The organism is Wohlfahrtiimonas chitiniclastica DSM 18708 (assembly GCF_000375345.1).
Taxonomy (GTDB): Bacteria; Pseudomonadota; Gammaproteobacteria; order Cardiobacteriales; family Wohlfahrtiimonadaceae; genus Wohlfahrtiimonas; species Wohlfahrtiimonas chitiniclastica.
Genome location: NZ_AQXD01000001.1, coordinates 864,400 through 920,622, shown reverse-complemented (window position 1 = coordinate 920,622; position 56,223 = coordinate 864,400). Strand labels below are relative to the sequence as shown.

Genomic DNA, 56,223 nt, shown 5'->3' with positions numbered 1-56,223 from the left:
AGGGTTGTTGCGGATGTGGTGTGGTTGCCAAGGCCAGTTGTGGCGCTGATGCGCTGAGTTTGCAGCGATAAATTGGGAATCACGGCATTGGTTAAAGAGGATTTACCGACGCCCGATTGCCCCACAAAAATGGACGTTTTACCCATGAGCACTTGTTGCAATCTGGCAATGGACTCAGGATCATTTTGCGAGGTAAAGAGAATCTCAATGTCAAAAGCTTGCTGATACTCTTCGATGAAAGAGAAATCGCTCTGTTCATCAATCATATCAGATTTATTGATGATGATGCCCATCGGAATGTCAAAGGCTTTGATGGCAATCAAATAGCGATCAATCAGGGAAGGACTCGGCTCAGGTTTTGGCGCAATCACAATGAAAATTTGATCTAAATTTGCGGCAATGAGCTTTTTACGCTGCCCATAAGAGACGCGGGCCAATTCATTGGTGCGCTCAATGAGCTGCAAAACCACAGGAATCTCATTTTCAAAGGTGCAATACACATAATCGCCACACACGATGGTGGGTAGATTTTGGCGGATGTTCGCTTGATAGAGCGTATGCGCCTCATCTTCCACCATCAAATGTGGTCCATGTTGAGCGATGACTCTCCCTTTAAAGAGAGCGTCAGGGTCAAGATTTATTAACGCGTCGATTTGCTCGACTTTCTTGTTAGAAATCCGTTCGTGTTGCTTTTTAGTTAATCGACGCGCCATGGATTAACGCTCTAATAATTCGAGTTTATTAGGCTTGCCATCCCAATCTTTGGCATCATCGGCGTGATCTTTCATTTGCGTGATCACCGGCCACACTTGGGCAAGTTCCGCATTGATCTCGATGAATTGCTCTTGATCCGCCGGCAGGTCATCTTCAGAGAAGATGGCATTTGCTGGGCATTCAGGCTCACATAAAGTGCAATCAATGCACTCTTCAGGGTCGATGACTAAGAAGTTTGGGCCTTCATGGAAACAATCCACAGGGCACACTTCAACACAGTCAGTATATTTGCATTTAATGCAGTTTTCGGTAACAACGAAAGTCATGATAACCTCTTACAACTAGTTCACGGTAATTTTAGCAAAGCGGCGTTTACCCACTTGGAAAATCGCCGTTGTGCCTTTGGCAATTTTAAGACCACGATCAGAGATTTTCTCTTGATCGATGCGCACAGCACCGCCATCAATGGAGCGGTTGCCTTCAGAGACAGAGGAAACTAAGCCGGCTTCTTTTAATAACGCCGCAATTTGAATCTCGCCGTCAGGTGCGCTGATGGTCATCTCTTCGATGTTTTCAGGCAAATTACCTTTTTGGAAACGTTCGATGAAATCACGGTGCGCCATTTCGTAAGCTTCTTGTGAATGGAAGCGTGAAATGATCTCTTGACACAGTAAGAATTTAACATCGCGTGGGTTCATGCCTTCAGCCACAGCTTTTTTATAACCTTCAATGGTTGCTGACGATTCAAAGCTTAAAAGGTCAAAGTAGCGCCACATCAACGTGTCAGACACAGACATGAGCTTACCAAATTGCTCAATGGGGGATTCATCCACACCAATGTAGTTGCCAAGGGATTTAGACATTTTATTGACGCCATCTAAACCTTCTAAAAGCGGCATGGTGATCACAGATTGCTGCGCTTTGCCATAGGCTTTTTGAAGATCACGACCCACCAATAAGTTGAATTTTTGGTCTGTACCGCCTAATTCAACATCGATGTCTAAATGCACAGAGTCATAACCTTGTAATAAAGGATAGATGAACTCATGGACAGCAATCGGTTGATGGTTTTTATAGCGTTTTTCAAAGTCATCACGCTCAAGCATGCGCGCCACAGTATAATGAGACGCCAACTGAATCATGCCTGCAGTGCCTAATTCTCCCAGCCAAGAGGAGTTGAACACCACTTTTGTGAGGGCAGGATCTAAAATTTTGAAGATCTGTTCTTGATAGGTTTTCGCATTTTCAACGACCTGTTCACGCGTCAATGGCTTACGCGTTGTATCCTTACCAGAGGGATCGCCAATCATGCCTGTGAAGTCACCAATTAAGAAATGAATTTGATGTCCCAACATTTGGAAATGCTTCATTTTATTGATGACAACAGTGTGGCCTAAGTGAAGATCAGGTGCAGTCGGGTCAAAACCCACTTTGATTCGAAGCGGACGGTTTTCTTTTAACTTTGCAGTTAAACCTTCAATTGAAATGATTTCGTCAGTTCCGCGCTCAAGCAGCGCTAAACTTTCTTCGATAGATGCCATCAAATTCTCCTGATATTTATTTAAATTTATCCCAGTCAATATTAATTGCACTGCCACTGTCTTTGTGTGGCTGAGGATTGTGAGTGTTAGGGTCAATTCTTTGACCAATGTGTGTCGGTAGGCCAGACATCTTCTCGATCGCAAGATCAATCATGCGCGGGTCCACCATTTGAATATTTGGGTTATTTTGATGCTCTGCTAATAAGCGATAAGCAATCTCTTTTAAACCTTGTGTGTCTAAGTTGTCTTCTTCTAAAGGTGGGTGAACTTCAATTAAGAGCTCATCCCCTTTAAAGCCCACTTTCACCGGTTCATTGATGAAGGTCACTTCGGTATTATTCGGCACAATGCTGTAGAGCTCTTCGATGTTTTGTGGGAAAAAGCGCATACAGCCGTGGGTCACACGCATGCCAATACCGGTGACATCATTTGTACCATGTAAAAGATAGCTCGGTAAATTCAAGCGAAGGACGTGGTTACCAAGCGGATTGTCAGGGCCAGCAGGCACAACTGCAGGTAAAATGCCTTTACCCATCTCTTGATGCTCGCGGCGAATGCTTTCCGGTGGATACCATGCCGGTGCTTCTTGCTTACGGGTGATTTTCCATGAGCCTAAAGGCGTTTTCCAGTCCATGCGGCCAACGCCGACAGGATAGACATACACCGTTTCGCCATCTTTAGGGAAAAAGTAGGTGCGCATCTCCGGAATGTTTGAAACAATCCCTGAGCGTTTGCCTTTTGGCAAAATGTACTCAAAGGGTAGAATCACGGGCATCTGTGGAGATGGCGTCCAATAGTTCGCGTTAGGGTTCGCCCATTTAAGCTCATCATAGCCCGCTTCATAGCGCACGCTCAAATCAACGAAAGATTCGCCAGGTTCAGGGTAGACAATTTCGGTATAACCCACAACATCGGAGCCTTTTTCAGGCATCGGATATTGACGAGCAAAGGTTTGACTGCTGAATAATCCAAGTGTGACAACAAGAGTAACTAAATGAGCTTTTTTCATATAGCGATTATTTTCCTGCTTGAAGTTGTTCGTATTTTGCCATCAACTCATCTTTCGTTTCGGCATGTGCGGGATCTTTCTCAATACATTCAACCGGGCAAACTTCCATACATTGTGGTGTGTCAAAGTGACCCACACATTCTGTGCAAAGGTTTGGGTTGATGATGTAAATCTCTTCACCCATTGAAATGGCTTCATTTGGGCATTCAGGTTCACACACATCGCAGTTGATGCATTCATCATTAATTTCTAGTGCCATAATAAACTCTCCTTATCGCCAATGTTACGCATTAGATGTAGGTTTTACCATTCATATAGGGAACCAATACTTCAGGGATGCGTATTCTACCATCTTCTTCTTGATAGTTTTCCATTACTGCAACCAATGTGCGGCCAACGGCTAAACCAGAACCGTTTAAGGTGTGCAGTAATTCAGGTTTATTGGTGTCGCTGTTACGGAAACGAGCTTGCATGCGGCGCGCTTGGAAATCAAGGCAGTTAGAGCAAGAAGAGATTTCACGGTATTTTTCTTGACCCGGTAACCACACTTCGATGTCGTAAGTTTTCGTGGCGCCAAAGCCCATGTCACCTGTGCATAAGACGATGGTGCGATAAGGCAAGCCCAATTTTTCTAATACAGTTTCTGCGTGGCGCGTCATCAATTCTAATTGTTCAAAGGATTTGTCAGGGTGCGCTAAATGCACCATTTCCACTTTTTCAAACTGATGCATACGGATCAAACCGCGCGTGTCACGGCCATAGCTGCCAGCTTCTGATCTAAAGCAGCCACTGTGTGCCACAAATTGTAAGGGTAGATCACTTTCTGGCACGATTTCGCCGCGCACTAAGTTTGTCACAGGCACTTCAGCTGTTGGGATGAGGTAATATTCATCATCGCCCGTCAGTTTAAATAAGTCTTCACCAAATTTTGGCAATTGACCGGTGCCACGTAAGCTGTCGCCATTGACGATCATTGGGACATTAAGCTCAGTATAACCATGTTCTTCAGTGTGTAAATCAAGCATAAATTGCGCTAAAGCACGATGTAAACGCGCAACACCTGCGCGAAGGACTGCAAAGCGAGAGCCAGTGATTTTAACGCCGGCTTCTGAGTCAATGCCGCCATTGTTGCTGCCAAGTTCTACATGATCTTTCGGTTGAAAGCTAAATTCACGTGGCGTGCCCCATTTGCGCACTTCAACGTTGTCATTTTCATCTTTACCGACGGGCACGGAGGCATCCGGTAAGTTTGGCACTGCCATTAAAATTTGATTGATGTCATCTAAAACGACATTTAATTCTTTTTGTAAGGCTTCTAATTTCGCGGAATTGTTCGACACTTCCTTTAAAATTTCGTCAATATTTTCGCCTTTTGCCTTCGCTTGACCGATGCGTTTTGCATTGACGTTGCGGGCATTTTGTAACTCTTGAACTTCTACTTGCAGTTTCTTACGTTGTTCATCTAATTCGATAAATTGTGCTTTATCTAACGTAAAACCACGCGTGCTCAGACGCTCTGCCACTTCATCAATATTGTGACGCAGCATTTGAATGTCTATCATTGACGATCCCTTAAAAATATTGATTAAAATACCGTTCATTATAGCTAAAAAAAAGTGTAATCACAAAACCGAAAATCAGGGGGATTATCGAAAGGTTGGCAAATCGGGTAGACTCTTTTGGCATTTGTGACACACAACGAAGTAGGGAGCGTAATATGCGAAAAAGTTTCAATCCATTATGGGCAGCGGTGACTGTCTCTTTATCCATTTTTGCGGGCAGTGCAATGGCGGACGTTAAACGCGATGGCATCATTAAACCTGTAGAACCGGCAGTTGTCGAAAATCCTGCAAAAGTGGCATTAGGGGCGCAGCTTTGGTTTGATCCGCGTTTATCAAAATCAGGTTTCATCTCGTGTAACTCATGCCACAACTTATCAATGGGCGGCAGTGACAACTTAAAAACATCGATTGGCCACAATTGGCAAGAAGGTCCCATCAACTCACCCACAGTTTTAAACTCACGTTTTAACATTGCGCAGTTTTGGGATGGTCGTGCGAAAGATTTAAAAGAACAAGCCGGCGGACCGATTGCCAATCCGAAAGAGATGGCATTTACGCATGACTTAGCTGTGGAAGTGATCAATGCCATTCCAGGATATGTGACAGAGTTTAAAGCTGTGTATGGCGATGATCAAAGCATTGACATTGATCACATTACAGATGCGATTGCCGCCTTTGAAGAAACTTTAGTGACGCCCAATGCGCGCTTTGACTTATGGCTCAAAGGGGATGACAATGCATTGACCGAACAGGAATTAGCAGGTTATCAACTTTTTAAAACCTCAGGTTGTGTGGCGTGCCACAATGGCGTGAATGTTGGCGGATCCTCTTTCCAAAAAATGGGTTTATTAGAAGAATATGTGACAGACAATCCTGCCCAAGGTCGTATTGAAGTCACGGGTAAAGATGCCGATCGTTTCTTATTTAAAGTGCCAACGTTACGGAACGTCGAATTGACCTATCCGTACTTCCACGATGGGGAAGCAGCAACCTTAGAAGAAGCGGTTGAGATCATGGGACGTTTGCAATTAAGACGCAACTATACGCCTGAAGAGGTGAGCAATATTGTGGCGTTCTTAAAAACATTAACCGGTGAGCAACCACAAATCATGATGCCCATTTTGCCACCTTCTGTGAATGATACCCCAAAACCACAACCATTTGAAAAATAAGTATAATATTTGAATGGATGAGAAAAGCGCACTGAGGTGCGCTTTTTTGTTACCATTGTTAAAATTATCCCACAGGAGGCATTATGAACGCAAAATACCCCATTGATTATTTTCACACCACCTATGGCTTAACGATGCCGCACACAGACATTGTCAAAGCCGCTGAACTCATTACGCCTTGCTCGGCGTTTGATCTTGGCTGCGGGCAAGGGCGCAATAGCCTATTTTTAAGTTCTTTAGGCTTTGAGATGACATCGCGGGATGTGAATCCACGCAGCATCGATTTTTTAAAGGATGTGATGGCAAAAGAGCACATCACCAACATCGATGCCGCTGAGTATGACATCAATACCGCCAATATTACTGGCATGTATGATTTTATTTTTTCAACGGTTGTCTTCATGTTTCTGCAAGCCGATCGCGTGCCTGCCATCATTGAAAACATGCAAACGCACACGCGTGCAGGTGGTTACAATTTAATTGTCTCTGCGATGGATACGGAAAAATATCCGTGTGATCAAGGCTTCTCCTTCACTTTTAAAGAAGGTGAGTTGCAAGACTATTATAAAGATTGGGAAATTTTGCAATACAATGAAGAAGTCGGCGAATTGCATCGCTTAGATAAAGATGGCAATCGCGTTAAATTACAATTTGCCACGATGCTTGCTCAGCGCACTGCATAAATGACTGTATAAAAAAGCCGCATTGCTGCGGCTTTTTTGATGGATGTTGATTAATTCACTTGCAGTAAATTCGGCAATGTCATCGAGATTGCAGGAATGTACGTAATGAGTAACAAGAAGAAGAGTAAAATCAACAGCCAAGGCATTGCAGCGCGAATGGTGCGTGTGATGGGCATGCCGGTCACGGCGGAGGTCACAAAGAGATTTAAACCCACCGGTGGCGTGATCAAGCCAATTTCCATATTCACCACCATGATGATGCCTAAATGAATCGGGTCAATACCAAGCTCTGTGGCGATCGGGAAGAAGATGGGCGCTAAAATCAAAATAACCGCAGAAGGTTCCATGAAGCTGCCGGCAATCAATAACACAATGTTCACGATCACTAAAAACATCCAGGGTGATAAACCTTGCGCCGTCACCCATTCTGCGATGATTTGTGGAATTTGCTCGGTGGTGAGCACATGGGCAAAGAGCATGGCGTTCGCGATGATGAACATCAACATCACCGTCATTTTGCCAGATTCAAGCATCACTTTAGGAAAATCACGAATGCCCATATCTTTATAGATAAAGAGCGCGACACACGCAGAGTAAACAGCCGCAACCGCAGCAGCTTCTGTGGGTGTGTACATGCCGGAATAGATGCCGCCCAAAATAATCACCATGAGGAGCAAACCCCACATTGCGCGTCTAAAGGAGACAATCCACTCTTTAAAACTGACGCGCGGTTGGGCAGGGAGTTTTTTAATGCGTGCCACAATGTAGATCGCCACCATGAGTGCCACGCCTAACAATGCACCGGGTACAATCCCTGCAATGAACATTTTACCGACGGATTGCTCCGTTGCCGCCGCATACACAACCATCACGATGGAAGGTGGAATGAGGATGCCAAGTGTACCAGCATTACAGATGATGCCTGCGCCAAATTCTTTCGGGTAACCAGAGCGCACCATGCCAGCAATCGCAATTGAACCCACGGCGGCAACCGTTGCAGGGCTTGAGCCTGAGAGCGCCGCAAAGAGCATACATGCCAAGACTGAACCAATGGCTAAGCCGCCGCGAATGTGCCCAACGCAGGTGTTGGCAAAGTCAATCAAACGACGTGCCACGCCGCCTGTGGTCATAAATGCCCCAGCAATTAAAAAGAAGGGAATGGCTAGAAGCGTGGTGTGTTCTGAGGTTTCAAACATTTTGATCACCAAGCTTCTTGGCGAATCAGGACTAAAGAACATGATGGTCAATGCACTCGATAAACCTAAAGAGATGGCAACCGGCACACCAATCAACATTAAAACAAAGAGCAGCATAAATAAGAATAAAATGGTCATGTTAAGCTCCTTGCTCTTGATTTTTCTTAAATTCATCAATGGCATCGGCCGCTTCATCTGCAAGCCCTAATGTGTTTTGCTTGTGGGTCACAATTAAATAACCGATCTCTAAATAACGCCACATCAAGAGGAAAAAGCCTAAAGGCACAATCACGGAGATCTGCCAACGCTTAATGCCAAAGCGATCTAAACCTTCGGCCAACGTGCCAAGATTATAAAAGTTCAACACCCATTCCATGCTCGCATAAAGCATGATGCCGCCATAGAGTAAACAGGCAGAGAGCCCAACATAGGCTAAAAAGCGTTGCACTTTATTGTGAAAAACTTTGACGAGTGCATCGACCCCGATGTGCCCGCCAATGCGCACGCCATAAGACATACAAAAGAAAATGAGCCAGGCAAAACAAGCCTTTGTGAATTCATTTGACCAACTGAATGCACTGGCAGATTCCATCATAAAGTCGCCGGCATCTAAGAAAAAATCTTCAAGTTTTGAAGCTTCATCCCCTGCGAGCCAATCTGCCACTTTATAAAAAGGCATGTAGAGATTGTTCAGCATGGTGTAGATAAATGTGACCAAAGTCATGGCAGTGAGGATGAAAACCATCATAAACACCTCAATTTTTTGCCACGCTTTGTCCATGAATCGATAAATGTCGATCAGCATAGTGTCCTCTTTTTGTTATTTATGCTTTAGCTTAAACAAGATAAGCCCCTTAAAATAAGGGGCTTGAGATTAAACCGTCACAAGCATCATTATGGGTTGTTTGATTGTTCTGCCGCTTGAATCAAATCAGCGCCCACTTGACCTTCAAATTTTTTCCACACAGGGCGCACAGCATCACGCCATTGCGCGCGCTCTTCTGGCGTCAATGTGATGATTTCAGTTGTGCCAGCATCAATAATGCTCTGTTTAGCGCCATCATTTAAAGCATTCGCTTGTGCATTGACTTCAACCGTCACTTCGTTGAGGATGTTTTTAAGCTCAGCGCGCACATCTTCCGGTAAACCATCCCAGAATTTGGTATTGGTGATCACCATGTAATCTAATGTGCCGTGGTTAGACTCTGTGATGTTCTTTTGCACTTCGTGGATTTTTTGTGAATAGATGTTTGAATAGGGGTTTTCTGCACCATTCACAACGCCCGTTTGTAAACCTTGATACATCTCAGCAAATGCCATTTTACGAGGATTGGCGCGTAGGGCTTTAAATTGCTCTTCTAACACCGCAGAAGCTTGTACGCGAAACTTAAGGCCACGCGCATCTTTTGGCGTGCGAAGGGGTTTATTGGCAGACAATTGTTTTAAACCATTGTGCCAATAAGCCAAACCCGTGATGCCTTTATCCGTCATGCTCGTCAATAAGCTTTGACCAGCTTCACTGTTTTGGAAGCGATCAAGGGCCGCCATGTCATCAAATAAAAACGGTAAATCAAACAGTTGAATTTTCTTTTGATAGTGTTCGAATTTTGCTAAAGAGGGCGCAAGAATGTGCACGTCGCCAAGTAATAAGGCATCCATCTCTTGGCCATCGCCATATAAAGAGGAATTCGGGTACACTTCCACTTTCACTTTGCCGGGTAAACGCTCTTCTGCCAATTGTTTAAAGAGCTGCGCGCCTTGTCCTTTCGGTGTGGAATCGGCCACAACGTGGGAAAACTTGATCACAATTGGCTCATCGCTTTGGGCAGCGGCAAAACTCATTAAGCTGCCATACGCAAATACAGCAGGGGCAATCACTCGGCTCATTAAAGAGCGCATTAATTGATTCATATCTATACTCCATCGTCCTAAAATATCATCGTCAATTTGGTGTGTTTAACTACATATGGCTAACTTTTCAGTCATTAATTTTTTTTATGAGCCACATCAATGGACGATATCATAGCTTTATAAAAATGAGAATAGGTGCATGAAAAAATTTAGTAGTGAATTTGTAAGTACAAAAGGCTGTGTGCAAAATTTCATGGATAAAATTTGCTAAAATCTAACATTTGGCCACATCCTGTGGAAATTAAATTTAATTTTGCATCAATTACAGTTATAATCCCCCCTTCATTTTTCAACAGAAGTAAGGGGTTAATTATGACAGAACTGAATAAGAACTTGATTTATAAGAATGTCCAGATGGTGAGTTACAAGTGTATGGACAAGGAAGGGGAAGAGTTCAGTTTAGTGAAAGAGGGTGATGATCAATTTGTCATCGCGCACATTACCACGATTGAAAATGAACGTTATGGCTCCCACATGGAGATGACTCGCGCAGACTTAGAAGAGTTTGTGAAAAACATTCAAGAGCAATTGCTCGGTGATCAATGGCAAAAAGAGGAATAATGCTCTTTGCATCGTTGTGATGACAAGGCCAGCGCAATGCTGGCTTTTTTGTGCCTGCCATTTTGCCATTGCTTCTCGGCATTAAATCAGCAATACTAGGGACATACCAACCATAAATGAATTGACAATGAAAATCCTCCACACCGCCGATTGGCATTTAGGGCGCGCCCTGTATGGGCATAAGCGTCATCAAGAATTTTCCGAATTTTTAGCATGGATGATCAAAACGCTCACAGAAGAAAAGATCGATGTATTATTAATTGCTGGGGATGTGTTTGACACCAATTTGCCAAGTAACCGTGCCCAGGCAATGTATTATGAGTTTTTGCATCAAGTGTCCAGAACGGATTGTCAGCATGTGGTGATCACGGCAGGCAATCATGATTCGCCTACATTTTTAAATGCACCGCAAGCCCTGCTTAAAGCCCTAAATGTGCATGTCATTGGGCAGGTGAGTGCTGATTTATCCGATGAAGTGATCACATTGACGCGCAATGGCGTGCCTGAGCTCATCGTGTGTGCGGTGCCCTATTTGCGTGACAAAGACATGCGCATCATGACGGCAGGGGAAAGTCTTGAGGATAAAAATCGCGCGTTGATCATGGGCATTGAGCACCACTATCAAGCGGTGACGGATTTAGCGATTGCTGAGCAAAGTAGATGCGCTGCTGCCGGTCACCAAGAGATTCCAATTGTGGCAATGGGACACCTATTTGCCGCAGGGGGTGAAACCCTAGAAGGCGATGGTGTGCGGGATCTGTATGTGGGCAATCTTGCTTATGTGAATGTTGCAGCATTTCCCACTGAGTTAGATTATGTGGCATTAGGGCATTTACATGTGCCGCAAATTGTGGGGGGATGTGAACACATTCGTTACTCAGGCTCGCCGATTGCCATGGGCTTTGGGGAGGCAAAACAGAATAAATCAGTGGTGATCATTGAGTTTGTGGGACGAAACGCAACAATTTCCCTGTTGCCCATTCCGCGCTTTCAGGCATTAGAACGCATCAGCGGTGATTTAGACACCATAGAAGCGCGACTCGATGCTTTAAGGGAGATGCAACAACCCGTGTGGCTGGAAATTGAATACACCGGCAATGCCATCGTTGGGGATTTACGCAGTCGCTTAGAAACGCGTGTGGCAGGTTCATCATTGATGATTTTACGCATTAAAAATCAGCAAGTGCTCAATCAGGTGATGCAAGTGGCACAAGATGCCGTCGCGCTTGAAGAGTTGAGTGTTGAGGATGTGTTTGAGGCATGTTTAAAGGCGGCAGATGTTTTGCCAGAATCGAGTGCATTGTTGCGTGCCTTGCATCAAGACGTGGTGCAATCCCTCAATGAAGATGATCAAAACGCGGAGTGATGCATGAAAATTTTAGAATTGCGCTTTAAAAATTTAAATTCCTTACAAGGCGAATGGCACATTGATTTCACGGATGACGCTTATCAAACTCATGGCATTTTTGCTTTAACAGGCCCAACGGGCGCTGGTAAATCCACCATTTTAGATGCCATTTGTTTAGCGCTCTATGGGCAAACGCCGCGCCTTGGCAGCATCACTAAAACCGACAATGAAATCATGAGTCGTCACACCTTTGAATGCTATGCAGAGGTGCGCTTTTTATCCCAAGCAGGAGAGTTTTTATGCCGTTTTGATCAGCGCCGCGCCCGTAAATCCATCACAGGGGCATTGCAAGATCCGCGTCATGAAATCAGTGATGAAACAGGCAATATTTTAGAGAGTAAACGCAGTAAAGTGCCTGCCGTCGTTGAAGAGAAAACAGGTATGGATTTTAAGCGTTTTACGCGCTCTATTTTATTGGCACAAGGGCAGTTTGATGGTTTTTTAAAGGCCAATAGCGATGAGAAGTCCAAAATTTTAGAGCAATTGACAGGCACAGAGATCTATGCAGAGATTTCTAAATCAGTGTTCAACCGCATGCGGAAAGAGGAGCGTGCTTTTGACGATTTAACGGCGTCTGTGGAAGCTGTGCAGTTGCTCACGCTTGAAGAGGAAGCGATGCTTCAAGCCTCGATGGATGATTGTGCACAAAAGCTCACCGAATTAAAGGCAGAGATTGCTCAAACACAAGCAGCGATGGCATGGCAAAAAGATCGTCAGGCGCTCATGCAGCACATCAGCGAATTGCAGCATGAGGCATTGCATGTCTCTGAGCAGTGGTCGGCATTTGAGCCTCAACAAACGCGCCTTAATCAAGCACTGCAAGCGGCAACATTAGAAGGGCGACTTGAGCATCTTCATCAGTTGAGAAAAGATCATGCGCGCGATGAAGAGCAGCTCAAGCAGCAGGCAGAAGCCTTGCCCATTCAAAAAGAGCGTTGTCAGCAGCATCAACAGAAGGTCGATGCGGCGACTCATGCACTTGAATCTGTATTGGCTGAACGCGCCGACAAAGAGCGCTTATGGGAACGCGTATCTGCCCTTGATCAAGCGATGGATGCCATGCGTGAGCGCATTGAGCAGGGCACAATAAAACAAAGTCACGATGCCGCGCATTTAGTGGACTTAACAACGCAGATTGAAGCAATTGAGGCGCGCATTGCTCAGATTCATCAGCAATGCGAAATGCAGCGAGCATATTTACAAGCGCACCGGAAAGATGCCGCGCTCATTGAGGTATTGCCGCGCATTTGTGCCATAGATGATCGCTTAAAGCAGCACGATACAAAAATCCTAGCGCTGAAAAATAATTATGTTGAACAAATGATGGCGCTTGAGCATTTGCAAACGCAAATGACTGCCCAGATCACAGTCAAGACGGAAATCCTGGCCGAAAATTCCGCGGCAGAATCAGAAGTGACAACCAAGAAAGCGGCGCTTGAAACGTTGAACAATGGGCAAACCCTGAAAGATTATCAGCGAGAAAAAGATCATTGGCTGCGTGAGCAGTCCTTTCATGCAACCCTACACAATTATGAAGCGGCACGGGCGCGCTTGAAGACGGATGAGCCCTGTCCATTGTGTGGCTCAACAGCGCATCCTTATGTAACAGCGCCATTGCCAACGAGTGAAGCAGAGGCAGAGATTGCTCGCATCACTCGCATTATGGATGCCATTGAAATGGCGCTTGTGGCGTTAGAGCAAGCAGAAAAACGCGCTCAGGACAGTATGACGGCGCTTAAACATGCACAAGCTGAGTGTGAGATGATGGCACTTAAAGTCTCACATGCGCAAAGCGTTGTTAATGAGAGTGCTGCACAGATTAAAACTTTAGAAGAGTCAGTGAAGGCTGATTTAAATGCATGGCATGCAGAGGTGAGGCATTTTGATCTGACCGACCTTGACCGCGCGGCTGCGCTTACGCAGCTGACTGAGCGCAAAGCAGCATGGGCAGCGGCAGAAGCCACAATCAAGGCGGAAAACGAACAATTGCAACCCTTACAGGCAGAGCTTGCCGCCTTGACGGGGCAAAAAATGGCGTGTGCTGCGCAATTGACAGCATTTGAGCAAGAACTTAAAGCGTGGCAAGGGCAGTATGATGAGAAGCTCAAGGCACGTCGGACACTTTTAGGTGATACGGCTGTCACAGCGGTGAAAGCTGCGTGGCAGGCAGATGTAACGGCGCGTCAAACCACCCTTGAAACGGTCAAAACAGCCCATCAACAAGCGGCAGAATCTATGATGCGCTTAGAAGAGCGCATGATTGGCTTAACGGCAAGCCTTCAGGCGCGCGCTGCAACGTTAGCGATCGTGAATGCTGAATGGACAACGGCATGCCATGAGGCAGGTTTTGCTTCAGAAGCAGCAGTCCTTGCTGCCATGTTGCCAAAAGCTGAGCGCATTGCACTGCAGACACAAAGGGATGCACTTGATGTACAGGTGAAGAAAAATCGCATGCGTTTATCGGATGCAGAGGCACGATTGATTGAGATGAGCGCACTGAGCCTCACCACAGACTCGATGGAAGCCTTGACCTTGAAGTTTGATGAGCAGCAGAGCCATCTTGATGAGGTCAATCAAAAACTTGGCAGTTTACAGGCAACATGGCAACAAAACAGTGCAGCAAAATCAACCATGGCACAAACGCATGCCGCGATAGAACAGCAGCGCCTGACGCGTGATCAATGGCGTGCACTCAATCATTTGATTGGCTCGGCAGATGGGAAAAAATATCGCACCTTTGCTCAAGGGCTTACGTTTGAATTGATGGTGCGTCAAGCGAATCAAGAGCTCATGAAAATGTCGGATCGTTATTTATTGGTGCGCGATGAAAAAGAGGCGCTTCAACTCAATGTGATCGATAACTATCAAGCGGGTGAAGTGCGTTCCACGAAAAATTTATCCGGTGGGGAGAGTTTTATTGTCAGCTTAGCGCTGGCGCTCGGTTTATCAAAAATGGCCAGTCAAACGGTGCGGGTGGATTCACTCTTTTTAGATGAAGGCTTTGGCACACTCGATGAAGATGCATTAGATACAGCATTGTCATTGTTAGCGGGGTTGCATGGGGAAGGCAAACTCATTGGCATCATCTCCCATGTGTCAGCATTAAAAGAGCGAATCACGACACAGATCCAAATTCAGCCAAAAAATGGTGGAAAAAGTATCATTATTGGCCCGGGATGTACTAAACTTGATTCCTCGTTAATGAGTTAATTGAAAAGGACAACCTATGTTTAAAGAGTTTAAAAAGTTTTTATTGCGTGGCAACATCTTAGATTTATCCGTGGGTGTTGTGATCGGTACGGCATTTACTGCGATTGTGAACAAAATTGTTGAAGGTTTATTAACACCGATCATCAGCTTAATTTTTGTGTTAACCACAGGCAAAACCTCAGCCGATGATGCACTTGGCAACTTAGTGTTCCAAGTACAAGGTGTGACATTTAACGTCGGTGCTGTATTGAGTGCACTTATTACCTTCTTCATCACGGCGATTGTGTTGTTCATCATCATGAAAACTGCGAACAAAATCATGGCAGCGGCAGCTCATGAAGAGCAAAAACAAGCAGAAGAAGCGCCTAAAGCACCGCCTGCACCAACATCTGAAGATTACTTAAAAGAGATTCGCGATTTATTAGCCAAGCAATCTGAACAAAAATAAGTGATCAGCGAAGCGGCTGCGCTCGGGCTATTGGCCACCTCAGCGTTCACCTCGGCAACGATTTTGCCAGGGAGCTCTGAAGTGGCTTTATTGGCATTTTTAGCCAAATTCCCAGAAGCAGCCGTCCTAGCTTTATGTGTGGCATCCCTTGCAAACACACTTGGGAGCATTACATCATTGATGATCGGGCGCTGGTTGCCACTTAAGCAACTGCCCTCAGAAAAAGTGCAAAATTATTTAACCCGTTATGGCAGCCCTGTGTTGTTATTGTCATGGGTGCCATTGATTGGCGATGCGTTGCCTTTAGCCGCAGGCTGGCTTCGGTTGCCGATGTTTGCGTGTTCGGTCTATTTATTGATCGGAAAAATGGCACGTTATGGGATGATAATTTTGCTTTTTTTCTGGAAATAATGTTTAATATATTAAACATAATGCAAATTCAGTTGCACAAATGTTTGAACACTCAACAAAGCATGAGGATGAGAAAAAACAGGAGGTTTATCAGAAGAGTTGATGATGCTTATTCAATATAATGCCCATAATATCAATTATTTTGATAAATTTTTTTAAAATGCGATAATACCGCAACCAAGTGAAGTGGCAATGACAATATGAAAGAATTTGAGTTGAAGCAACAAGGCAAAATAGCACGTTTAACCAATCAAACATTTAAGTTTGATGAACGAGTGAAAGATGGCTGGTTCTCTGCCGTCTATTTTCTAAAAACCGCAGAACTGGCCCAAAAATATTGTCAAAATCGCATTGTGACGATGCAATTTTTTCAGCGCAAAGAACAGGTTGTGGTGTGTGGGATCGATGAATCCATTGCTTTGATTCATACTTTTGCAAAAAATCCTGAATCCTTAGAGATTCATGCCCTGCATGATGGGGATCTGATCGAACCCTTTGAAGCAGTGCTTACGATCACAGGACATTATGAAAATTTCGGCTTTTTAGAAGGCTTGATTGACGGCATTTTAGCCAGAAGAAGCTCAGTGGCGACAAATGTTCATCATGTGGTGAAAGCTGCGGGCGATAAAATGGTGCTCTTTATGGGGGATCGCAATGATCATTTCAGTCAGCAAGCGGGCGATGGTTATGCAGCTTTCATTGGCGGCAGTTCTGCCCAAGCGACCCATGCCATGAATGAATGGTGGGGCAAAGAGGGCATTGGCACAATGCCGCATGCCCTCATTCAGCTCTTTAATGGTGACATTGTGGCAGCCTCAAAAGCGTATCAAGAGACATTTCCTGAGGATCAATTGGTCGTGCTTGTGGATTATCACAATGATGTGATCACCGACTCATTAAAAGTGGCACGCACACTTGGAGATCAATTGGCAGCGGTGCGCATTGACACCTCTGGCAATATGGTGGATCAATACTTTATGCGCAATCCTGAATTGCTCGGTAAATTTGATCCGCGCGGTTGCAATAAAGAGTTGGTGTTTGCCCTGCGTGAAGCATTAGATGCCGAAGGTTATCAGCATGTGAACATCATTGTCAGCGGCGGTTTAACGCCTGAGAAGATTGCTAATTTTGAAAAACACAATGTGCCGATCAATGTTTATGGTGTGGGTTCAAGTTTATTGGAGATCAATATTGGTTTTACGGGTGACAATGTTTTGCTCGATGGTCAGCCCCAAGCGAAAGCCGGACGCGAATACTGGCCAAACCCAAGATTAGAGAAGGTGGCGTATGAAGGATAATTGGACACGTTATGTGGATCATTTGATCCAATGGCTGCATGATGAGCGTGATGCGCGTGCGATGACCGGTTATGTCTTTGGTTTAAGTGGCGGCATTGATTCTGCGGTGGTGAGTTTTTTATTGGCTAAGGCTGATCTAAACAACTCATTGGCGGTGATGTTGCCATGTCACAGTCATCCGAATGATTTAAAAGATGCCCACATCGTGGCAGACGCCTCAAACATGCCGAACATTACAGTGGATTTATCTGACACCCATCGCATGCTGTATGATGCCATTGGCGCATCACGCTTGCAGGGTCAAACCAAGACAGAAACGTTGGTGATTGATGGTAACATGCGCGCGCGTTTACGCATGACGACGTTGTATGCGATTGCCCAAGCAAATCAAGCTTTGGTGGTGGGGACAGACAATCAAGTGGAGTGGCAAATGGGTTACTTCACCAAATATGGTGATGGCGGCGTGGACATCGTCCCATTGATCCATTTGATGAAAGATGAAGTCTTTGATTTAGCGCGCCATTTAGGTGTGCCAAGCGCGATTATTCATAAAGCGCCTTCTGGTGGTTTATGGGAAGATCAAACCGATGAAGGGGAAATTGGCATCAGTTATGATGAGATGAACCGAGCCTTGCGCGGTGAGTTTGTCTCTGATCATGTTCAAAAAGTGGTCAAGCATTGGCAAAGCCGCTCTGTGCATAAGCGCGAGTTGCCCCATGCGCCTAAGCCCTTATCCGAGTTTCAATAAATTGTAGGTTGTATGATTCCATTAAGTTTGTACATACACTTTCCATGGTGTATTCAGAAGTGCCCGTATTGTGATTTTAACTCCCATCAGCTCAAAACTGAGGGCTATGACGATGATTACGTCAATGCTTTGCTTGAAGATGTCGTCACCATTGTGCCATACATTTGGGGACGAAAAATTCGTTCCATTTTCATTGGTGGCGGTACGCCAAGCTTAATGAAACCTGAAGATATGGCGCGTTTGATGAGTGGATTGAGAAGCTATCTTTCCATTGATCCAAATGCAGAAATCACCATCGAAGCGAACCCTGGCACTGTAGATGCTGCGTATTTTCAGGCGTATCATGATCTTGGTATTAACCGAATTTCCATTGGCATTCAAAGTCTTAACGACAAGCATTTGAAAAAGCTTGGGCGCATTCATCAAGCTGATGAAGCAAAACGTGCGGTGAGTGTTGCCCGCGCCGCCGGTTTTACGAACATCAATTGTGATTTGATGTTTGCCTTGCCTGATCAAACCCTTGAAGAGGCATTGTCCGATTTAGAGGGTGTGATGGCATTAGCGCCGGATCACATCTCCCATTATCAATTGACGTTAGAGCCGAACACCTTTTTCCATAAGTATCCGCCCCCTTTGCCTGAAAGTGAATTGGTTGAGCGCATGCAGCTTGAGAGTTATGCACGCTTAGCACAGCACGGTTATGAGCATTATGAGGTGTCTGCCTTTGGGAAAGCAGGGCATCAATCGGTGCACAATCGCAATTATTGGGAATTTGGGGATTACATTGGCATTGGCGCAGGTGCGCATGGCAAGATCACCATGCAAGGTGAGCAGAAGATTTTGCGCACATTGCTTGAAAAGCATCCCGCACAATATTTGAAAAAATCAGCCGCTGAGCGTTTGACGATCACAGAGGTGGACAAAGAGGATTTGCCCTTTGAGTTCATGCTCAATGTGTTGCGCTTAAAAACGGGAGTGCCGATGGAATATTTTACAGCGCGCACCTATTTAGATTTCAGTGGCATTGATGCAAAAATTGCAGCGTTACAAGCCGAAGGCTTATTGCAACAAGGACAAAGGCTTGCCACCACAGAGAAAGGCTTTTTATTTTTAAATCGTGTGCTTTCAGAATTCATTGATTAATTTTTTTAAAAGAGTGTTGACGCCACGAATGGAATGTGCTTTTATAAATACTGTAAAACCTATCTGGAACAGAAAATGAACCTATTATTTGTAATTGAAATGATGATGCTTTGGAGAGTTGCTTGCAAAAGTGACTCTCGAATCCGTATGAGTCACTCTCTAAAGCATCATCGTTTTAACATGCAAAACATAGCCGGAGTGACAAAGATCACTCCGGCTTTTTTATTTTAAAAACCATCACAACGAGGAGAAACAACCATGACACAAAAATTACACTTAGAAACGTTAGCGGTCCACCAAGGTTTTAGAGGCGATGAAACCAATTCCATCGTGCGCCCGATCCATACATCCACCGCATTTGCTTTTAATGATGCAGACCATGGTGCGGATTTATTTAACTTATCTGCCGTTGGCAACATCTATTCACGTTTAACAAACCCCACCAATGATGCCCTTGGCAATGTGGTGGCAGAGCTAGAAGGTGGCGTCGGTGGTTTGTCTGTGGCATCAGGTGCAGCAGCATTGCTGACCACAGTATTGAGCATTTGTGAATCAGGCGATCACATTGTCTCTTCTAAATCCATCTATGGTGGCAGTTACTCTCTATTTTCTAACACATTGAAAAATTTTGGCATTGAGGTGACCTATGTGGATCAAAATGCCAGCCGCGAAGAGATTCAACAAGCCTTTCAAGACAATACCAAAATTTTGTTTGCCGAAGTGATTGGCAATCCGAAAGTTGAAGTGTTGAATGTGGAAAAATTTGCCGCCCTTGCCAAAGCCAATGATGTGCCATTTGTGGTGGACAGCACCTTCACACCGCCTGCGATTTTTAAAGCCTTTGATCATGGCGTCAACATTGTGGTGCATTCTGCCACGAAATATTTAGGTGGTCATGGCAATGCGCTCGCGGGTGTGATTGTAGACTCAGGCACATTTGATTGGAACAATGGTAAATTCCCAAGCTTAACCACGCCACAAGATGCTTATCATGGTTTGGTGTATACAGAGGCTTTTGGCAACTTAGCCTTCTTAATCAAAGCCCGTGCCCATGTGTTGCGTGATATTGGTGCTTCTTTGAGCCCATTTAATGCATTTTTAATCCTTCAAGGCATTCAAACTTTGCACTTACGTTTAGATTACGTTTCGAAAAGTGCATTGGCATTGGCTCAGTGGTTAGAAAACCATCCTCAAGTGGAGTGGGTGAGCTATCCTTTATTGGAAAGCAATCCTGATTATGACCGTGCTAAAGCATATTTCCCGAAAGGTGCAGGCGGTATTTTAGCCTTTGGCATTAAAGGTGGCCGTGAGAAGAGCCGTGCCTTCATCAATGGTTTAGAGCTTGGCATTCATGCGGTGAATGTGGGTGATGTGCGCACAATCGTGACGCATCCTGCGAGCACCACGCATCGTCAAACACCCGCAGATGAGTTGGCAGCCCTTGGCATCTCTGAAGGTTTCATCCGCATTTCTGTGGGGCTTGAGAATGTCGAAGACATTAAAGCTGATCTTGATCAAGCCTTACAACGCGGCTAAGACAAAATCCCCCAGAAATTGGGGGATTTTTTTATGTGAAGTGGTACTATAATGGCATCATACTCATAAAAAACAGAAAGGAGAGTTGTGTGAAAACAATCGCATTTGTTGTTGGTAGTATTCGTCAAGGCTCATTGAATCAACAGTTAGCGGTGGCGGTCAGTCATCTTTTGCCCGCAGATTATGAGGCGGTGTTTGCCGATCTCAGTCAGTTGCCCATGTACAATCAAGACAATGAAGCCCCAACGCCTGAGGCAGTGTTAGACTTTAAAAAGGTGATTGCGGCATCGGATGCGGTGATTTTCGTGACCCCTGAGTACAATCGTTCCATTCCTGCATTATTAAAAAATGCCATTGATCACGGTTCGCGTCCTTATGGCAGCAGTGTTTGGCAAGGTAAACCTGCCGGTATTTTGGGCACAAGCCCAGGCGCTTTAGGCACTGCACTGGCTCAGCAGCACCTTCGTAATATTTTATCGTGCCTTAATATGCCTGTGATGAGTCAGCCAGATGTGTATTTGCAATATCACGACAATACCTTTGATACCGATGGGCACATCACCAGTGACAGCACCAAAGCCTATTTAGAAGGTTGGGTTAATCAGTTTGTGGAGTGGGTTAAGCACAACGGTTAAGCATGTGAGATTGGCAGGATCAAGACAAAGCTGGCTTGGCCAGCTTTTTTTATGCATCGCTTTCAGGCTCACTCAGATCATAGCATGTGCGCTCGGTGAAGGTTTCATCAAAGCGGCTCATTTGTGTCAATAGATTGACCGCCGATTGAATGAGGGGATAGGCGCACACAGCGCCACTGCCTTCGCCGACATAAAAGTTTAAGTGGAGCAGGGGCTCAACGCCTAGATATTCAAGCAATTGACGATGACCTTTATCTTCACTGCGTTGACAGAAAATGGCGTAATGCTCGATGTCTGGATTGATTTTATATGCCATCAAAAATGCTGTGCTCATTAAAAAACCATCAATGAGAATCACCATATTGAGTTCAGCGGCTCTGAGCATGGCTCCCGTTGCCATGATGAGTTCAAGAGAACCGAATTCACTCATCACATTCATGGGCGTCACGGGTAGTACAAAGCGTTTTAATGCATCCGTCAGGACATGCAATTTATGATCACTGTATTTGCCGCCAAAGGCATAACCTGAACATTGTGGCAACGGGATGCCCGTTAATAACGACATCCACATCGAGGCTGCCGCTGTACTGCCCACACCGAGCTCACCCATTGAGACCACATTGCAGCCATGATGATCAATGAGGTTGACCACCTCTTCACCATATTGCAAAGCAAGGTTGACTTCATCGGGCAATAAGGCCGCTTCATGGAGAAAATTACGGGTGCCACGACGAATTTTGCGATCAATGATGCCCATATCGGTGGGGAAATCATGATCAGTGCCAGCATCGATCACCACTAAATCAAAATGATGTTGTCGCACAAAGACATTGATGCCCGCACCGCCTTGCATGATGTTCATCGCTTGTTGCCAGGTGATCTCTTTTGGGCTTGGGCTGATCTGTTCGTCACTGATGCCATTGTCTCCCACAAAAATAAGATGATGCGGGTGCGTCAATGTTGGGGTCAATGTTTTTTGGATCGTGGCAATTTTGCGGGCAACACCCTCAAGCTTACCGAGGGAACCAATCGGTTTTGAGAGGCCATCAAGTGTGGCTTGGACCTGTTTTTTAATGATTAAGTCAGGCTCTTGAATGTGATACGTTCTCATAATGATCCTTGAATCTGCAAGTCGCTCAGATTCACTTAGCCTACCATTATCTAGATGTTTTGCAATGATTATGGCGGGCTTTTTATTAATTTTTATGATTAAAGCGCGCTAAACAATCCCGCATAGACCAAAAATCCACCAAACAATAAAAAGCAAATGCCGGCTAAACCATCGATATAGGGCGCGTATTGCTGATATTTTTGTTTCACCTTTGGCAATGAGAAAAGGCGGGCAATGAATAAAAACCATACCAAAGTTTCTAAGGTGATGATGCCTAAAATCATGGCTTTGGTGGAAAGATCAACAGAGCCTGTGACAATTGCTGAAAAGACACTCACAAAATAGATGAGGGCTTTGGTGTTAGATAGATTGGTCAAAAGCCCTTTTAAGAAAAAGCGCTGTTTGACAGCGGTGGCATTGCGCGCGCTCGTTTGTGTAGGCTTGAGGGCTGCGCGCATCAATAAATAAGCTAAATAGAGTAAATAACTGCCCCCAAGGGTCATGATGCCGCGATGGAGCCAAGGCAACTGTTTTAACACAATGTTTAAGCCAAGGAGGGCAAGCAACGCCCACACAAAAACGCCCAGTGTGACTCCAAAAATGGCTTTGAGTGCATCTTCACGCGGGCGGCTTGCTGCCACTTGCGAGATGAAGAAAAAATCAGGCCCAGGAGACGCTAAGGCGACCAACTGTGTCATGGCGATGGAGGCAAGTAGGATCATAAATGTCGATTACGCTTTTGGTTTTTTTGCTTCTGTGGTTTGAAGGATTTCATGATAGATGAGTAAAATGCCCATGCGAACGAATTCTAAGATCTCTTCAAAGTCTTGTTCAGTGGCTTCATCATCAATTTCATCTTCAGGTTCAAAGTCTGCATGGGTAAATTCAATCAAATCATTCATGAACTCATAGGCATCGCCTTCTAACTTAAGGTGATTCATGCCAATGCCGTACACTAAACCTTCACCACATTGTTGTAAGGCTGCAATTTTTTGATAAATGTCCGCATCTTCTGGCAATAATGGTGTGAAGGTGAAATTTAAATCGTTTAAAGATTGCACCGTCTCTTTATAGAGTTGAACGAGTAAATCACCCTCTTTGATGCCATCATTTGTTAAGCGAGAGAGCTCTTTGATCCAGAGCAACACCGCTTCATTTGGATGCGCACAGATGTAAGCAATCAGGATGCCTTGCGCCTCTGATGGGTTTAAACCGGCGAGAACCTCTTGATATTCTTTGTATAACACGTCTTGATTTGCGCTCATGTAGCATCCTTTAACTGAAACTTTTCGAAAGAATTGTCAATTATCCCAATTATCATCGCTTTAATCCATCATGAATTAAATTTTTTTGATACTATGTTTTGTTGTAAAATAGAAAATCTGTATCATTTGCACAACAGACTTGGGCCATCATTTATGAAAATTTCATTGAAAACATTGGGAATGCTAGGGATTCTGAATATGGGCGTCTCCTATTCTTTAGCGATGACTGAAGAGGCGCAAGGTTCAGCCCTAGACACCATCATTGAATTGTCAGAAAGCCCGGCGCAGCGTTTACAAAATACGTTATTGATTGGTGATTGGTTTTTAGAGCAAAACAATGAAGAGTTGGCAAAAACCTATTATCAGCGCGGCTTAGATGAATACGAAGGGGATCAGCGCAATGCCATATATGTGGAGGCATTGTTAAAGGTTGCAGGGTTAGAGAAAGATAAATTGGTCGCGCGCGCCTTACTGCTCGATGCGAAAACATTGATCGAAAATGATGTGGCCAATGAGCTATTGTATGCGAATGTCTTAGAAGCGTTGGTTTGGACGTATGACATTGAAAATAAAGACATTCAAACCGTCACCAATTTATTAGAAACGGCGATCTCCATTCGGAAAAAATATCCTTACAATACCGATTATGGCGCAACCCTTCGCATGTTGGCATGGACGTATGAAACCCGTAATTTATTGAGTCAGGCTGAGTATTATTACAATTATGCCCTTAATAATGATATGAAATATTTGGGCTTTGGGGACATTCGCACGGTGCTCGCGATGGAAAACTTGGCGCAATTTTATTTAGATTTTGGGCAGTTTGATAAAGCGAAACGCATTTTAGATCAAAAATATGAGTTGCACATGAGTGCAAAAGCGCGCGATCATTACAATTTAGCGCGTACAGAATCGATGCTCGGCTGGATTTTGGTGCAAACAGGGCACCCGAAAGCGGCTGAAACAATGTATTTAGATGCCCTTAAAAATGTGAATCAAAGCTTGACGAAATCAGCCGATCAATTGCATTATTTCTCCTTATCAGCCTTGTTTGACTTGATCTATTTTTATGTGTCACAAGATGATTTTGAGCGCGCCTTAGATTATTATGAGCAAGCCCAAACGGTGGTGGCGCAAACCGATGGTTTGACGCTGCGTGAATATGTCGGTGCGCTTGGTCAAAGTGGGATGGAGGAGCTGGCCTCAAGTTATGCATGGTCCATTCATGCCCAATACAATAGCATTCAGCGCCTGCATGAGTATTTAAACAGTAGGAATAAAAATTAAATGGCCATTTATGCAATGGGTGATCTGCACGGTTGTTATCGTGAATTTAAGAAACTATTGGAAAAAATTGAATTTGATCACGCCAAAGATCGTCTCTATTTGGTGGGCGATCTGATTAATCGCGGTCCTAAGTCAGAGAAAACCTTAAATTACCTGATGAAGCACACCGACTCAATTTTTCCGGTGTTGGGCAATCATGATTTGGCATTTTTGGTGTATGCACAAGGGTTGATCCGCCTAAAGCGTCACGATACGTATGATCAATTGATGCAAAGCCCTGATGTGGATGCGTACATTCATTTCCTTCGTCAGCAGCCTTTAATGCATTACATTGAAGATTTAGATGTGGCAATTTGCCATGCAGGCATTCATCCTTCATGGTCGATTGATCAAGCCCTTGAGCTTGCAAAAGAGGCTGAAACGGTATTAAAAAATGATGTATTGTGTGGCGAGTTTGTGCCACAAATGTTCGGCAATCAGCCAAATTATTGGGATGAATCATTAACAGGCATTGATCGCATTCGCGCCATTGTCAATGTGTTTACACGCATGCGTTATCTCTTTGCCGATGGGCATTTAGACTTTGATGCCAAAGTGCCATTGTCAGAGGCGACAGAGACACTCATTCCATGGTTTAAAATGCCAAATGCTTTTGGTCAGACTGAGGTGATTTTTGGCCATTGGGCATCGCTTGGATTGCACAGTGAAAACAACATCACGTGCATTGATACCGGTTGCGCTTGGGGTGAAAAATTGACGGCGATTCGTTTAGATCAATCGCCGCATCCATTGTTTCATAAAAAGCGTAAAGATTAACGGCGCAGTGTAGAACTCATCGGCGCGCTGTCTTTAATGGTGGCAGCGACCGGGCAGTGAGCATCCACAAAGGCCATCAATTGTTTGAGTTTTTCTTCTGAGGCATCAGAATCAATCACGTAAGTTGTGCGAATGTCGCTAAAACCAATGGCGACATCCGGATTGCCTTGATAGCCGCGTGCGTCAAAATCACCTTCCACCAAGACTTCCATTGAACGATATTCAATGCCCATTTGCTTAGCGGTGACTTTTGCCACGATGGATTTACATGCGCCAATGGCACCAAGTAAACCTTCCACGGGCGTCATGCCCGTATCTTCGCCAAAGGGTTTGGGCTCATCAAAATAAAGGGTGTGATCACGCGCTTCAATTTTGACTTGAAAGCCATCGGTGATGGTGGTGCGGGCTTGATAAACTTTTGCAGCATTGTCGCTCATTGTTCTCTCCTAATCGTTGTCATTTTATGGGTGTTTACGCTTTATCTTAGCGGATTTATCCCCATAAGGCTAAACTAAAGGGCGCGATACAAAATTTGTTGGCTGGGCTTTGGTTGCATCAGTGTTTTAACCGCACAGCTACCAGAGCCACAATCCCCGCAGCCTGATGTTAATGTTCTGCATGCAACGGTGATTTTCTCGATTTTACCTTTTGTGACCCAGCGTTCTGCCATGTCAAATGCCACACTTTCAGGAATGTTAAAGTGCGCTGCCAATCGCGGCAGCGTCACCTCTTTTTGTGCCTCAATGTAGGCTTTGATCTCAAGGAGTAACATTATCCACAGCACTTCTTGTTGTCATCGCAGCAGCGCTTGACGTGACTTTGCGCCACAATGGCATGGGATTGCGTGAAAATCTCTTTGTGACCCATCCAGCGAAGCAGCATAAAGAGGGCAAAGAGCGCAACCACAGTGCCCATGATCCAGAACATTGCCGTGCTTGAACCTGCTGATAATAATGAAGCTTGATAATACGCCACCGCCAATAACCAGCCGATGATGAATGTCCACGATGCCACTAAAATCGTCCATTTTGCGCCCGCTTCACGGTAGACAGAGCCCAATGCGGCAACACACGGCGTATAGAGCAAAATGAAAATGAGATAAGCAATCACAGCAGCTTCAGAGGTGAAATATTGCTGAATTTGCGTGACGGTGGAATCATCCACTTCATTGTCATTTTTGATGGTTTCTAAGTCGCCATCTGCCACTTTTTCAGAGATGCCAAGAGGATCGAGCAATAATCCTGGAATGCCAGCTAAATTCTCAGGAATGGTGGCAAATGCGGATTGTACCGTCGTCCAGAATTCAAAGTCTTCATGCTCTGTGTTGTGAGAATAAAGGGCATTGAGCGTGCCAATGACCGATTCTTTGGCAAAAATGCCGGTAAAAATCCCAACAGTGGCCGGCCAGTTTTCTTCAGTGATGCCCATTGGTTCAAACGCTGGCGTGATGGTGCGGCCAATGCTCGATAACACTGATTTATCAGAATCCGCATTGCCAAAGGAGCCATCGGTGCCCCAGCTGTTTAAAATGCCTAAAATGGCCACCACTAAAATGATGGCTTTACCGGCTTTATAGATGAAGCTTTTGAGGCGCTCCCACGTGGTGAGTATGATGCCTTTAAAGGTGGGTAAATGGTAAGCGGGTAATTCCATAATAAACGGCGTATTTGGCCCTTTTAAGATGGAGAATTTGAGGGCAAACCCTGTAAAAATCGCCACCACAATGCCAAGCAGATAGAGCAAATAGACCACCATGCCCACATTCGTTGGGAAGAAAATGGCGGCAAACAGTGCATACACAGGTAAGCGTGCACCACAGGACATAAAGGGAATCATCATGATGGACATCAATCGGTCACGGTGGCTCTCTAAGGTGCGTGTGCCCATAATGGCAGGAATGTTGCACCCAAAGCCCACCAACATTGGCACAAAGGCTTTACCCGGTAAACCAATGGCGCGCATGCCGCGATCCACCACCATGGCAGCGCGTGCCATGTAGCCTGAATCCTCTAATAAGGATAAGCATAAAAACATCATGGTGAGCACAGGAATGAAGGAAGCCACCGTTTTGATCCCTTCACCAATGCCGTTGGCTAAAAAGGTGACGAGCCAATCCGGCGCGCCCCAGCCATTGAGGACGCTCGCTAAACCATCGACAAAGATTGCGGAAAAGAGAATCTCAAAGAAATCAATGAAAGCAGAACCCACATTGATGGCGATGGCGAACATTAAAAACATCACCAATAAAAAGATGGGCAAACCCGTAAAGCGCCCAAGTGCCCATTTGTCGATTTTGTAGGTGAGCTTTGTACTGGCAATGCCGACAGTTTTGATCACATCTTTTGCGAGCTCATCAATCGATTCATAACGGGCGCTGGCAATGGCGATGTCATATTCGCCTTCGGCTAAATTTTCAATCTCTTTGCGTGTTTCTAAAAGGGCTGCTGTGTCTGCTGCTGTGAAGGCAGGGTCTTTGTGATCCCCTTTGATGGATTCAAGCACCAGCCAAGGGCTCATTTGATTGAGAATGCTTTGCTCAGATAAGGAATCAAGCTGCGTTTGAATGATGTTGGTGATCGTCGGATTGAGGGTTTTGTAAGGTAAATGATCCACATATAAATCAGGATCATACGCGGCGATCACTTTTTTAAGCTCATCAATCCCTTCATTTTTACTGGCGCTGATGGTGACAACGGGGCAATGGAGCTTTTCTTGCAATAAGGCATGGAAAATCTCATAGCCTTCTAAACGTGCCACATCCATCATGTTGAGCACGATGATCATTGGGCGACGCAAATCAAGGAGCTGAAACGTTAAATAGAGGCTGCGCTGAAGGTTTGAGGCATCAATGATGTTGACGATGATGCTCTCTTGATTGTTTGGGTCAAGCAAATAGTGGCGCACCACCAATTCATCTTGTGATGTGTTCGTTAAATCCCCTTCAAAAGAGTAAGTGCCTGGCAGATCCACCACATCAATGATGGTGTGATCAATATTAAATTGCCCTGTTTTTTTATCCACCGTCACGCCCGGCCAGTTGGCAACTTTCTGATTGCTGCCGGTTAATGCGTTAAAGAGCGTCGTTTTGCCGCAATTAGGGTTACCGAGTAGGGCAATGGTTTTATTTGACATGGATTAATCCTCGATTTCAACTTGTATGGTGGCAGCTTCTGATTTTCTCAGGCACAGTTGAAAGCCGCGAATGGTGATTTGCATCGGATCGCCAAGGGGCGCCGTTCTCACAATGCTCACCTTACAACCTGGGGTGATGCCCATGGCTAAGAGTTTATTGCGATAACAAGTATTGAGAGTGTCGAGCTTTTTAATCATAGCGACTTGATCGATGGACAATTGATCTAAGGTCGTTATTGTCATAATGATTTCTCCATCTGATTGATGGACGACAATATATAGCGATTGAAAATGATTATCAATGATATTAATAAAATAAATGAGAATCATTCAAGCCGCCCTTTGGTTGCTCAATAATATAAGACACGTTATAGTAAAGGGATTTAATGGTTTTTTTGACACGGCGTCAATAAGGGAGAGGAAGTGATTACAGGTTTTATCCTTCAAAATGGGCGTTTACAGCAGATCAAAATTGAAAATAAAGAAGATATTATCAAAGAAATGATCTGGATTGATTTAATAGATCCGACGGAAGAAGAACGCTTATTGGTGGAAAATCACTATAAGTTTGAACTTCCTGAAAAAGCAGAGATTAAAGACATTGAGGCATCCGCACGTTTTTATGAGGATGAAGATGGCATTCACATTCACAGCTTCTTTCTCAATGATTTTGAAGACAGTGCCACAAATGTGACGGTGGCATTTTCCATTTTTGCAGGGTGTTTGTTCACCATTCGCGATGAGGATTTAAGTTCCTTTAGATTGTACCGTTTGCGTGCGCGCCATCCGGTGGCAAACGACATGGACAATGTGGTCAATGCGATGGATATTTTGGTGGGCTTACATGAAACCGCCGTTGAGCATGTCGCCGATGTGTTAGAAGGCATTTATTCGCGCCTAGAACATGTGAGCCGCGATGTGCTTGATTACACAAAGCATGATGAAAATCATGAGAAAAAGCCGAAAAAAGTCATCGAAGGCAAAGACATGCTCGCAGAAGATGCAGAAGAATCTAAAGCGAAAATGGATGAAATTTTAGTGTGCATTGCCCGTGAAGAGGATGTCAATGGTAAAGCCCGTTTATCTTTGATGGATACGCGCCGCTCGCTCTCATTTTTGGTGCGCGGTCGTTTACTCAATGGTGAACAAAATGAAGATGTGCGTGAGATTTTGCGTGACTTAGAGTCTCTCACCGGGCACACCTCATTCCTCTTTGATAAGATCAACTTCTTATTAGAAGCGGCGATGGGGCAAATCTCTTTAGAGCAGAGCCGCATCATTAAAATCTTCTCCATTGCATCTGTGGTCTTTTTACCCCCGACATTGATTGCCAGTATTTATGGGATGAACTTCTCCCACATGCCAGAGCTGAATTTTACCTTCTCCTATCCTTTATCGATTGGGGCGATGTTCCTCTCTGGCATTGCGCCATACTTGCTCTTTAAACGCAAAGGCTGGTTATAATCAGCCTTGCGCTGGGAAAAGTACCACCAAAGCATTGCGCATTTCACCGGCGATGACGCTGTATGTGCGGCAAGCAGAATCGGTGCGCATGGTTTCAATGCCGATGCCTTGGGTATAAAAGTAAGCCATGTGTTCAGGGGATAAAAAGTGATGTTTGTCCCCTGTACCGATTAGGATCATCTCAGGCTTGAGTGAGCACCAGCTGCGAAAATGTTTGTCCGTTAGCTGTGTAAAATCGGTGGGGGCAAGCGTGTCATACACATCATTTTTATACAATACGATGCTGCCCACATAATGGGCATCATCCGTTAGGGTAAAACCTGCGTCATCATAACGTTTGATGGCTAAATATCCCGGATCTTCTTTGCGTAGGTTCGATGTGCCCACATTTTGTGAATCATCGTGTTCGATCATGCTCTCTCCTTAACCTTGCGTGCGCAGTGTGCGATCAATCAAATCTAAAAATGCCTCAGCAGAATGAATGTTGAGGGTCTCTTCAGCCGACAGCGTAATGCCATGTTGAGCGGCGATGGCATCATAACGCACTAAGCGGTGTTTGACCAAATGAGGGAAAACCCATACGGCAAAATGGTTCGGATCAATCTCTTGCCAGCCGTTTAATGATTGCTCAGTGCAATACTCTTTGATGGCGGTGTGCAAAAAGTCCGCTTGATAATATAAAGGCTTAGGATATTTTTGGGCGCGGTCAATTAAAGTACTCATCATATTATCGGTGGCTTTGATGTAAATGAGTAAGCAATCTTTGGCCACAGCATCGATCACATCAGGCGCATCAAGCTCACACACACTGCCACTGAAATCACAAATGAAATGTGGATAACCATAAATATGGGTGGCGCGATCAATGAAGGCTTTGGTGTCCATCATGGCGTTGATTTCAGCCGTTCTGTGGGCATCTAAGCGCGCTAAAAACTCATCTAATGGCAAGCCGCCTTTGTCTAATGCACCCACCATGCTGATGAACATGGAAATGGCGTTGAGGTTGTCAAGGGTAATGTTTGGGGCAATGAAGGCAGAATCGCTGCGCAATAATTTAGCGAGCGCTGGGCTTTTCATGGCTTCAATTTTTAAGAGGTCGCTGATCTCTTCATGCAAATAACGTGTACCGATTCGGTAGTCAATGGAGTAATGGAACCATTCGGTTTTTGGCAATAAGTTTGAGAGTGTGGTTTTGCCAACGCCACTCATGCCCATCAGGGCGATGCGTTGATGGGATTTGTCGGAAAAATGTTGTGCTTGCATGATCAATTTTCGGTCTGTCAAAAGGTGGAAGGAAGATTATAGTCCATTGTGGCACGAAAAATTTCAAGGAAAAAGATTTAGAGTGATATAATTAAAAAATTTGTGGTATTTTGACGATAGACACTTCGGGCGAGCAATGATTGAATTAAAGAATATCGAATATGGTTATGGTAACCATATTGTATTAAAGAACGTAAATCTCATGACCAAGCAGGGCAGTGTTTTGGTGCTTTTAGGACCTAGCGGTGCGGGTAAAAGTTCTTTACTGCGCATTATGAATTTGCTGGAAATTCCTAAAGTTGGGCAATTATCTGTGGCGGGGTTTGAGTTTGATTTCACCCATAAGATTCCGGATACCGACATTCGCGCCCTTCGTCAAAAAGTGGGCATGGTGTTTCAGCAATATCATTTGTGGCCCCATAAATCGGTGATGGATAACTTAATCTATGCACCCACGCAACTTGGCAAAATGAGCAAAGCCGATGCAACGGTTCAAGCCGATAAAATGCTCGATCGCTTAAAATTATCAGGCTTAGGGGATCGCTATCCTTTGAAACTCTCTGGCGGACAACAGCAGCGCGTTGCGATTGCGCGAGCATTGATGATGTCGCCAGAAGTGCTATTATTTGATGAACCCACGGCGGCGCTTGATCCTGAGATCACCTCCCAAGTGGCAGAGATCATCAATGAACTCTCAACCACCGGCATTACGCAAGTGGTGGTGACCCATGATGTTGACTTCGCTAAAAAAATTGCCACAGACATTGTCTATCTTGAAAATGGACAAATTGTGGAAATGGGCGGCTGTGAGCATTTTGATCACCCAGAAACGGTGCAATTTAAAGAGTATTTGTCCCATTAATCACAACAATCATCTCAAAGGAAAGAAAGGAAATCATATGAAAAAATTAAAAGTTTTCTTAGCATTGGCCACATTGTGTGTGGGCGGTGTTGCGATGGCAAAGGATGCCACGTTGCGTTTTGGTACCAACCCTGAGTACCCACCATTTGAATATAAAACAGAAACTGGTGATGTGGCAGGCTTTGACATTGATATTGCCAATGCCATCTGTACAGAATTAGAAAAAAAATGCGTATTCGTCTCTCAAAGCTTTGACTCTTTGATTCCTAACTTACGTTTAAAACGTTTTGATGCCATCATTTCCTCGATGGACATCACAGAAGAACGCCAAAAGCACGTGGCATTCTCTGACCCTTACTATTTAAACCCATCCGTATTTGTGACCATGAAAGGCTCAAATGTAACGGTGGATGATTTAACGGGTAAAGAGATTGGTGTCTTAAATGGTTCAACCCATCAGCAATACATCAAGAGCAAATTTAAAGATTCAAACATCAAAAACTACCCACAATATCCAAATGCCATGAGCGACTTAGAAATTGGCCGTGTGAACGTTGTGTTCGGTGATGAAGTGGTAGTGGCTGAATACATCAAGCGTAACAATCAATTAGAAGTGATTGGTGAGCAAGTGAATGATCCTGAGTTCTTTGGCAATGGTTTAGCGATTGCCGTGTTGCCAAAAAATACTGAGTTGCTCAATGAAATTAATGGCGCATTGGCTAAAATCAAAGAAGATGGCCGTTATCAAGCAATTTACGATAAATGGTTCAAGTAGTTCTCTTTCATTAACAGTTAGGCGTTTTCATGCTCGATTCACTTTTTTCAAATTTTGATGGTTTTTTCTTAAGCTTACTCAAAGGGGCCGTGGTGACCCTTGAACTCTCTCTTCTCTCCTTAGGCATAGGGCTTGTCATTGCCATTGTCTTTGCATTGTTAGAGTTGAGTCGATGGAAAATCATCCGTTATCCTGTCGCCCTCATTGTGAATGTGATTCGAGCGTTGCCTGAATTATTGGTGATTGTGTTTATGGCCTTTGGTGTGCCTTATGCACTCATCATCTATATGGACGATGCACCGGACATCTCAACGTTTTCGTTGGGTGTTGCGGCATTGTCCTTAATTTTTGCCTCTTATGCGTCTCAAACGTTGCGCGGTGCACTGCAAGCGGTGCCGCAATCGCAGTGGGAGTCATGTGAGGTGCTGGGCATTTCTAAAACCAAAGCGTTCATCTCCATCATCATGCCACAAATGTGGCGCCATGCTTTACCCGGGCTTGGCAATCAGTGGTTGGTGTTGCTCAAAGACACCGCGCTGATTTCATGGGTCGGGGTGACCGATTTGATGAAAGCAGGACAAGAGGCAGCCACAGCAACCAATGAATTTTTCTCATGGTTACTTGTCGCGGCCTTTATTTATTTGGGCATCAGTTTAGTGAGCCAACAGATTCAAAAGGGTTTTCAGCTCTTTTTAACACGTCACGAAAGAGCATAGGAAGAGATCATGAAAGAAGATATTTTATTCATCATGGGTGGAATCCCGGTGAGCCTTGGGGTGACGTTTTCAGCGCTGATCATTGGCTTTGTGCTTGCCCTTTTTATGGTGGTGGGATTAATTTATAAAGAGAAGAAAAATCCCCTCGCGTATTTGATCAAAGCTTTGGTGGTGTTTTTAACGGGCACGCCACTCTTTATCCAGATTTTCTTGGTGTATTACGCGCCAAAGCAATTTGCCTTCTTGCGCGGTACTTACTTTGATGATGCATGGTTTTGTGCCGTGTTTGCGTTATCATTGAACTCGGCTGCGTATACTGTGCAACTCTTTCATGGCGCGATTGTCAATATTGCCCCAGGTTTATGGCAAGCAACCGCTGCCTTGGGTTTAAAGCGCTTTCAAGTGCTGAAAATGATGTTGTCTTTAGCCCTTCGCCGCGCATTGCCAAGTTATTCAAATGAAGTGGTGTTGTTGTCAAAAGGTTCAGCCTTAGTGTCCACCATCACCATTATGGACATCATGGGGCGCACGATGGAAGTGACAGGGCGCACGTATGATTACTTAACCTTTTACGCGGTTGCCGGTGCCATTTATTTGGTGATCAATGGTTTACTCATCATTGGCGCAAAATTTGTGGAGCGTAAATTGATGGCATTTGAGGCAGTATGAGCATTCTCAGTGCTTTTGAGGAGGCGCTCTATTATCAAGAAGGTTTGCAACCTTTGACGTTGCAATCCTACTTATCGGATTTAGATAAGTTGCAGTTTTATCTGTTTGATCAAGATTTAACCTTAGAAACCGCCGATGAAGCCACTTTACAAGCCTACATTCAAACGCAGCTTGATAAAAAATTAAGTCCACGCAGCATTGCACGCTTTGTCTCTGCGTTTAAACATTTTTATGATTTTTTGATTGTCTCGAAAGTGCGTGATGACAATCCTGCTCGTCAATTGGTGATTCCAAAATTTACAGCCTCTTTACCAGAATCTTTAAGTGAAGCAGATGTGGAAAAGCTGCTCAACACGCATGATGTGTCCACACCCCTTGGGCTTCGGGATCGGGCGATGATGGAATTATTATACTCATGCGGCCTTCGCGTGACTGAACTCATTGCATTGACCCTTACGCAGGTGAATCTACAAGTGGGCGTCGTGCGTTTGGTGGGTAAGGGCAATAAAGAGCGCTTAGTGCCCATTGGTGAAGAGGGCATTGAGTGGATCAATCAATATTTAAATCATGCTCGCGGCGAGTTGTCGCGCGGGCAATCCACCGATTGGCTATTTTTATCTAATCGGGGCGATAAAATGACGCGCCAAGCCTTTTGGTATGTCATTAAGAAAACTGCGAAAACTGCGGGCATTTCATCGACCATATCTCCGCATACCTTAAGACACGCATTTGCCACCCATTTGGTGAATCATGGGGCAGATTTGCGTGTGGTGCAGTTATTATTGGGGCATTCAAGTTTATCGACCACGCAGATTTATACACACATTGCGAAAGAACGCTTGAAGTCCATTCATCAAGAACATCACCCTCGGGGATGAGAAGGAGTTTTGAATATGAGAAAAATTGCTGTTGCCATGGGTTTATTAGCAGCCACCACCGCGGTGTCATTCGCTAAACCAGATTTATCCCACATCCAAGAAGTGTTAGGCGGCATGAAGGTGGAAAAAGCTGTGCCAAGTGATGTGAAAGGTGTGTATGAGTTGTACATTGAAGATGTGAATTTGCCGTTGTATCTCTCTGCTGATGGTCGTTATTTGATTGAAGGTCAGATCACAGATTTGGTCAATCGTGTCAATTTAACAGAAAATCGCCAAAACACCATTCGTACCAATGCATTAGATAAAATTGATGTCAAAGACATGATTGTGTATCCAGCTAAAGGTGAGAAAAAGAACACCATCACCGTATTTACGGATGTCAATTGCCCGTATTGCAAAAAATTGCACGAAGAGATTCCTAAATACAATGATGCAGGCATTGAAGTGCGTTATTTAGCCTTCCCAGCGATTGCCACAAAAACACGCATGGAAAGTGTGTGGTGCTCAAAAGATCCTAAAGCCACAGTCGATGCAGCGATGCATAAACGCGCCTTTGACACGAATGTTAAATGTACTGGTCAAAGCCCTGTGGAAGCGCAATATCAATTGGGCATGTCTTTTGGCATTACAGGGACGCCCAACATCATTTTAGACAATGGTCAAATGATCGGTGGCTATGTGCCAGCAGCTGAGCTCATTCATTTGATCAACAGCACAGAAAAATAAACACCCATTCAAAAAAGAGGCCAGTTGGCCTCTTTTTTTGTCTGATGAATGTTGAGCATTGATGCCATCATCATTGATTGATGAGATACGCCTTGAGTTGGTTGAGTTCAGGATTTAATGGATCAGCCTTTAAACCTAAATCAGCGTAATCAAGGGCAGAGAAGTAATCTTCACGCGCCCATGCTTTTTTCGCAAGATTAAGATAATGGGTGGCTAAGCGATCAATGCCAGCAAGGGCATCCCCATTGCTCGGTTCTAACTCAAGCGCACGACGATATAAGGATAGGGCAGAATCCGGATAGGGTTCGCTCAAATGACCGCGGCTCATCGCGCCTGCTGCCTGTTTTAAGAGATGGCTGACTTGAGGGTCGGACGTTTCGGTCGTGGTGGGTGCAGTTTCTGCATGGGCCTCAAGCTGTAAACCCGGTAAATTGATGGCTTCAGGGGCATCGTCCTCTTCTGAGGCAGACACTAAGCTCAATGTGGGTAAATCCGGTTGCTGAGCCTGAGCCGCTTCACTGATGAGTTCGATCTCTTCAAGGACAGGTTTTTCCTCATTTTTCGGGCGACGCACCGGCGGATGATACACAAAAGATTCACGCACCTCTTCTGGCAATGCGGGGTTAAAAATAGCTTTGCCCAAGGTGTTTGTTTGATCGACGGCATATTTAGGCGGCCCTTCGTGATGGGTTTCGCTGCCCATCATAAAGTAGGCAAAACCTAAGCAGATCAATAAAAAACAGCCCGTTACAAATAGATTAAAGCCTTGAAACCAACCCCAACCTAATGAAGAACCATGCTTGTGTGCGCTGCGTTTTGTTTGCTTTGCTGCGGCTTTTGCCTGTTCTTCGGTGGATTGTGTCTCGACGCTGACGGATTCAGGATTGCCTTGATCCGGATTTTTGATGTATTTGAATGAAGGTTCCATGCCTAAATTATCCAATGTTGTAACCGATGTTGTCTAATGCTTCAGACAGCTCAAAAAGTGGTAAGCCCATGATGCCAGAGTAGCTGCCCTCTATTTTTTGAATGTAGCGCGCCATGATGCCTTGCACGGCATAACCGCCAGCTTTATCACAAGGTTCGCCGGTTTGCCAATACGCTTCAATGAAATGTTCAGGCAATCGTGCAAACGTCACATGGCTGATGGAGATTTTTTCGATCAATTGATCTTGCCAGCGCAATGCAATGGCAGAAAGCACTTGATGCGTATTGCCAGAGAGCGCTGTCATCATCCGTTCAAAGTCTGCATAATCTTTTGGCTTACCCAAGATCATATCCTCAAAGGTGACGGTGGTATCAGCCGTTAAGATGGGGCATTGTGTGGCATCATGCTGCATTTGAGCAGCCTGTGCTTTATCTCTCGCAATGCGCTGAACATACGCTAAAGGCGCCTCATGGAGGCGCGGCGTTTCGTCAATGGCGGCACTGATCACTTGATAATCAATGCCAATTTGACGGAGAAGCTCTTGTCTTCTCGGAGATTGTGAGGCGAGTAATAACATTAGCTTTTGATGATGGCGTCAATGGCTTGTAGTTTTTCTAACAAGGCAGGGAGTTCAGACAATGGAATGGCATTGGGGCCATCAGATAATGCTTCGGCAGGATTCGGATGGGTTTCCATGAATAAACCGCCAACACCGACTGCCACCGCAGCTTTAGACAATACAGGCACAAATTGACGCTGACCGCCTGAGCTTGCGCCTTGTCCACCGGGTAATTGCACAGAGTGCGTGGCATCAAACACCACAGGGCAACCGGTTTCTTTCATCACTTCTAAAGAGCGCATGTCAGAGACTAAATTGTTATAACCAAACGAAACGCCACGTTCACACACCATGATGTTTTCATTGCCTGTGGCACGCGCTTTTTCCACTACGTGCTTCATGTCCCAAGGTGCTAAAAATTGCCCTTTTTTGATGTTCACAGGTTTCATGGTTTTGGCAACATTTTGGATGAAGTTGGTTTGGCGGCATAAAAATGCAGGTGTTTGCAGTACATCCACAACCGATGCCACTTCTTCAAGTGGCGTGTCTTCATGCACATCTGTCAGTACGGGCACATTTAAGGTGCTGCGTACTTTTTCTAAAATGGCCAAGCCCTTTTCGATGCCAGGGCCGCGGTAGCTGTTCACAGAAGAGCGATTCGCTTTGTCAAAAGAAGATTTATAGATGAATGGAATGTTGAGTTTTTCACACATCTCTTTTAAACGACCTGCCACTTCAAAAGTCATCTCTTCAGATTCGATGACGCAAGTGCCCGCGATTAAAAAGAATGGCGTTTCATTGCTGACGGGTGATTGAAATAGAGGGATGGTAACCATAGTAATTAACCTTCTTGTGCTTGCTTGTGAATGAGTGCTGTCATCAGGAGATCAGCGGTGCCTTGATTACAGGCTAAAGGAATATTATACAGTGTGGACAAGCGAATGAGTGCTTTGACATCCACATCGTGGGGCATCGGGGTTAATGGATCGGTAAAGAAGATCAAAAGACTTAATTCACCGGTGCAAATGAGGGAACCTAATTGCTGATCGCCGCCTAAGGGGCCACTTTTTAAGCGGGTGAGGTTTAAGTCAGGATAAGCATCTAAAATGACTTTGCCCGTTGTGCCTGTGGCATAGAGAGGAAATTGCCTAAAAAAGGGTTCGTATTGCTTAATCCATTCCACCAATTCGAGTTTTTTTTGATCATGGGCCACAAGGCCAATGCCTTTATGCAGCATGTGATTCTCCTTAAATGTCGTCATGATAAGCGCTCAACTGACATCACTTTATCATTGCGGTCAAAGGTGATTTTGACATTTTGTTGTGTCACTTCTTCTCCTGTGGATAAGGAGTGCAAGAAAGTATAGTGCCAAACATTAGGATGATACGGATCGCGCACAAGTGGGGTGCCAAGGATGCGCTGCACTTCTAAGGCAGGCATGCCAGGTTTAATCTGTGCTAGGCGTGTTTCTTCTACTTCGTTGCCTTGGCGAATGTCCGTTTGATGAAGCCCCGGTAAATTTGAACATGCAGAAACTAAGCCTGCCATCAATAATAGACTGCTGATTTGCATCATTCTCTTTTTCATCATCATTTCCATGCAAAATAGTATTGGTAAATATGCGTAATTCTATACTAGAACTGATGTTTATAAAAATAATCTTTAAGATTGGGGAATTTCCTCTATAATTTCGCCATGTTTTTTAAAAATAACTAGGCGACATGACTAGAGAATACTCTTTCATCGACAGCGATGAAGCACTCAAACAGTGGATTGATGACCACGCAGACTTAACAGCAATTGCCGTAGATACAGAGTTTATGCGCTTTCGTACCTATTTCTCTAAATTGTGTCTGATCCAAATGGCAACCCTTGATGAAGCGATCTGCATAGATCCTTTAGCCATCACAGATTTTAAGCCGCTGCTTGATCTTTTTGTGAATCCGAACATCGTTAAAGTGTTCCATTCAGCCGGGCAAGATTTAGAAGCGATTTACAACACATTTGCGCTCATTCCCACGCCAATTTTTGACACGCAAATTGCCGAAACAGTGCTTGGGGCAGATCATTTATTAAGCTATCAAGACACGATTGAGATGCGTTTAAATGTCTTACTAGAAAAAGCCGAAACCCGCACCGATTGGGAAAAGCGCCCACTATCCAAGAGCCAAATTGAATATGCTTATGATGATGTGACATACTTATACGATGTCTATTTATTATTGCGTGATCAGATCGAAACGGCAGAAGAAAAGCGCATGTTTAAAGAGAAAACCGATGCGCTCTATATGGTGGATAAATATGCGCCGAATCCTGAAATGGCATGGATGAAGGTCAAAGGGCGCAAAATGCTCAGAGGCAAGCGTTTACAGCTTTTGAAATTACTGGCGAAAAAACGTGAAGAGATCGCCATTGAGCGTGACATGCCAAAGCGTTGGGTGGTGGGCGATGGCGCATTGATCGACATTGCCAAAGAGTTCAGTCAGCCTTCGATGAAGTCGCTGGTGATTTTCTTTGAAAAAAGCTACATGGCACCCGAGTTTCAACCCGTGATTGACGAATTTATCTCACAACAATAACAAGAGAGGACTTATGCGTTTATTATTAGCTTTATTATTGCCTTGGTTGCAGTTTTTTACGATTGGCCGTCCGTTTTCCGGCATCATCTGTTTGATTCTACAATTGACCCTTGTCGGTTGGATTCCTGCGGCGATTTGGTCTGTGTATGCATTGTCACAATATAAAACGGATCAAAAAATTCAAAATGCCTTAGGACAAAAACGTTACTAATGGTTACAAGTTTGGTATCATGAACCGACTGATAAGTTACTTTTAGTAATTGATCAGATGTCTGATTCAACTATTTGTTTTCATTCACACTGTGAGGAGAAATCATGAAAAAGAATATCGGTTCTGTGGACTCAATCTTACGCATCATTGTGGGCTTATTTGTCTTAAGCCTCATCTTTTGGGGGCCAAAAAGCCTTTGGGGCTTGGTGGGTTTAGTACCATTATTTACGGGCATCTTCCGTTATTGCCCATTGTATCCGGTGCTTGGCATCAATACATGCTGCAAAAAAGATCATTAATGGCTGCATAAAAAATCCCCTCACAATGAGGGGATTTTGCTGTGAGGCTTTAAAAAATTACAAACCAGATTTTAAGCTCGCTTCGATGAAGCCATCAAGGTCACCATCGAGCACGGCTTGCGTGTTGCCCATTTCATAGCCGGTGCGAAGATCTTTAATGCGTGATTGATCTAAAACATATGAGCGGATTTGGCTGCCCCAACCCACATCAGATTTAGAATCCTCAAGTGCATCTGATTTCTCGCGGCGCTTTTGCATCTCAAATTCATACAATTTAGAGCGCAATTGGTTCATGGCCACTTCTTTATTGCGGTGCTGAGAGCGGTCATTTTGGCACTGTACGACAATATTTGTCGGTAAGTGTGTAATGCGCACGGCGGATTCCGTTTTGTTCACGTGCTGCCCACCTGCGCCCGATGCACGGTATACGTCAATGCGTAAGTCGGCAGGATTGATCTCGATCTCTACATTGTCATCAATTTCAGGGGAGATGAACACTGCACAAAACGATGTGTGGCGCTTGTTGTTTGAGTCAAACGGTGATTTACGCACTAGGCGGTGAATGCCTGTTTCTGTGCGCAGCCAACCATAAGCGTGATCGCCTTCAAATTTGATGGTGGCAGATTTTAAGCCCGCCACATCGCCGGGGGATTCTTCTAAAATCTCTGTTTTAAAGCCTTTATCTTCGCCCCAACGTAAATACATGCGCATCACCATTGATGCCCAATCTTGGGCTTCGGTGCCGCCTGCGCCGGCTTGAATGTCTAAGAAGGCATTTGCGCCATCTAATTCACCGGAGAACATGCGGCGAAACTCAAGGGCTTCCACCTCTTTTTCAAATTGTGCCAAATCATCAAGGACGGAGACTAAAGAGTCTTCATCATTTTCCATTTCGCACAGCTCAAGCAAATCTTTTGCATCGGTCAAATGGCTTGTTAAATCGCGGATACCATAGACAATGCCTTCAAGTTGTGAACGCTCTTTACCGAGCTTTTGAGCGTATTCAGGATCATTCCAAATTTCTGGACTTTCAAGTTCCATGAGAACTTCTGTTAAGCGCTCTGACTTTGCATCAAAGTCAAAGATACCCCCTAAGATCATTCAATCTCGTTAAGAGGTCGTCAATTTTTTCGTAGTGTAAATTGAGTTCCATTGTTTTTCCTTTTTGACGGGTGAAAATTTTAAGAGGCACATTATAGCCTTAAAAGGCAGGGGGTTTCTAAAAAATCACAAAGACTTTGCCACTTCGAGTGCTTTGTCATAGTCAGGTTCATTCGTCACTTCTTGCACATACTCAACATGGCGGATGATGTTATTTTGATCAAGCACCACAATGCCGCGTGACAATAAGGCTAAGCCTTCAATCTCAAAGCCGTATTCAATGCCAAAATCATGGGTTTGATAGTCAGACAATAAGTTTTGATGCGTGATGCAGTTTTCATCGGCAAAGCGTTTTTGGGCAAACGGTAAATCCACAGAAATCGTTAACACTGCCACATTGTCCAATGTTTTTGCTTCTTCCTCAAAACGCTTAGTTTGAATGGAGCACACGCCTGTATCAATCGATGGCACCACAGAAATGATCTTAATTTTGCCAGCAAAATCATCTAACGTAACAGGCTGTAAGCCCATATCCACCACGCGAAAATTTTCGCCAGGTTTGCCGACAATCGCTTCTGTACCAAGCAATGTGATGGGGTTGCCTTTCATGGTGATTTGATCTCTTTGTGACATATGACTCTCCTTAAGAAGGGTTTAAAAATGAAACGCTTAAGTCATCATAAAGGAAAAGTGGTGGAAGATGAATGGCATAAATTGCGCACATGAAAAAAGGCAGGGAAACCCTGCCTTTTGCTCGAAAAAGATCGATTAGATGTTTTTTTCGATGAATGCGTCTAATTGAGCTTTTGGTAAAGCGCCAATTTGTTGTGCAACGATTTGACCATTTTTGAAGATCATGAGTGCAGGGATTGAACGGATTTGGAATTTCATTGCCGTGGCTTGGTTTTCCTGTACGTCCAATTTTACCACTTTTAATTTGCCTGCAAATTCAGCGGCCGCAGCTTCAACGTGAGGACCGATCATTTTACAAGGACCACACCAATCTGCCCAAAAATCCACTAAAACAGGCACATCTGACTCTAAAACTTCTGCGTCAAAAGTGGCATCTGTTGCATTTACATAATTACTCATGATAAAACTCCTTAAAATAATTTATAATAGACAATTTCAGTCTGTTATTTACAATTCCGTTGTATTAAAGCGGAAAAAAGGGCAAATAACAAGTAAAGTTTCTATTTAAAGTTTAAACGCTTTTAGTAAAAATTGTTTATACACATTATCTCAAAGGTTAATACACACTATGGCAAAACCAGAATTAAGTAACATGGTATTTAAGGATTTACCGCTCGATGAATCTTTGCAAGAAGCATTAGAAGACAACAATTACGTGCAATGTACACCGATCCAAGCGTTGTCCTTACCATTGTTATTAAACGGTCAAGATGTGGTAGGACAAGCACAAACAGGGACGGGCAAAAGTGCCGCCTTTTTGTTGGCAACCTTAAATAGATTGATGACGGTACCGGTGGCGAAAAATAAACGTGGTCCCTTTGCCATCATCATGGCGCCAACGCGTGAGTTGGCCTTACAAATTTATGAAGATGCTCAGATGTTAGGGCGTTACACTGGTTTACGTTTCAGCTGCATTTATGGTGGCACAGGCTATGAAAAGCAGCGCCATGATCTTGCCACAGATGTTGATGTGGTGATCGGTACGGTGGGTCGCATTTTAGACTTTTACAAGCAAGGCGAACTCAATTTAAAAGAGATTGAAGTGGTGGTGCTTGATGAAGCCGATCGCATGTTTGACTTAGGCTTCATTGCAGACATTCGTTACCTTTTTAGAAAAATGCCGCCTGTGGGTCAGCGTCAAAATATGTTCTTTTCGGCAACTTTCTCTCAGCGCATTTTAGAGTTGGCGTATGAGCACATGAACATGCCAGAGAAAGTGCAAATTGAAGCAGAGCACATCACGGCTGATAAAATCAAACAATATTTAGTGCACATTGGTTCATCGGATAAATTGTCCTTATTGTTTGGCATTTTGCGTAAAGAGCAACCAAAACGCACCATCATCTTTGTGAACACAAAACGCGTGGCAGAAGAGATCTCTAATTATTTAGTGGCCAATGATTATCAAGCGGCTGTGTTGTCCGGTGACATCCCACAAAATAAACGTGAGCGCTTATTAGAATCCTTTAAAGAGGGCAAAGTGTCCATCATGGTGGCCACAGATGTGGCTGCGCGTGGCTTACACATTTCGGATGTGACGCATGTGATCAACTATGATTTACCACAAGATGTGGAAGATTATGTTCACCGCATTGGCCGTACCGCGCGCGCCGGTGAAGAAGGCACCGCGATCAGCTTTGCCTGTGAAGAATATGTGTACTCTTTACCAGACATTGAAGAATACATTGAAATGAAAATTCCGGTGATTCCATTGGAAGATGATTTATTGGTGGTGCCTAAGCGCCCAAGCCGCAATCAAAACCGTTCAAACAGCAACAATAAACCGCGCAGAGAACAAAAACCAAAAACAGAGCGCACTGAAAGAACGGAAAAAGCAGCCAAAACTGTTGAAGAGAAAACAGAAGTGGTGGATGCACCTGTTGAGGTTGCAGCATCTGAAGTGGAAGTCAAAGAAGCCACGGTGACGGTTTCGATGACACAAGATGATTTAAACACAGCCACGCCAACCTTCATCATTGAAGATGCGCCAGTTGTAGATGAAGCATTAGAAGAGATCGCAGAATCTGCCGAAGAGAAAGCGGATCGTAAATTTGATCGCCGTCGCCGCCCACGCAACATGCACACACGCGGTCGTAGCAAATCTTATCAACGTAACAATAAAGCCCCAAGAAATGAGGAGAACCATGAAGCTTAAGTTATTGACCGCCGCATTGGTGGGTCTATGTCTCGCCGCCTGTGCGAATGCCCCGATTCCGGATGATCAAAAAACGCCATACAACGGCACAGGTGAAATCTCCTCTGTGATGGTGCGTGATGATCAGCAACAAGAAGTGAGCGTGTTGATCGAAGGGCAAGGCTACATTGTGGTGATGCTCAAAGAGCCTGCGGATCTCTTCCCAGGTCAAAAAGTGCGCGTCAAACGTCACAGCGGTGGTTATGGTGAGGTTTCGGTGCAATGAAGGTTGAGTTAGATCTGCCGGAACTCTCCCACGATGAGCGCGCACACAGTGCGCGTTTAGCGATTTTGTTGGCAAATAAAATCAAAGCAAAAGGTTCGATGCCATTCAGTGAATATTTTGCTGAATGTTTGTATCATCCTGAACTTGGCTATTACACCGGGCATTTGGAAAAATTTGGACAAAGCGGCGATTTTGTGACCGCACCGATTGTTTCCCCATTTTTTTCTTATGCATTTGCCAATCAAATCGCTGAAATTCTGGCATTGTGTACAGCGCCTATGATTGTGGAAGTTGGGGCAGGTACAGGCGTGATGGCGCGGGATATTTTAACGCGTTTAAAAGCCTTAAATGCACTGCCTGAGCGTTATGGCATCATTGAGATTTCTGACACATTGCGCGCGCGTCAAAAAGCCACCATTGAAGCGATGCATCCTGACTTGATGGATCGTATTGAATGGCTATCTGAACCGCCACAAGTGCCTTGGGAAGGTTGCCTGATTGGCAATGAGATCGTCGATGCATTGCCTGTGGAGCGCTTTGTGATCAAAGGCGGCAAAGCGTACTATGCAGATGTTGGGTATGATGAGCTGAATCAGCAATTCATCACGGTGTCAGAGCGCACGGATGATGTGCTCGATGCATGGATGGCGAAGCTTACAGCCGAAGGCATTGAGTTACCAGAAGGGTATCTCAGTGAGTTTTGCCCAATGCTTTATGATTGGTTTGCGGATTTAACCTGCCATTTAACGAAAGGCGCGGTGCTTTTGGCGGATTATGGTTATGGTCGCCGTCAATATTACGCGCCAGAGCGCGTTGAAGGCACGCTCATTGCCCATGTGAAGCATCGTGTGCACAATGATTGGTCTATATTTCAAGGCGTGCAGGATTTGACGGCCAATGTGGATTTTACGCACTTAGCGGAAGCGGGATTGGCCGCAGGTTTTGAGTTTTTAGGTTACACCACGCAAGCGTATTTTCTTTATGGCAATCAATTAGAAGCGATGCTCATTGAGCAAAAGAATCATTTAGATGATCTGCAATGGTATCAAACTGCCCAAGCGGTTCAGATGCTGGTGATGCCTGAAGAGATGGGCGAGCGTTTTAAGTTTTTAGCCTTAGGTAAAGGGATCGAATTAGAGCCACAAGGCTTTGCATTGCATGATCTCAGTCATCAACTGTAAGGAGAAGTATGGAAATCGAAGTCACCTACATTGCGACATTAGAGGAGTACTACGCAGCCGATGAAGGCTTTCGTGCCGCTTTGAAAAAGGGTTCGGTGGATCTTTATGTGCAAATGGCATTGATCATCATTGCCGTAGCATTTGCCGTCATTGGGCAATATTTTTTAGGCGGTGTCATTGCCATTGTGGCGTTTTTGATTCATCAAGGTTATGTCAAGCGCTGGATTGTGCGCCGTAATTTTAATCACATTGCCAATGCCGGGATTGCAGAAACTTTGGTTTTCTCAGACAATCACATTGTCTACAAATGTGGTCAAGTGGATGAAGTGATTCCGTGGGATGATTATGCAGCGTATTTAGAAACGGAGCAGTTGTTGATGCTGTTTTATGATTCATCGGATCACTATGCCATTGTGCCAAAGCGCACGTTAGATGAAGCATCATTGGGGAACTTACGCGGATTATTATCGCGTAAATTGGCAAATTATGGAGAGTATAATGTTTAACTTTGAAGGTGATTTACGTTTAACCACGCAAGGCGTGCATTTTGGCAATCCTCAGCAGATTCGCCTCTTAAAGGAGATTCATCGCACCGGTTCCATCACACATGCGGCAAAACAAGTGCCGATGAGCTATAAAGCGGCGTGGGATGCGGTCAATACCATGAATAATTTATCGCCAGAGCCTTTGGTGATTCGTGTGACGGGCGGCAAAGGGGGCGGTGGTACGCAATTGACGGCGCGCGGTTTACAGTTGGTGCAACATTTTGACCTCATTCAAGAGGCGCATTCTGCCTTTTTAAAAAGCATGAGTGAATATTCTAAAGATTTACAAGCAGACATCGGTTTATTGCAGCAATTGCGCTTTCAAACGAGCGCGCGTAATCAATTGGTGGGCAAAGTGGTCAAAGTGCACACATTTGGCGTGCATGATGAGATCGAATTTAACATTGGCGCGGATGAATCCCCGCAATTACTCAAAGCTTTCATCACCGATGAAAGCACAAAGTTGTTGGATGTCAAAGTGGGCGGCGAATTCATTTTGCTCATCAAAGCGCCCAATGTAGAATTGGTGTTAGAGGGCAGTGTGCCCGATGCATTGAGCGGCGTTGTGGTGGACAATAAAGTGGAAGCCGATGGCTGCGAGATCACATTGACAGTGGGCAATCAAACCCTCGTGTCTACGATGATGGCAGAGTCGGTGAAAGATTTGACCGAAGGGGATCGCGTTGGTGTGGTGATTGATCCTAAAAACATCATTTTGGTTAAAATTTAATGTAACAGTAACAACACATAAGGTGGCCGTATATGCAACGATGGATACGACTATTCATGATCAGTATGATGGTTTTGATCGTACAGGCTTGTGACAACAACGTGATTCGTTATGAGCCTTTAGGGCAGGATGCTAAAGTATTGGCCTTTGGCGATAGCATCACGTTAGGCTACGGCGTTGGGGCGCAAGAGTCCTACCCTTATGTTTTGTCTGAATTATCCGGCTGGCAAGTGATCAATGCAGGCATCGGTGGGGAGACGGCAGAAACGGCAAATAACCGCATTGACGCTGCGATGGTGCAACATCAGCCGAAATTGGTGTTGATTGAATTAGGCGGCAATGATTTTCTCAATAATGTTGAGGATAGCGCCGTTAAAGAGAATTTGCGCCGCATCATTCGCCGTGTCAAGCGCCACAATGCCATTCCGGTGTTGATCGCCATTCCTGCATTGTCTTCTTCCATGACGGTGATCACAAATATTGAGGATTCACCCATTTATGCTGATCTTGCCCGCGAAGAGGAGATCAACGTGGTGCCGAATGTGTTCAGCATGCTGTTGCGCACGCCGCGTTATAAAAAAGATTTGGTGCACCCAAATGGTGAAGGTTACCGCGTGTTAGGTGAAGCCATTTATCTACAGCTCCACGGTATGGGATTGGTGCATTAAAGGACTCCCAATCACGTGAATTGTCTCGGTGGGAGTTAGAGAGTGATCAACGTGTGATTGGGATGAGTGCAGTATAAGCCATCTGTGTGTATCTGTTAGATGCAGTTTTTGCATTAAAAGCGATACAGATCGAGATAATCTATTGATTTTTAATCAGCTTACCCAAGCGTGCAATCGCATCTTCTACATCGGGCTGCCAGCGCATGCCATAATTTAAACGCATGCAATGCTTAAATTGATGGGAGGCTGAAAAAATCGAGCCCGGCGCGAATGTAATGTTGTGGGCTAAGGCGGTATGATAAAGCATTAATGCATCGATATGATGTGGCAATTCTACCCATAAAAAATAGCCACCTTGCGGCTCGCTGACCGCTGTTTGTTGCGGGAAATGCTCAGCAATCGCAGCACGCATTTTTTGTGCAGATAATGCCAAAGTATAACGTAAGCGTTGTAAATGGCGATCATAATGCTGATGCTGTAAATAATGGGCGAGCGCCAATTGTGACGGCATCGCAGGGGAAAGGGAGGTCATGAGTTTTAAGCGCTCAATTGCGCCATGAAAGCGACCTGCTGCCACCCAACCAATGCGATAACCGGGTGCTAAACACTTAGAAAATGAACTGCAATGAAGCACCAAGCCTGATTGATCAAGGGCTTTGAGGCAATGAGGCGGCGCTTGCCCAAAGTATAATTCAAGATATACATCATCGACGATGATGGGCAATTGATGCTGTTCACTCAGCGCCATTAAGGCACGTTGCGCATGGATCGGTAGATTCGCCCCCAATGGATTCTGGCAATGAGTCATCAGAACCACGGCTTTGATGTCAAATTGCTTGGTTGCCTCAATCAAGGCTGCGATGTCCATGCCATCGGTTGGGTGTACAGGGATTTCAATGGCTGTGAGTTGCAGGCGCTCTAGTATTTGTAAAATGGCGTAAAAAGCGGGGGATTCAATGGCGACAATGTCCCCAGGCTGTGTGACGGCTTGTAGTGATAGGCTCAATGCTTCCATTGCGCCATTGGTGATGATGAGCTCATCATCCATCAACGCGGTGCCATTTAAACGATAACGCAGCTCAATTTGGCGGATTAGATCAGGGTGCCCACGGGTCATGTTGGCAATTAAAGCATGGGGATTGTCTTCCAATGTTTTCAATGCAGATGCCATGCTCAGTGACAATGCTCGAAGGGGAAAAAGTGCCGGATCCGGAAATGCTGAGCCTAATTGCACCATGTGCGGGTGTTTGAGATTTTGTAAAATGGAGAAAATGAAGTCGCTGACATGCACTTCTGTGGTTTTTGTGGGCAAATGGGCGGGCAGTGGCGTTTTTAAGGTGTGATTAAACGACGGCGTGACGTAATATCCCGAACGATCTTTGGCATAAATGAGCCCTTGGGCTTCCAATAAATAATAGGCTTGAATCACCGTAGATTGACTGAGTTGAAAGCGCTGACTTGCTGCACGCACAGAGGGCAATCGCTCTTTACTTTGCAAAGTGCCGGTGCGAATGAGCTCCATCAATTCATGGGCCAGTTTTTCATAACGCTTCATGGCAGAATCTCAAAAATTGCAGGGAAAGTAACATAGCATGGTGAATGTATCATCAATGCACAGTCCATTTGAGGAAAAGGATAGATTACCCTAGAATCAGAGATTCTAATAATTTTTACGAGTCCATTATGGCCATTTCTGCAAGTCGCTCACTGAAGGAGCGCATTTTTCATGCCATCACGTTTGAGTTTTTTGCCATCGTGTTTACGATGCTGATCGGCATTTTTATTTTAAATAAACCGGTGGGTTCGATGGGGATTTTGTCTGTGCTCATTTCAGTGACGGCGCTGTTGTTAAACATTGTGTTTAACTGGTTGTTTGATCGTGTGTTCCCATTTGTCAATGGCGATCGCCCGGTAAAAATCCGCATGCTGCACGCCATTGGTTTTGAGGGCACTTTGGTGCTGTTTACTGTGCCTATGATCGCATTTTTCCTCAAAGTGACACTCATCGATGCCTTTATGATTGAAATTGGCTTTTTGATCTTCTTCTTGTTTTATACGTACATCTATAATTGGATTTACGACAAAGTGCGTCAATATTTCATGCAAGCGGCTGAATCTCACTGAAGAAAAATCGCTCTCATTTTTTGAGAAAACTTTTTTACTGTGCTATGTTGTCAAATTGTAGTGATTCGCATAATGTATTTTTCTTAAGATTGATTTTGATCAAATAAGGATGAATATGAGTCACACAATGCACGCCATTCCCAAGCTGCCAACGCCAGATTGGGCGCAGATTTTTCAAGTGGATATTCAAGATAACAATGAACCATTGGTCAAAATTGATCCGCATGATCGGCTGTTTTGCCGTGCTTTTTATCATGATTCAGGCATTGATGGCGCGCTTAATGAGATTTATTTGCGTGAAAATGTAGCGAAAAAGTTGCATTTAGCCGCCGCTTATCTGCCAGGCGATTATGCGCTGATGGTGCTTGATGGTTATCGCCCTTATGCTGTGCAAATGGCGCTGCGATCCTCGATTGCTGCGGTGCTGAAAACGCAATCCCCTGATTTATCAGACGATGATTTTTTACGGCACCTCAATGAGTTTGTGGCGGTGCCCAGCCGTGATCCGAAAGCACCAAGCCCACATTTAACGGGCGGCTCTGTGGATGTTACCCTCTGTGATCGTGCAGGCAATATGCTTGACATGGGCACGCCTTTTGATGGTCCTGAAATCGATTCATGGACCGCAGCGTTTGAGGATCGAGAGGGTGAAATTAGAATTCGCCGCCGCATTTTATTCAATGCCATGACAAATGCAGGCTTTACCAATTTACCGACAGAATGGTGGCACTTTGATTTTGGCAATCAATTGTGGGCGCATTACAGCGGTCAAACACAAGCAGTGTATTCTGCGATTGAAGGAGTGTAAGGAGCAAATATGGAGACTTGGATTTCAGCAGACAACACGATTGGATTGTGGGCATTTTTATTGACGGCCGCCACCGTATCGATCGTACTTGAGCAAAAATATCAATGGGCCGCGCGTTTATCGGGCGCGGTGATTGCGTTAATCATCGGGCTTGCCGCCACGAATTTAAATTTAGTGCCGCAGGATACCGCAGTTTATGATGCCGTTTGGGCATATGTGGTGCCGCTTGCCATTCCGCTGTTGCTGTTTCATGTGAACATTCACGCCATTTTTAAAGAGAGTGGGCGCTTATTGGCGATCTTTTTATTGAGCTCCATTGGCACAGTGTTCGGTGTGATTGTGGCATTTTTTGTCTTAAAAAATTACATCCCTGAGCTTGATAAAGTGAGCGCAATGATTGGGGCAACCTATACAGGCGGCGGCGTGAATTTCGCGGCGATGGTGGCAAAATATGAGCCTACAAAGGACATTGTGGCAGCCACAACGGTTGCGGATAATTTAGTGATGTCTGTGTATTTCATTTTGTTGATCGTGATGGCGAGCATGGGCTTATTTCGCCGCCGCTTTCCAACGCCTTTCATCAATGCCTTTGAAGCTGAAGCTAAAACAGGGCAAGCCCAAACCGTTTCTGAAGCTTATTGGCAGCCTAAAAACATTGGCTTAAAAGACGTTGCCATTTCCATTGCGGCCTCTGCATTATTGGTGAGCGTGTCTTTTAAAGCATCCGCATTGTTAAAAGGCTTTTTTGGTGCGCCTGCAAACATCGCAGAGGAAATCGCGTTAGGACTCATCACAGACAAATATTTATTATTGACCACATTGACTTTATTGGCACTGACATTATTCAAGCGCCAGTTTGCAAAATTACAAGGTGCACAAGAGCTTGGCACATACGCCATTTATCTCTTCTTTGTGGTGATTGCAATGCCTGCATCCATCACATTGATCATTCAAAATGCGCCATTGTTGTTCATTTTTGTGATTGTGGTGATGTTGATCAACTTAGTGTGGACGCTGCTTACAGGTAAACTCTTCAAATTCTCTTTAGAAGAGATTGTGCTTGCTTGTAATGCGAATGTTGGCGGGCCTACAACTGCTGCAGCGCTTGCCATCAGCCAAGGATGGAAAAGCCTCATTGGCCCGATTTTAGTGGTGGGCACCGTGGGATACATTACAGGCAATTACATTGGCACGTTGCTCTATATCTTTTTGTCTAAGTTGTAATCTGCTAAGGATGGGCAATTCTGTTAGAATCTGCCCATTCAATCAATCAAAAGAGGAGCACGCATGCAGTCAATTGTGGAGATCATTGCCAGCGAAATCAACGCGAAAGCCGCACAGGTGAGTGCCGCTGTGGCATTACTCGATGAAGGGGCGACGGTGCCATTCATTGCCCGCTATCGTAAAGAGGTGACGGGCGGCTTAGATGATACACAGCTGCGCACGTTAGATGTTCGTTTAGGTTATCTTCGTGAGCTCAATGAACGTAAAGCCACGATTTTAGAATCCATTCGCAGCCAAGAGAAATTGACGCCAGTCTTAGAGCAAAAGATTCAAAATACGCTCACAAAAACAGAGCTTGAAGATCTCTATTTACCGTATAAACCCAAGCGTCGCACCAAAGCACAGATCGCGCGTGAAGCAGGCATTGAGCCAATGGCGATGACATTATTAGCATCCCCAACGCTTGATCCCTCAACGCTTGTGGATCAATACTTAAACCCTGAAGCAGGCTTTGCGGATGAAAAATCCGTGTTAGATGGCGCACGCTTTATTTTGATTGAACACATGGCAGAGCAAGCCGATCTTGTGGGCAAATTGCGCCAATTTGTGTGGGATGAAGGGGTGATTGTGGCGTCGGTGGATGAGGCGAAAAAACAAGCGGCGATTAAATATTCTGATTACTTTGAGTTCCGCGAGCCGATTAAAACCATTCCATCGCATCGCGCCTTGGCATTGCTGCGCGGTAAAAAAGAGGAATTGTTGAATGTAGAACTCATTTTGCCTGAGCCAGCCATTGATGTGCCACAAAGCTTGATTGCCGATTATTTTGGCTTAACGGGCATGCATAAATGGATGAGTGATACGGTGCGTTTGTGTTGGCGTTCTAAACTCTTTTTATCTTTAGCCCTTGAGCATTTAGGCAAAATGCGCGATGAAGCGGATGATGAAGCCATTAAAGTGTTCGCTAAAAACCTAAAAGATTTATTGTTGATGGCGCCTGCAGGGAATCAAGCCATTTTGGGCATTGATCCCGGGCAGCGTACGGGTTGTAAAATCGCGTGTGTGGATGCCACAGGCAAAGTATTGGACACCACAGTGATTTATCCCCATGCGCCGCAAAATCAATGGGCGCAATCATTATCGGTGTTAGAGGCGTTGTGTCATAAGCATCAATTGACATTGGTCTCCATTGGCAATGGCACGGCCTCCCGTGAAAGTGATAAGTTGGCCGCTGAGTTGTGTGAACGCGTCCCGAATCTTAAAAAGATTGTGGTGAGTGAAGCGGGTGCATCCGTCTATTCAGCCTCTGAATTGGCGGCAAAAGAGTTTCCGGACATGGATGTGGCGCTGCGTGGTGCAGTCTCCATTGCTCGTCGTTTGCAAGATCCATTGGCAGAATTGGTGAAAATTGATCCAAAATCCATCGGGGTCGGTCAATATCAACACGATGTGAATCAAACGCAACTCAACAAAAGCTTAACGGCTGTGGTGGAAGATTGTGTGAACGCGGTGGGTGTGGATGTGAATACAGCATCGACGGCGTTGTTAACCTATATTTCAGGGTTAAATGGCACAATTGCGCAGAACATAGTGAATTATCGTGATGAAAATGGCGCCTTTGAAAATCGTAAAGCCCTTAAAAAAGTGCCACGCTTAGGGGACAAAACCTTTGAACAAGCAGCGGGATTCTTGCGCATCTTTGGGGACAATCCGTTAGATCGCTCCGCGGTGCATCCTGAGGCTTATCCTGTGGTGGAACGTATTTTGGCTAAGCATGCGATGACCATTGATCAAGTGATCGGCAATGTGAGCTTTTTAAAGGGCTTGAAAGCGGCCGATTATACCTGTGAAAAATTTGGTGTGCCCACCGTGATGGACATCATCAAAGAACTTGAAAAGCCGGGGCGCGATCCACGACCTGAGTTTAAAACTGCGACCTTTAAAGAGGGCATTGAAACCTTAAAGGATTTAAAAGAGGGCATGTTGTTAGAAGGTGTGATCACGAATGTGGCGAACTTTGGTGCCTTTGTGGACATTGGCGTGCATCAAGATGGTTTGGTGCACATCAGTGCCTTAGCCGATCGTTTTGTGAAAGATCCACATGAAGTGGTTAAAGTTGGGGACATTGTCAAAGTCAAAGTGATTGAGGTGGATGTGCCACGCAACCGCATTCAGCTCACCATGCGTTTGACGGATGATGTCAATCAAATGAAAAACCCATCGATCAAAGGGCAGCCGAATAAAGGCAACTTTAATAAAAAGGCGGTGAAAGAAGCCCCAAGCAATAATCCCTTTGCCGCAGCGCTTCAAGGTTTGAAAAAATAACATCGATGCATCAAAGAGCCCCATATGGGGCTTTTTTTGGGCCTGAGGCTGCTAAGATCGATATTTTTAATAACATAATGATTAATCATTATATTTAATAAATATTTTATATTAAGTTCTGACTTACATAAGTGTGGATAATTGCGTTATGATGGAGATTATCGGGCATGGGCAGTGATTTTTTAATGCATTAGTGATCACGATCATGGTATTGATGGATCAAACATAAAAATAGTATGAGCTGAATGTATAGTAATGTTAAGATTGATGGGAAATATGACGGATCACTGATGGTTTGATATTCAAGATATGCAATCAACTAGGAGTTTATATGGTCAATTCAACAGCATCACATGTGGCATTGAATGAACAATTGATTCAGTTAAATGCACATCCTGCAGATAAAAAAGCGGCGATTGAAGCCGTAGGTGCATTATTGGTGCAGGCAGGGATGGTTAAAAACGATTTTATTCACAGCATGATGCAGCGCGAAGCGGTGTCAAATACCTATTTAGGCTCAGGCGTTGCCATTCCTCATGGTTTAGTGGAGGACAAAGGACTCATTGAGCATGATGCGATTGCAGTGCTGCAAGTGCCAGATGGCGTTGAATGGAATGATGGACAAAAAGCGACGCTCATAGTGGCGATTGCAGCAAAATCAGACACACACATCACCATTTTGCGTCAACTCACGCGATTATTACAAAATGAATCATTATTGGCAGAATTATCCACAACGGATCAAGCAGCAAAAATTATTGAAGCTTTAACAGGCGAAGCCGCCGCGCCACAATCATCTGAAACGGTGAAAGATTACGCACATGCCATTGAATGGACTGTGGATTATCCTTCAGGTTTACATGCGCGCCCTGCATCAAGTTGGGCAGACAGTGCCAAAAAATTGGGCACACACATTCAAGTGCGCCATGACAATGAAGTGGCAGCTGCGGACAATATGGTGGCATTATTACAATTAGGTTTGCGCGCGGGTGATCAAGTGGTGATTTCTGCAGAGGGCGACAATGCTGAAGCCTTATTGGCACAATTTAAACAGAGCATTATGGCATTAACTGCGAAAGAAAAAGAAGATGCCGAGCGTGCTCAAGCGCAAATGAAGGCACAAAATACTGGCGGTTGGCAGCCGGCTGAAAATCACGGGGATGCATTGTATGGCGTGACGGCAAGCCCGGGCTTTATGCTGGGCAAAGCGTATTATCTCTCTGCCCATGAACCGGACATTAAAGATTCACCTGTGAGCCTCATTGAAGGCGGTGCTTTATTAGATCAAGCCTTGAATCAAGCGCGCCAACGCATGGTGGCATTGATTGACAGTACCACACGCCGTTTAGGGGCAGGGGATGCTGAAATATTCAAAGCCCAAGCGGCATTATTAGAGGACACCTCATTGGTAAGCGCTGCGTGTCAATTGATGGTGGCAGGGCATGGCGTGGCTTGGTCTTGGCATCAAGCCATTGAAGATCGTGCGGAGCAATTGACGCAATCGGGCAATCCTTTATTGGCAGAACGTGCAGCGGATTTACGCGATGTGGGTCAGCGTGTGCTTGGTTACATTGATCCTGCGTTAAAACGCACCACATTGGCAGATTTACCAGAAGGTGAATGGATTTTGGTGGCCAGTGATTTATCGCCTTCTGATACTGCCTTGCTTGATGTTAAT

At 44.8% G+C, this 56,223-nt stretch carries 61 protein-coding genes and 1 pseudogene (2 of these 62 cut by a window edge); 35 read left to right on the top strand and 27 right to left on the bottom strand.

Annotated features, from left to right (window positions below; all coding sequences use genetic code 11):
* From rsgA to serS, 6 genes are all read right to left on the bottom strand, one after another.
* A protein-coding gene (rsgA, locus tag B143_RS0104310) for a ribosome small subunit-dependent GTPase A (protein ID WP_018122350.1) crosses the window boundary here: on the bottom strand, nt 1-578 show its 5' portion. It extends 253 nt beyond the left edge of the window; only the first 578 of its 831 coding nucleotides appear in the window; it begins with the start codon at nt 576-578; its stop codon lies beyond the left edge, outside the window.
* 138 nt (nt 579-716) lie between these two features.
* Nucleotides 717-1,040 (bottom strand): ferredoxin FdxA, encoded by a 324-nt coding sequence (fdxA, locus tag B143_RS0104305; protein WP_018122349.1) that lies wholly within the window; start codon nt 1,038-1,040, stop codon nt 717-719.
* Nucleotides 1,041-1,055: 15 nt separating this feature from the next.
* Entirely contained in the window at nt 1,056-2,255 is a 1,200-nt protein-coding gene (tyrS, locus tag B143_RS0104300; RefSeq protein WP_008314215.1) for a tyrosine--tRNA ligase, read from the bottom strand.
* 16 nt (nt 2,256-2,271) lie between these two features.
* On the bottom strand, nt 2,272-3,264 hold the full coding sequence (locus tag B143_RS0104295) for a L,D-transpeptidase family protein (RefSeq protein WP_008314216.1): 993 nt from the start codon (nt 3,262-3,264) through the stop codon (nt 2,272-2,274).
* Between the two features lie 7 nt (nt 3,265-3,271).
* Nucleotides 3,272-3,523: a YfhL family 4Fe-4S dicluster ferredoxin gene (locus B143_RS0104290; RefSeq protein ID WP_008314217.1), complete on the bottom strand. Its 252-nt coding sequence runs from the start codon at nt 3,521-3,523 to the stop codon at nt 3,272-3,274.
* A 31-nt stretch (nt 3,524-3,554) separates the two neighbouring features.
* On the bottom strand, nt 3,555-4,826 hold the full coding sequence (gene serS / locus B143_RS0104285) for a serine--tRNA ligase (protein WP_018122348.1): 1,272 nt from the start codon (nt 4,824-4,826) through the stop codon (nt 3,555-3,557).
* 155 nt (nt 4,827-4,981) lie between these two features.
* Between serS and B143_RS0104280 the strand changes: the two genes are divergently transcribed.
* Both B143_RS0104280 and tehB read left to right on the top strand, forming a co-directional pair.
* Complete coding sequence (locus B143_RS0104280; RefSeq protein WP_018122347.1) at nt 4,982-5,998, top strand: cytochrome-c peroxidase; 1,017 nt, start codon at nt 4,982-4,984, stop codon at nt 5,996-5,998.
* Nucleotides 5,999-6,102: 104 nt separating this feature from the next.
* Nucleotides 6,103-6,681: pseudogene (gene tehB, locus B143_RS0104275) on the top strand (tellurite resistance methyltransferase TehB); the annotation flags it as partial.
* A 50-nt stretch (nt 6,682-6,731) separates the two neighbouring features.
* On the opposite strand, the gene dctM reads toward tehB, so the two are convergent.
* From dctM to B143_RS0104260, 3 genes are all read right to left on the bottom strand, one after another.
* Entirely contained in the window at nt 6,732-8,015 is a 1,284-nt protein-coding gene (gene dctM / locus B143_RS0104270) for a C4-dicarboxylate TRAP transporter large permease protein DctM (RefSeq protein WP_018122345.1), read from the bottom strand.
* 1 nt (nt 8,016) lies between these two features.
* A complete protein-coding gene (locus B143_RS0104265) occupies nt 8,017-8,682 on the bottom strand; it encodes a TRAP transporter small permease (protein WP_018122344.1) in 666 nt (221 codons plus the stop codon).
* Nucleotides 8,683-8,771: 89 nt separating this feature from the next.
* Complete coding sequence (locus B143_RS0104260) at nt 8,772-9,719, bottom strand: TRAP transporter substrate-binding protein (RefSeq protein WP_248647502.1); 948 nt, start codon at nt 9,717-9,719, stop codon at nt 8,772-8,774.
* Nucleotides 9,720-10,100: 381 nt separating this feature from the next.
* On the opposite strand from B143_RS0104260, the gene B143_RS0104255 reads away from it, so the two are divergent.
* The 10 genes from B143_RS0104255 to B143_RS0104210 all read left to right on the top strand — a co-directional run bounded on the left by B143_RS0104255 (nt 10,101) and on the right by B143_RS0104210 (nt 21,186).
* Nucleotides 10,101-10,349 (top strand): hypothetical protein, encoded by a 249-nt coding sequence (locus B143_RS0104255; RefSeq protein WP_018122342.1) that lies wholly within the window; start codon nt 10,101-10,103, stop codon nt 10,347-10,349.
* Between the two features lie 127 nt (nt 10,350-10,476).
* On the top strand, nt 10,477-11,715 hold the full coding sequence (locus B143_RS0104250; RefSeq protein ID WP_018122341.1) for an exonuclease SbcCD subunit D C-terminal domain-containing protein: 1,239 nt from the start codon (nt 10,477-10,479) through the stop codon (nt 11,713-11,715).
* Nucleotides 11,716-11,718: 3 nt separating this feature from the next.
* Nucleotides 11,719-14,967 carry an AAA family ATPase gene (locus tag B143_RS0104245; RefSeq protein ID WP_018122340.1) on the top strand — a complete coding sequence of 1,083 codons (3,249 nt, stop codon included), beginning with the start codon at nt 11,719-11,721 and terminating at the stop codon, nt 14,965-14,967.
* A gap of 16 nt (nt 14,968-14,983) precedes the next feature.
* Nucleotides 14,984-15,415, top strand: coding sequence for a large conductance mechanosensitive channel protein MscL (mscL, locus tag B143_RS0104240; protein ID WP_018122339.1), 432 nt, complete (start codon nt 14,984-14,986; stop codon nt 15,413-15,415).
* A 3-nt stretch (nt 15,416-15,418) separates the two neighbouring features.
* On the top strand, nt 15,419-15,826 hold the full coding sequence (locus tag B143_RS0104235) for a YqaA family protein (protein ID WP_026165703.1): 408 nt from the start codon (nt 15,419-15,421) through the stop codon (nt 15,824-15,826).
* Between the two features lie 200 nt (nt 15,827-16,026).
* Entirely contained in the window at nt 16,027-17,124 is a 1,098-nt protein-coding gene (locus tag B143_RS0104230; protein WP_008314235.1) for a nicotinate phosphoribosyltransferase, read from the top strand.
* On the top strand, nt 17,114-17,872 hold the full coding sequence (gene nadE / locus B143_RS0104225; RefSeq protein ID WP_018122337.1) for an NAD(+) synthase: 759 nt from the start codon (nt 17,114-17,116) through the stop codon (nt 17,870-17,872). Before B143_RS0104230 ends, nadE begins: the two co-directional genes overlap by 11 nt.
* A gap of 12 nt (nt 17,873-17,884) precedes the next feature.
* Nucleotides 17,885-19,015, top strand: a complete 1,131-nt coding sequence (gene hemW, locus B143_RS0104220; protein ID WP_018122336.1) for a radical SAM family heme chaperone HemW — start codon at nt 17,885-17,887, stop codon at nt 19,013-19,015.
* Nucleotides 19,016-19,273: 258 nt separating this feature from the next.
* Nucleotides 19,274-20,551 carry an O-acetylhomoserine aminocarboxypropyltransferase/cysteine synthase family protein gene (locus B143_RS0104215; RefSeq protein WP_018122335.1) on the top strand — a complete coding sequence of 426 codons (1,278 nt, stop codon included), beginning with the start codon at nt 19,274-19,276 and terminating at the stop codon, nt 20,549-20,551.
* 89 nt (nt 20,552-20,640) lie between these two features.
* The gene (locus B143_RS0104210; protein WP_018122334.1) at nt 20,641-21,186 is read left to right on the top strand and encodes an NADPH-dependent FMN reductase; all 546 of its coding nucleotides are present in this window, start codon (nt 20,641-20,643) and stop codon (nt 21,184-21,186) included.
* 49 nt (nt 21,187-21,235) lie between these two features.
* Here the strand turns inward: B143_RS0104210 and cobT are convergent, their stop codons facing one another.
* The 3 genes from cobT to B143_RS0104195 form a co-directional block, all read right to left on the bottom strand.
* Nucleotides 21,236-22,297: a nicotinate-nucleotide--dimethylbenzimidazole phosphoribosyltransferase gene (cobT, locus tag B143_RS0104205; protein ID WP_018122333.1), complete on the bottom strand. Its 1,062-nt coding sequence runs from the start codon at nt 22,295-22,297 to the stop codon at nt 21,236-21,238.
* A 98-nt stretch (nt 22,298-22,395) separates the two neighbouring features.
* The gene (locus B143_RS0104200) at nt 22,396-23,019 is read right to left on the bottom strand and encodes a LysE family transporter (RefSeq protein ID WP_018122332.1); all 624 of its coding nucleotides are present in this window, start codon (nt 23,017-23,019) and stop codon (nt 22,396-22,398) included.
* A 9-nt stretch (nt 23,020-23,028) separates the two neighbouring features.
* Complete coding sequence (locus B143_RS0104195) at nt 23,029-23,562, bottom strand: UPF0149 family protein (protein ID WP_008314248.1); 534 nt, start codon at nt 23,560-23,562, stop codon at nt 23,029-23,031.
* Between the two features lie 198 nt (nt 23,563-23,760).
* Here B143_RS0104195 and B143_RS0104190 point away from each other — a divergent pair, with 198 nt between their 5' ends.
* Together B143_RS0104190 and B143_RS0104185 are read left to right on the top strand one after the other, a co-directional pair.
* Nucleotides 23,761-24,849 (top strand): tetratricopeptide repeat protein, encoded by a 1,089-nt coding sequence (locus B143_RS0104190; RefSeq protein WP_018122331.1) that lies wholly within the window; start codon nt 23,761-23,763, stop codon nt 24,847-24,849.
* Nucleotides 24,850-25,665: a symmetrical bis(5'-nucleosyl)-tetraphosphatase gene (locus B143_RS0104185; RefSeq protein WP_018122330.1), complete on the top strand. Its 816-nt coding sequence runs from the start codon at nt 24,850-24,852 to the stop codon at nt 25,663-25,665.
* On the opposite strand, the gene B143_RS0104180 is transcribed toward B143_RS0104185, so the two are convergent.
* The 4 genes from B143_RS0104180 to B143_RS0104165 all read right to left on the bottom strand — a co-directional run bounded on the left by B143_RS0104180 (nt 25,662) and on the right by B143_RS0104165 (nt 29,040).
* The gene (locus B143_RS0104180; protein WP_018122329.1) at nt 25,662-26,102 is read right to left on the bottom strand and encodes an OsmC family protein; all 441 of its coding nucleotides are present in this window, start codon (nt 26,100-26,102) and stop codon (nt 25,662-25,664) included. The genes B143_RS0104185 and B143_RS0104180 overlap by 4 nt on opposite strands.
* A gap of 74 nt (nt 26,103-26,176) precedes the next feature.
* Nucleotides 26,177-26,437 (bottom strand): FeoC-like transcriptional regulator, encoded by a 261-nt coding sequence (locus tag B143_RS0104175; RefSeq protein ID WP_018122328.1) that lies wholly within the window; start codon nt 26,435-26,437, stop codon nt 26,177-26,179.
* Complete coding sequence (feoB, locus tag B143_RS0104170) at nt 26,437-28,797, bottom strand: Fe(2+) transporter permease subunit FeoB (RefSeq protein WP_018122327.1); 2,361 nt, start codon at nt 28,795-28,797, stop codon at nt 26,437-26,439. The genes B143_RS0104175 and feoB overlap by 1 nt, the downstream gene beginning before the upstream one ends.
* 3 nt (nt 28,798-28,800) lie before the next feature.
* On the bottom strand, nt 28,801-29,040 hold the full coding sequence (locus tag B143_RS0104165) for a FeoA family protein (RefSeq protein ID WP_233491501.1): 240 nt from the start codon (nt 29,038-29,040) through the stop codon (nt 28,801-28,803).
* A gap of 180 nt (nt 29,041-29,220) precedes the next feature.
* Between B143_RS0104165 and corA the strand changes: the two genes are divergently transcribed.
* The gene (gene corA / locus B143_RS0104160; RefSeq protein WP_018122326.1) at nt 29,221-30,261 is read left to right on the top strand and encodes a magnesium/cobalt transporter CorA; all 1,041 of its coding nucleotides are present in this window, start codon (nt 29,221-29,223) and stop codon (nt 30,259-30,261) included.
* On the opposite strand, the gene B143_RS0104155 is transcribed toward corA, so the two are convergent.
* Together B143_RS0104155 and B143_RS0104150 are read right to left on the bottom strand one after the other, a co-directional pair.
* Complete coding sequence (locus tag B143_RS0104155; protein WP_008314263.1) at nt 30,262-30,675, bottom strand: Mth938-like domain-containing protein; 414 nt, start codon at nt 30,673-30,675, stop codon at nt 30,262-30,264.
* A 9-nt stretch (nt 30,676-30,684) separates the two neighbouring features.
* Nucleotides 30,685-31,524, bottom strand: a complete 840-nt coding sequence (locus B143_RS0104150) for an adenylate kinase family protein (RefSeq protein ID WP_018122325.1) — start codon at nt 31,522-31,524, stop codon at nt 30,685-30,687.
* Between the two features lie 136 nt (nt 31,525-31,660).
* Here B143_RS0104150 and artP point away from each other — a divergent pair, with 136 nt between their 5' ends.
* From artP to B143_RS0104120, 6 genes are read left to right on the top strand one after another with little or no spacing between them, the layout of a single operon-like run.
* The gene (artP, locus tag B143_RS0104145) at nt 31,661-32,386 is read left to right on the top strand and encodes an arginine ABC transporter ATP-binding protein ArtP (protein ID WP_026165701.1); all 726 of its coding nucleotides are present in this window, start codon (nt 31,661-31,663) and stop codon (nt 32,384-32,386) included.
* A gap of 37 nt (nt 32,387-32,423) precedes the next feature.
* Nucleotides 32,424-33,161 carry a transporter substrate-binding domain-containing protein gene (locus B143_RS0104140; protein WP_018122323.1) on the top strand — a complete coding sequence of 246 codons (738 nt, stop codon included), beginning with the start codon at nt 32,424-32,426 and terminating at the stop codon, nt 33,159-33,161.
* A gap of 29 nt (nt 33,162-33,190) precedes the next feature.
* Nucleotides 33,191-33,877 carry an ABC transporter permease subunit gene (locus B143_RS0104135; RefSeq protein WP_008314272.1) on the top strand — a complete coding sequence of 229 codons (687 nt, stop codon included), beginning with the start codon at nt 33,191-33,193 and terminating at the stop codon, nt 33,875-33,877.
* 9 nt (nt 33,878-33,886) lie between these two features.
* Nucleotides 33,887-34,546 carry an ABC transporter permease subunit gene (locus B143_RS0104130; protein WP_008314274.1) on the top strand — a complete coding sequence of 220 codons (660 nt, stop codon included), beginning with the start codon at nt 33,887-33,889 and terminating at the stop codon, nt 34,544-34,546.
* Nucleotides 34,543-35,424, top strand: coding sequence for a site-specific tyrosine recombinase XerD (gene xerD / locus B143_RS0104125; RefSeq protein WP_018122322.1), 882 nt, complete (start codon nt 34,543-34,545; stop codon nt 35,422-35,424). The genes B143_RS0104130 and xerD overlap by 4 nt, the downstream gene beginning before the upstream one ends.
* A gap of 15 nt (nt 35,425-35,439) precedes the next feature.
* The gene (locus B143_RS0104120) at nt 35,440-36,150 is read left to right on the top strand and encodes a DsbC family protein (RefSeq protein ID WP_018122321.1); all 711 of its coding nucleotides are present in this window, start codon (nt 35,440-35,442) and stop codon (nt 36,148-36,150) included.
* 70 nt (nt 36,151-36,220) lie between these two features.
* Here the strand turns inward: B143_RS0104120 and B143_RS0104115 are convergent, their stop codons facing one another.
* Genes B143_RS0104115 through B143_RS0104095 form a run of 5 tightly spaced genes read right to left on the bottom strand, consistent with a single transcriptional unit; the run spans nt 36,221 to nt 39,224 of the window.
* Nucleotides 36,221-37,078 (bottom strand): tetratricopeptide repeat protein, encoded by an 858-nt coding sequence (locus B143_RS0104115; protein ID WP_018122320.1) that lies wholly within the window; start codon nt 37,076-37,078, stop codon nt 36,221-36,223.
* A gap of 7 nt (nt 37,079-37,085) precedes the next feature.
* Nucleotides 37,086-37,655, bottom strand: a complete 570-nt coding sequence (locus B143_RS0104110) for a Maf family protein (protein WP_018122319.1) — start codon at nt 37,653-37,655, stop codon at nt 37,086-37,088.
* Complete coding sequence (gene kdsA, locus B143_RS0104105) at nt 37,655-38,473, bottom strand: 3-deoxy-8-phosphooctulonate synthase (protein ID WP_008314282.1); 819 nt, start codon at nt 38,471-38,473, stop codon at nt 37,655-37,657. The genes B143_RS0104110 and kdsA overlap by 1 nt, the downstream gene beginning before the upstream one ends.
* 5 nt (nt 38,474-38,478) lie before the next feature.
* Nucleotides 38,479-38,874 (bottom strand): methylglyoxal synthase, encoded by a 396-nt coding sequence (locus B143_RS0104100; protein WP_008314283.1) that lies wholly within the window; start codon nt 38,872-38,874, stop codon nt 38,479-38,481.
* A gap of 20 nt (nt 38,875-38,894) precedes the next feature.
* The gene (locus B143_RS0104095; protein ID WP_008314284.1) at nt 38,895-39,224 is read right to left on the bottom strand and encodes an outer membrane protein assembly factor BamE; all 330 of its coding nucleotides are present in this window, start codon (nt 39,222-39,224) and stop codon (nt 38,895-38,897) included.
* Nucleotides 39,225-39,358: 134 nt separating this feature from the next.
* Between B143_RS0104095 and B143_RS0104090 the strand changes: the two genes are divergently transcribed.
* The 3 genes from B143_RS0104090 to B143_RS0104080 all read left to right on the top strand — a co-directional run bounded on the left by B143_RS0104090 (nt 39,359) and on the right by B143_RS0104080 (nt 40,726).
* Nucleotides 39,359-40,216: a ribonuclease D gene (locus tag B143_RS0104090; RefSeq protein WP_018122318.1), complete on the top strand. Its 858-nt coding sequence runs from the start codon at nt 39,359-39,361 to the stop codon at nt 40,214-40,216.
* A 13-nt stretch (nt 40,217-40,229) separates the two neighbouring features.
* On the top strand, nt 40,230-40,427 hold the full coding sequence (locus tag B143_RS0104085) for a YqaE/Pmp3 family membrane protein (protein ID WP_008314286.1): 198 nt from the start codon (nt 40,230-40,232) through the stop codon (nt 40,425-40,427).
* A gap of 104 nt (nt 40,428-40,531) precedes the next feature.
* On the top strand, nt 40,532-40,726 hold the full coding sequence (locus B143_RS0104080; protein WP_008314287.1) for a YgaP family membrane protein: 195 nt from the start codon (nt 40,532-40,534) through the stop codon (nt 40,724-40,726).
* Nucleotides 40,727-40,783: 57 nt separating this feature from the next.
* Here B143_RS0104080 and prfB read toward each other — a convergent pair.
* The 3 genes from prfB to trxA form a co-directional block, all read right to left on the bottom strand.
* A protein-coding gene (prfB, locus tag B143_RS0104075) for a peptide chain release factor 2 (protein WP_141133755.1) occupies nt 40,784-41,879 on the bottom strand; the annotation gives its coding sequence in 2 pieces (ribosomal slippage) (nt 40,784-41,806 and nt 41,808-41,879; 1,095 coding nt in all).
* Nucleotides 41,880-41,953: 74 nt separating this feature from the next.
* A complete protein-coding gene (gene tpx, locus B143_RS0104070; protein ID WP_008314290.1) occupies nt 41,954-42,460 on the bottom strand; it encodes a thiol peroxidase in 507 nt (168 codons plus the stop codon).
* A 135-nt stretch (nt 42,461-42,595) separates the two neighbouring features.
* Nucleotides 42,596-42,922: a thioredoxin gene (gene trxA / locus B143_RS0104060; protein ID WP_172635334.1), complete on the bottom strand. Its 327-nt coding sequence runs from the start codon at nt 42,920-42,922 to the stop codon at nt 42,596-42,598.
* A 166-nt stretch (nt 42,923-43,088) separates the two neighbouring features.
* On the opposite strand from trxA, the gene B143_RS0104055 reads away from it, so the two are divergent.
* The 6 genes from B143_RS0104055 to B143_RS0104030 are packed head-to-tail and all read left to right on the top strand — an operon-like array spanning nt 43,089 to nt 48,064.
* A complete protein-coding gene (locus tag B143_RS0104055; protein WP_008314297.1) occupies nt 43,089-44,675 on the top strand; it encodes a DEAD/DEAH box helicase in 1,587 nt (528 codons plus the stop codon).
* Nucleotides 44,665-44,940 (top strand): hypothetical protein, encoded by a 276-nt coding sequence (locus B143_RS0104050; protein WP_008314299.1) that lies wholly within the window; start codon nt 44,665-44,667, stop codon nt 44,938-44,940. Before B143_RS0104055 ends, B143_RS0104050 begins: the two co-directional genes overlap by 11 nt.
* A complete protein-coding gene (locus tag B143_RS0104045) occupies nt 44,937-46,121 on the top strand; it encodes a class I SAM-dependent methyltransferase (protein ID WP_018122316.1) in 1,185 nt (394 codons plus the stop codon). The genes B143_RS0104050 and B143_RS0104045 overlap by 4 nt, the downstream gene beginning before the upstream one ends.
* A gap of 8 nt (nt 46,122-46,129) precedes the next feature.
* Nucleotides 46,130-46,627, top strand: a complete 498-nt coding sequence (locus B143_RS0104040) for a YcxB family protein (protein WP_018122315.1) — start codon at nt 46,130-46,132, stop codon at nt 46,625-46,627.
* Nucleotides 46,620-47,396 carry a molybdenum-dependent transcriptional regulator gene (locus B143_RS0104035; protein ID WP_018122314.1) on the top strand — a complete coding sequence of 259 codons (777 nt, stop codon included), beginning with the start codon at nt 46,620-46,622 and terminating at the stop codon, nt 47,394-47,396. Before B143_RS0104040 ends, B143_RS0104035 begins: the two co-directional genes overlap by 8 nt.
* Nucleotides 47,397-47,428: 32 nt before the next feature.
* A complete protein-coding gene (locus B143_RS0104030) occupies nt 47,429-48,064 on the top strand; it encodes a GDSL-type esterase/lipase family protein (RefSeq protein WP_026165698.1) in 636 nt (211 codons plus the stop codon).
* A 139-nt stretch (nt 48,065-48,203) separates the two neighbouring features.
* Here B143_RS0104030 and B143_RS0104025 read toward each other — a convergent pair whose 3' ends face one another.
* On the bottom strand, nt 48,204-49,619 hold the full coding sequence (locus B143_RS0104025) for an aminotransferase-like domain-containing protein (RefSeq protein ID WP_018122312.1): 1,416 nt from the start codon (nt 49,617-49,619) through the stop codon (nt 48,204-48,206).
* Between the two features lie 128 nt (nt 49,620-49,747).
* Here B143_RS0104025 and B143_RS0104020 point away from each other — a divergent pair, with 128 nt between their 5' ends.
* The 5 genes from B143_RS0104020 to ptsP form a co-directional block, all read left to right on the top strand.
* Nucleotides 49,748-50,188, top strand: coding sequence for a PACE efflux transporter (locus B143_RS0104020; RefSeq protein ID WP_018122311.1), 441 nt, complete (start codon nt 49,748-49,750; stop codon nt 50,186-50,188).
* Between the two features lie 115 nt (nt 50,189-50,303).
* Entirely contained in the window at nt 50,304-50,996 is a 693-nt protein-coding gene (locus B143_RS0104015; protein ID WP_026165697.1) for a M15 family metallopeptidase, read from the top strand.
* Nucleotides 50,997-51,005: 9 nt separating this feature from the next.
* Nucleotides 51,006-52,220, top strand: a complete 1,215-nt coding sequence (locus B143_RS0104010) for a DUF819 family protein (RefSeq protein WP_018122309.1) — start codon at nt 51,006-51,008, stop codon at nt 52,218-52,220.
* A 63-nt stretch (nt 52,221-52,283) separates the two neighbouring features.
* A complete protein-coding gene (locus B143_RS0104005; RefSeq protein WP_018122308.1) occupies nt 52,284-54,545 on the top strand; it encodes a Tex family protein in 2,262 nt (753 codons plus the stop codon).
* A 331-nt stretch (nt 54,546-54,876) separates the two neighbouring features.
* Nucleotides 54,877-56,223 carry the 5' portion of a phosphoenolpyruvate--protein phosphotransferase gene (gene ptsP / locus B143_RS0104000; RefSeq protein ID WP_018122307.1) on the top strand. It continues 1,173 nt past the right edge of the window, so only the first 1,347 of its 2,520 coding nucleotides appear in the window; the start codon lies at nt 54,877-54,879; its stop codon lies off the right edge, out of view.

What these genes read in the sequence shown, in the direction of transcription:
- fdxA (WP_018122349.1), bottom strand. Translation starts at nt 1,040, where the DNA reads ATGACTTTCGTTGTTACCGAAAACTGCATTAAATGCAAATATACTGAC.
- tyrS (WP_008314215.1), bottom strand. Translation starts at nt 2,255, where the DNA reads ATGGCATCTATCGAAGAAAGTTTAGCGCTGCTTGAGCGCGGAACTGAC.
- B143_RS0104295 (WP_008314216.1), bottom strand. Translation starts at nt 3,264, where the DNA reads ATGAAAAAAGCTCATTTAGTTACTCTTGTTGTCACACTTGGATTATTC.
- B143_RS0104290 (WP_008314217.1), bottom strand. Translation starts at nt 3,523, where the DNA reads ATGGCACTAGAAATTAATGATGAATGCATCAACTGCGATGTGTGTGAA.
- serS (WP_018122348.1), bottom strand. Translation starts at nt 4,826, where the DNA reads ATGATAGACATTCAAATGCTGCGTCACAATATTGATGAAGTGGCAGAG.
- B143_RS0104280 (WP_018122347.1), top strand. Translation starts at nt 4,982, where the DNA reads ATGCGAAAAAGTTTCAATCCATTATGGGCAGCGGTGACTGTCTCTTTA.
- dctM (WP_018122345.1), bottom strand. Translation starts at nt 8,015, where the DNA reads ATGACCATTTTATTCTTATTTATGCTGCTCTTTGTTTTAATGTTGATT.
- B143_RS0104265 (WP_018122344.1), bottom strand. Translation starts at nt 8,682, where the DNA reads ATGCTGATCGACATTTATCGATTCATGGACAAAGCGTGGCAAAAAATT.
- B143_RS0104260 (WP_248647502.1), bottom strand. Translation starts at nt 9,719, where the DNA reads ATGAGTTTTGCCGCTGCCCAAAGCGATGAGCCAATTGTGATCAAGTTT.
- B143_RS0104255 (WP_018122342.1), top strand. Translation starts at nt 10,101, where the DNA reads ATGACAGAACTGAATAAGAACTTGATTTATAAGAATGTCCAGATGGTG.
- B143_RS0104250 (WP_018122341.1), top strand. Translation starts at nt 10,477, where the DNA reads ATGAAAATCCTCCACACCGCCGATTGGCATTTAGGGCGCGCCCTGTAT.
- B143_RS0104245 (WP_018122340.1), top strand. Translation starts at nt 11,719, where the DNA reads ATGAAAATTTTAGAATTGCGCTTTAAAAATTTAAATTCCTTACAAGGC.
- mscL (WP_018122339.1), top strand. Translation starts at nt 14,984, where the DNA reads ATGTTTAAAGAGTTTAAAAAGTTTTTATTGCGTGGCAACATCTTAGAT.
- B143_RS0104230 (WP_008314235.1), top strand. Translation starts at nt 16,027, where the DNA reads ATGAAAGAATTTGAGTTGAAGCAACAAGGCAAAATAGCACGTTTAACC.
- nadE (WP_018122337.1), top strand. Translation starts at nt 17,114, where the DNA reads ATGAAGGATAATTGGACACGTTATGTGGATCATTTGATCCAATGGCTG.
- hemW (WP_018122336.1), top strand. Translation starts at nt 17,885, where the DNA reads ATGATTCCATTAAGTTTGTACATACACTTTCCATGGTGTATTCAGAAG.
- B143_RS0104215 (WP_018122335.1), top strand. Translation starts at nt 19,274, where the DNA reads ATGACACAAAAATTACACTTAGAAACGTTAGCGGTCCACCAAGGTTTT.
- cobT (WP_018122333.1), bottom strand. Translation starts at nt 22,297, where the DNA reads ATGAGAACGTATCACATTCAAGAGCCTGACTTAATCATTAAAAAACAG.
- B143_RS0104200 (WP_018122332.1), bottom strand. Translation starts at nt 23,019, where the DNA reads ATGATCCTACTTGCCTCCATCGCCATGACACAGTTGGTCGCCTTAGCG.
- B143_RS0104195 (WP_008314248.1), bottom strand. Translation starts at nt 23,562, where the DNA reads ATGAGCGCAAATCAAGACGTGTTATACAAAGAATATCAAGAGGTTCTC.
- B143_RS0104190 (WP_018122331.1), top strand. Translation starts at nt 23,761, where the DNA reads ATGGGCGTCTCCTATTCTTTAGCGATGACTGAAGAGGCGCAAGGTTCA.
- B143_RS0104185 (WP_018122330.1), top strand. Translation starts at nt 24,850, where the DNA reads ATGGCCATTTATGCAATGGGTGATCTGCACGGTTGTTATCGTGAATTT.
- B143_RS0104180 (WP_018122329.1), bottom strand. Translation starts at nt 26,102, where the DNA reads ATGAGCGACAATGCTGCAAAAGTTTATCAAGCCCGCACCACCATCACC.
- B143_RS0104175 (WP_018122328.1), bottom strand. Translation starts at nt 26,437, where the DNA reads ATGTTACTCCTTGAGATCAAAGCCTACATTGAGGCACAAAAAGAGGTG.
- feoB (WP_018122327.1), bottom strand. Translation starts at nt 28,797, where the DNA reads ATGTCAAATAAAACCATTGCCCTACTCGGTAACCCTAATTGCGGCAAA.
- B143_RS0104165 (WP_233491501.1), bottom strand. Translation starts at nt 29,040, where the DNA reads ATGACAATAACGACCTTAGATCAATTGTCCATCGATCAAGTCGCTATG.
- B143_RS0104155 (WP_008314263.1), bottom strand. Translation starts at nt 30,675, where the DNA reads ATGATCGAACACGATGATTCACAAAATGTGGGCACATCGAACCTACGC.
- B143_RS0104150 (WP_018122325.1), bottom strand. Translation starts at nt 31,524, where the DNA reads ATGCAAGCACAACATTTTTCCGACAAATCCCATCAACGCATCGCCCTG.
- artP (WP_026165701.1), top strand. Translation starts at nt 31,661, where the DNA reads ATGATTGAATTAAAGAATATCGAATATGGTTATGGTAACCATATTGTA.
- B143_RS0104140 (WP_018122323.1), top strand. Translation starts at nt 32,424, where the DNA reads ATGAAAAAATTAAAAGTTTTCTTAGCATTGGCCACATTGTGTGTGGGC.
- B143_RS0104135 (WP_008314272.1), top strand. Translation starts at nt 33,191, where the DNA reads ATGCTCGATTCACTTTTTTCAAATTTTGATGGTTTTTTCTTAAGCTTA.
- B143_RS0104130 (WP_008314274.1), top strand. Translation starts at nt 33,887, where the DNA reads ATGAAAGAAGATATTTTATTCATCATGGGTGGAATCCCGGTGAGCCTT.
- xerD (WP_018122322.1), top strand. Translation starts at nt 34,543, where the DNA reads ATGAGCATTCTCAGTGCTTTTGAGGAGGCGCTCTATTATCAAGAAGGT.
- B143_RS0104120 (WP_018122321.1), top strand. Translation starts at nt 35,440, where the DNA reads ATGAGAAAAATTGCTGTTGCCATGGGTTTATTAGCAGCCACCACCGCG.
- B143_RS0104115 (WP_018122320.1), bottom strand. Translation starts at nt 37,078, where the DNA reads ATGGAACCTTCATTCAAATACATCAAAAATCCGGATCAAGGCAATCCT.
- B143_RS0104110 (WP_018122319.1), bottom strand. Translation starts at nt 37,655, where the DNA reads ATGTTATTACTCGCCTCACAATCTCCGAGAAGACAAGAGCTTCTCCGT.
- kdsA (WP_008314282.1), bottom strand. Translation starts at nt 38,473, where the DNA reads ATGGTTACCATCCCTCTATTTCAATCACCCGTCAGCAATGAAACGCCA.
- B143_RS0104100 (WP_008314283.1), bottom strand. Translation starts at nt 38,874, where the DNA reads ATGCTGCATAAAGGCATTGGCCTTGTGGCCCATGATCAAAAAAAACTC.
- B143_RS0104095 (WP_008314284.1), bottom strand. Translation starts at nt 39,224, where the DNA reads ATGAAAAAGAGAATGATGCAAATCAGCAGTCTATTATTGATGGCAGGC.
- B143_RS0104090 (WP_018122318.1), top strand. Translation starts at nt 39,359, where the DNA reads ATGACTAGAGAATACTCTTTCATCGACAGCGATGAAGCACTCAAACAG.
- B143_RS0104085 (WP_008314286.1), top strand. Translation starts at nt 40,230, where the DNA reads ATGCGTTTATTATTAGCTTTATTATTGCCTTGGTTGCAGTTTTTTACG.
- B143_RS0104080 (WP_008314287.1), top strand. Translation starts at nt 40,532, where the DNA reads ATGAAAAAGAATATCGGTTCTGTGGACTCAATCTTACGCATCATTGTG.
- tpx (WP_008314290.1), bottom strand. Translation starts at nt 42,460, where the DNA reads ATGTCACAAAGAGATCAAATCACCATGAAAGGCAACCCCATCACATTG.
- B143_RS0104055 (WP_008314297.1), top strand. Translation starts at nt 43,089, where the DNA reads ATGGCAAAACCAGAATTAAGTAACATGGTATTTAAGGATTTACCGCTC.
- B143_RS0104050 (WP_008314299.1), top strand. Translation starts at nt 44,665, where the DNA reads ATGAAGCTTAAGTTATTGACCGCCGCATTGGTGGGTCTATGTCTCGCC.
- B143_RS0104045 (WP_018122316.1), top strand. Translation starts at nt 44,937, where the DNA reads ATGAAGGTTGAGTTAGATCTGCCGGAACTCTCCCACGATGAGCGCGCA.
- B143_RS0104040 (WP_018122315.1), top strand. Translation starts at nt 46,130, where the DNA reads ATGGAAATCGAAGTCACCTACATTGCGACATTAGAGGAGTACTACGCA.
- B143_RS0104035 (WP_018122314.1), top strand. Translation starts at nt 46,620, where the DNA reads ATGTTTAACTTTGAAGGTGATTTACGTTTAACCACGCAAGGCGTGCAT.
- B143_RS0104030 (WP_026165698.1), top strand. Translation starts at nt 47,429, where the DNA reads ATGCAACGATGGATACGACTATTCATGATCAGTATGATGGTTTTGATC.
- B143_RS0104025 (WP_018122312.1), bottom strand. Translation starts at nt 49,619, where the DNA reads ATGAAGCGTTATGAAAAACTGGCCCATGAATTGATGGAGCTCATTCGC.
- B143_RS0104020 (WP_018122311.1), top strand. Translation starts at nt 49,748, where the DNA reads ATGGCCATTTCTGCAAGTCGCTCACTGAAGGAGCGCATTTTTCATGCC.
- B143_RS0104015 (WP_026165697.1), top strand. Translation starts at nt 50,304, where the DNA reads ATGAGTCACACAATGCACGCCATTCCCAAGCTGCCAACGCCAGATTGG.
- B143_RS0104010 (WP_018122309.1), top strand. Translation starts at nt 51,006, where the DNA reads ATGGAGACTTGGATTTCAGCAGACAACACGATTGGATTGTGGGCATTT.
- B143_RS0104005 (WP_018122308.1), top strand. Translation starts at nt 52,284, where the DNA reads ATGCAGTCAATTGTGGAGATCATTGCCAGCGAAATCAACGCGAAAGCC.